The sequence below is a fragment of the Aquabacterium sp. CECT 9606 genome, assembly GCF_918741295.1.
Lineage (GTDB): Bacteria > Pseudomonadota > Gammaproteobacteria > Burkholderiales > Burkholderiaceae_C > Aquabacterium.
The window spans coordinates 908,900-965,552 of the sequence record NZ_CAKKNB010000002.1 but is presented as its reverse complement, the minus strand read 5'-3'; the positions used below and the strand labels follow the sequence as shown (position 1 = coordinate 965,552).

The following is a 56,653-nucleotide window of genomic DNA, read 5'->3' as shown; positions in this document are numbered from 1 at the left end:
TCGCGTCTGCTTGTGCGGATTTACCGCCCCAAAAGCAAAAAAACCGCCCGGGGTATGGGGCGGTTTCGGTAGCCTTGAAGAACGCCAAGGCTGGGATCAGGCTCAGGCGGCCTTGCGGCGGCGAGCAGCGGCCCCCACGGCCAACAGGCCCACGCCGAACATGGCGTAGGTTGAAGGCTCGGGCACTGCGAAGGTGCCAGCGGCCTGCGTCGTGCCCCAGTTGGCCGTGCGCACCAGGATGGCCACCGGGTCGGTGGCCGAGGTGTTCAGGCCCAGGTCGGCCAGGATGATGTCGGCGGTCCCCAGGTTCATGCGCAAGCTGCCGGCGAGGCCGCCGCTGGCTTCGCCAGTGACCTGCCCACCGGGGCCAAAAACCGGCACGATGACCCCCTGGGTGCCACCGACCACACCAGGTATGTCAGCCGCGAAAATGGAACGCGTGCCGTAGCTCACCAGTGCGCCGGAATTCGTGCGCGAGTACAGATCGGCCGAAATCGTGGAGTTGGACAGGTTCACGTCGAAGTTGGCCATGAAAATCGACCGCGTGGTGGTGGTTTCATCGTCGTTGAAGGTGGTGCGACGAATCTGCACAAAGGAATTGGCCGCTTGCAGCGAAGTCAGATTGTCGCCGTTGGTGACGGCGTCGCTGAACGTCAGGCTGACGTTGCCGGTAGCCTTGGTGTAAGCCGCAGTATTGACCGCTCCACTGATGTCCAGGCCAGGAATGGTCGGGACGGTGCCGGCGGTCACGATCGAGGAACCCGAAGCGCTGAGGGCCGACAAGGCGTCTCCCGAAAACGTCAGGCCGCCCGAACCCGATTGGAACTGCCAACTCTGGGCGTTTGCCGAACTGGCGGCGATGAAGGTAGCGGCGATCACCGCAGTCTTGAATGCGAATTTCATGTTTACTCTCCACTGAATTCATGATGAAAAAAGGGAGGCCGCCTTCGCTCTCGGAAAAGAGCCTCCCGCTCTGCCCTCCCTTTGAGGGCCCCTTGAGTTTAGTGACCGTGTGGGGCGCTTGTCCGCAAGGGTTAGCCCGGAATTTGTCACCAACTGTTGGGGGCGCCAAATGCAGAAAGCCCCGTGTTGACGAGGCTTTCTGGTGGTCAGTGGGGTCTTGGTGAAACCGCGCGAAACCATTTCTTGGCGGAGAGGGTGGGATTCGAACCCACGGTACCTTGCGGTACGCCTGATTTCGAGTCAGGTACATTCGACCACTCTGCCACCTCTCCTGTATGCGGGGCTCGCTGGGGTCTAGTCAGCGTCCAGCCAATGCTGGAAAGCCGCAGATTATAGCATCAAGGTTTCAGCACTTTCTGGCCGCCCAGGTAGGGTTGCAACGCGGCTGGGATGCGGACGCTGCCATCGGCTTGCTGGTGGTTCTCCAGCACCGCCACCAGCGCTCGGCCCACGGCCAAGCCCGAGCCATTCAGCGTGTGAACCAGTTCGTTCTTGCCTTGTGCGTTCTTGAAACGCGCCTGCATGCGCCGCGCCTGGAAGGCTTCGCAGTTGGAGACCGAGCTGATCTCGCGGTAGGCGTTCTGCGCGGGCAGCCACACTTCCAGGTCAAAGGTCTTGGTGGCGCCAAATCCCATGTCGCCCGTGCACAGTGACATCACGCGGTAGGGCAGCTCCAGTTTTTGCAGCACGGCCTCGGCGTGGCCGACCATGGCATCCAGCGCCTGGTAGCTTTCGTCCGGGTGCACGATCTGCACCATCTCGACCTTGTCGAACTGGTGCTGGCGGATCATGCCGCGCGTGTCGCGGCCAGCGCTGCCCGCTTCCGAGCGGAAGCACGGTGTGTGGCCGGTCAGCTTGATAGGCAATTGGTCCATGGGCACGATGGTGTCGGCCACGGAGTTGGTCAGGGTGACCTCCGACGTGGGGATCAGGTACCACTTGCTGCCCGACGCATCACCATCACCGGATGTGACGTGGAACAGGTCTTGTTCGAACTTGGGCAACTGGCCCGTGCCCTGCAGCGCCTTGGCCTGCACCAGGTAGGGCGTGTAGCACTCGGTGTAGCCATGCTCTTGCGTTTGCACGTCCAGCATCAACTGGGCGAGTGCGCGGTGCAGGCGGGCGATGGGGCCCTTCAAGAACGTGAAGCGGGCACCCGACAGCTTGGCGCCGGTCTCGAAGTCCAGGCCCAGCGGGCTGCCCACATCCACGTGGTCCTTGACCTCGAAGGCGTAGGTCTGCGGCGTACCCCAACGGCGGGTTTCCACGTTGCCGGATTCGTCGGTGCCCACAGGCACACTCTCGTGCGGCAGGTTGGGCAGGGACAGCAGCAGGTCTTGCAGTTCGGCCTGGATCACGTCCAGGCGCTCAGCGCTGGCCTTGAGTTCGTCACCGATGCCACCCACTTGCGCCATCACGGCCGAGGTGTCTTCGCCCTTGCCCTTGAGCGCGCCGATCTGCTTGGACAGGCTGTTGCGCTGCGATTGCAGCTCTTCGGTGCGCGACTGGATGGTCTTGCGCTCGGCCTCCAGGGTGCGAAAGCGCGCTTCGTCCAGGAAGGGCTGCGGGTTCTTGCGCAAGGCCAGGCGCGCCAGCACGCCATCGAGGTCTTTGCGCAGCAGGGTGATGTCAAGCATGTTGGTTCAATGAAGAAGAGAGAAATAGGTTCACGTGGGCGTGCGCTGCGATGGCAATGGCCGGTCCAGCCCGGTGCCGCCCAAGCCCTTGGGCAAGGGGAAACGCACCGATTCTTCCACGCCTTGCAGGCGGCGCACTGAGACAGCGCCCAGGCTCTTGAGGCGGTCGATGACCTGCTGCACCAGCACGTCGGGCGCAGAGGCACCGGCAGTCAGGCCTACTCGGGGGCGGCCTTCAAACCAGGCTTCTTGCAGGTCTTCCGGGCAATCGACCATGTAGGCGGGCGTGCCCAGGCGCTCGGCCAATTCGCGCAGGCGGTTGCTGTTGGAGCTGGTGGGGCTGCCCACCACGATGACCACGTCTACCTTGGGCGCCAGCACCTTGACGGCGTCCTGGCGGTTCTGCGTGGCATAGCAGATGTCCTGGCGCTTGGGCTCGCGGATGTTGGGAAAGCGCTGCTTGATGGCCTCGAGGATGGCGGCGGCATCGTCCACCGACAGCGTGGTCTGCGTGACCACGGCGAGCTTGTCAGGCGTGGTGACCTGCACGGTGGCCACGTCGTCGATGTCTTCGACCAGGTAGATGCCCTCGGAGAGTTGCCCCATGGTGCCTTCGACCTCGGGGTGGCCCTTGTGGCCGATCATCACGAACTCATAGCCCTCGCGGCGCAGCTTGGCCACCTCGATGTGCACCTTGGTGACCAGCGGGCAGGTGGCGTCAAACACCTGGAAGCCGCGTTCGTCGGCCTCGTGGCGCACGGTCTGGCTGACGCCGTGGGCGCTGAAGATCAGGGTGGCGCCGGGCGGCACGTCGCCCAGGTCTTCGATGAAGATGGCGCCTTTGGCCTTGAGGTCGTTGACCACATAGGTGTTGTGCACGATCTCATGGCGCACGTAGATGGGCGCGCCGTATTGCTCCAGCGCGCGCTCGACGATCTCGATGGCGCGGTCCACGCCGGCACAAAAGCCGCGCGGTTCAGCCAGCAAAACGTCCTCAACCTGTTTGCCCATCACAGCACCCCAATCAATTGCACTTCAAACGTCACCGTCTGGCCAGCCAGCGGGTGGTTGAAATCAAACACAGCCCAATCTTCGCCGGCCGGGCCCATTTCGCGCAGCACGCCGGCGAAAGCCCCTTGGCCATCGGGTGTGGGGAACTGGACCACATCGCCCACGTCCCAGGTTTCGTTCATGTCGCCCAGCTTGCGCAGCAGCGACAAGGCCACGCGCTGCACCAGTTCCGGGTTACGCGGGCCAAAGGCCTCGCCCGGGTCCAGCTCGATCACCGTGCGGGTGCCCTCTTGCAGGCCCAGCATGCGGGCCTCCAGCGCGGGCGACAACTCGCCCGAGCCCAGCGACAGCGTGGCCGGCTTGTCGGCGAAGGTGTTGACGATGTCGCCGCCATCAGGGCCTGCCAGACGGTAATGCAGGGTCAGGAAGGAGCCAGGGACGACGGTGGGCACAGCTGTGGTCATGGGAACGTGCCCCACCCTTCAGGAGGATTGGGCTTTCAGTTTGGAAAAACGACAATTTTAGGTTTGAGTCACCAAATCAGGGAACGTTTCCATGAAAGATCTTCCCGCCGCCCTTCGGCCGCGCGAAAAATTGCTGTCCATGGGGCCGCAAGCCCTGGCGGACACCGAACTCCTGGCCCTGCTGCTGCGCACTGGCTTGCAAGGCTTGGGCGTGTTGCAACTGGCGGAAAAAGTCCTGAGTGACCTGGGGGGATTGTCAGGCCTGCTGCGGGCTCAGCCAGCGCAGTTGTCGGCCATCCGCGGGCTGGGGCCGGCCAAACGCTCGGAATTGATCGCCGTGATGGAATTGGCCCGCCGGGCCATGACTTGTGAGTTGAGCGAGCAGCCGGTGTTCACCTCGCCGCAAATGGTCAAGGACTACCTGCGCCTGCACATCGGCACCCTGCCCCACGAAGTGTTCTCGGTGATGTTCCTGGATTCGCAACAAAGGCTGATCACCTGCGAAGAGATGTTCCGGGGCACGCTCAGCCAGACCTCGGTCTACCCGCGAGAGGTCGTGAAGCGCGCCCTGGCGCTGAACGCCGCCAGCGTGATCCTGGCCCACAACCACCCCTCGGGCGTGCTGGAGCCCTCACGGGCCGACGAGCTGCTGACGCAAACGCTCAAGAGCAGCCTGGCTTTGGTGGACGTGCGCGTGCTCGACCATTTCGTGGTCGGTGCTGGGGGCGCCCTGTCGTTCGCCGAGCGCGGTTTGCTGTGATTTAAAAACCGCGTCGGGCTTGAGGTAGGCTAGGCACTGTGAGCCCAGCCCGCAAGTCCTCCACCAACACGCCTCTGAGCGACTTCGCCGACCTCAAGCGCGCTTTGAAAAAAGCCGCCAAGGAGACGGCGGCCAAGCTCGCACAAGAACAGGCCGAACGGTCCGCGCGCGAGGCCGAGCAGCGCGCCCACGAACTGGAGCGCGAGCTGTTCAAGCAGGCCGTGGGGCCGGTCTATGCCATGGCGCCCAACGGGCGAGCGGTGGGCTCCAGCGCCACCCGGCCCGCCCCCGTTCCCAAGCTGCGCCAGCAGGACGAGGCCTCGGTGCTGCGCGAGTCGCTGTCCGACGAATTCGATGTGGAAAGCCTGCTGGAAACCGACGAGTCCCTGTCCTTCCGCCGCCCGGAGGTGGGCCAGGACGTGACCCGCAAATTGCGGCGCGGCGTGTGGGCGGTGCAGGGCCACCTGGATTTGCATGGCCTGCGCACCGACGAAGCCCGCGAGCGGGTGGGCGCCTTCTTGCGTGAGGCCCAGACCAAAGGCTGGCGCTGCGTGCGTGTAGTGCATGGCAAGGGCCTGGGATCGCCGGGCAAACTCCCGGTGCTCAAGGACAAGGTGCGGCGCTGGTTGGTGCAGAGCGACCGCGTGCTGGCCTTCGTGCAGGCTCGCGGCGATGATGGTGGCGCAGGTGCGCTGGTGGTGCTGCTGAACCCGGGGGGCAAGAGCCCTGCGCCGGCCAAGACATCAAAAACATCCAAGTAAGGCGAATTTCATCCTTCTTGCCACTCTGGCTTGGAGATGCCGAGGCCACTTCCTCGGTCATCAGGCCGCCTTGGCGCCTAAAGCTGCCAGCTTTCTAAGCCAGCGCTCACGCTGATCCTCGGACATCCCTTCAACTGTCCCAATCAATGTTTCGTACACTGGGTTGATGCCGATGAAACCCAGGATATTGCGCTCCATCGCCTTGATGCTGTGGGCACGGTAGTACCAGCGATACACCAGGGCTGGCATCCCCATGGTGACGACAAGCCGAGCGGACCGTCCCGCCAGCAGTTTGGCAGGAAGAGCACTGTCTTTGACGTTCTTGAATGCGAATCCTGGCCTCGCCACCTGTTCCAGAAAGCCTTTGAGCAGCGCTGGCATGCCCCCCAGCCACAAAGGAAAAAACAGCGCAATGTGTTGTGCCCAATAGATGTCCTCCTGGGCCGAAACCAATGACTCAGGAATTGATCCCTCCTCCCAATCATGTCGGCTGCGCAGTAGCGGGAAATCTACGGAGGCCAAGCACAGGCTGCGGATTTCGTGACCATGCTCGCTAGCAGCCTTGGCATAAGTGTTCGACAAGGCATGCCCAAAGTGGGTTTGACAATGGTCTGGGTGTCCCTGGATCACCAGGATGCGTTTAGGTTTCATATCGAACCTCTGGACAAACAATGCTCAAGGCACCAGCACCGCCGCCCCTTGAATGCGGCCGGCCCTCAGGTTCGACAGCGCGTCATTGGCGCATGCCAATGGATAGACGGTGGTATCAACTTTCAAATTGATGTGCCTGATGGCCTTGAAGAAATCGACTGCATCCGCCCTGGTCAGATTCGCCACGGAGGAGAGATGGCGTTCGCCCCACAAGTATTTGTATGGAAACGCGGGTATGTCGCTCATGTGGATTCCACCGCAAACCACCCTGCCGCCTTTACGCACAGCCTGCAGTGCCAAGGGCACAAGCTCGCCAACGGGCGCGAAAATGAGTGCCGCGTCAAGCGCCACAGGTGGCTGCTCATCCGAGCCGCCAACCCAAGAGGCGCCCAAGCTCCATGCCAACTCCTGAGCCATCGTGTCACGCGGTTTAGTGAAAGCATAGACCCGACTGCCTTCTTGGCAAGCCACTTGCGCCACCAAATGGGCGGCAGCCCCGAACCCATAAATCCCGAGCTCCTTGGCCAGGCTTCCAGCAGCACGCAGCGTTCTCCAGCCAATCAGGCCCGCGCACATCAAAGGCGCCAGCTTGACCGGGTCGGCGTGCTGGTCGAGCTGCACGCAGTAAGCGGCATTCGCGACCACATGTGTAGCAAACCCACCATCTTTGCCATGGCCGGTGAAAACTGCCGCATCACAAAGGTTTTCCTGTTGGCCGAGACAAAATCGACAACGTCCACAGGTGTCACCCAGCCACGGCACCCCCAAGCGGTCGCCAATCAGCACGCCGTGCACACCATCGCCGACCATGTCGACGATACCCACGATTTCATGGCCGGGCACGATGGGGAGCCGCGGCACCGGTATGTCTCCATCCACCACATGGAGATCGGTTCGGCATACCGCGCAAGCTTCTACCTTGAGCCTGATCTCGCCCGCGGCAGGAACAGGATCTGGTCGCTTCTCAAGCCTGAGCGCTTGACCCGCCTCGTGAAGCACCATGACCAACACTGGACTCTCCTTTGCCGACTGCGACTTGACAAGGTACTCAAGGACGGACGCTGAGTTCGTTGACGACTGTCCTCACGCCGGGCGCTGACCATGCCGCACCGTAGATGCTCGCCCGCTCCGCCCACGAGTCAACAAAGCCTTGCAGCGTCACCTTGTCCTCCTTCACGGTCACGGTGATGCCCTTTGATTCACTGTCCGCGTGACGCGTCAATGCATCATGGATGCGGCGAGACACATCCGCAGGGGTTGCCGATGCTTTCAAGGTGATCGCGTTGCTCACGCCAACCACCCCAGTGAGTGAGCGCACAGCCTTTTCTGCTTCACGGCGTTGATAGTCCCAGTCGACTTCACCTTTGAGGGTGATCCAGCCTTTCTCCACGATCACCTTGATCCTGTCTGCCGGCACAAGCGCATGCCAGGCAAACGACCGCTCTGCCGCCGTGGCGATGTCGGAATCGCTGCGACGGTGACCAGGATCCAGCTTCACGTCCAACTCCAGTGCGATGCCGCGAACACCCGCCACCATTTGCACGGCCTTTTCAACCGCGCGCTTTTCCGCGTAATTGTCCAGGTGCCCCGTCAAGGTGACGACACCTTCATGCACGGCCACGCCGACCTTGCTGGCATTGACGGCGGGGTTCCACTCCAATTCAGCTTCAACGTCCTTTTTCAGTTGCGCATCTGTTTTCATGGCTATGACCTCAGTTATGGCGTGGATTGATCTGAAAAAAAGCGACGGTGCGCACGCCGTATTCGCCCATGTCACCTTGTTCGATGCTAGGTGTCGGACATGATCTCGATTTGCGAAATCTCAAACCAGGCATGTTCAAAAAACGCGATGGTCAGCCCGGCGCAGATGATCTTCCAGTCGACGCTCCAACTCGGTCAACCCAAACGATGTGAGATCCACATCAAGTGCGCTGATCATGCATTTCCTGGCATGAACACTTAAAGAGGATTGAAGAGCCGCAAGGAAAGGACAGGACGCCGCAATGATCAACTCATCGCATGAACCGTTCTTGATCGCTTGATCGATGGACTCGGAAATTTGCCTGGCAAACGCCATGTGCCGCTTGCGCATAGGATCCATGCGCGGTGACAACGAGGTCCCGCCAGGGCGGCCATCACGCACCATGTGCCCAGTTTGACTACCCCGATCATGGTCCCCGCGAAGCGGCTCGGCAACAGGCTTGATGGTCTCCAAAGGTTGCAGGGGCCATTGCCCTCCAAGTCTGGAAAACAGCCTGGCTTCACCAGAATTGGCGATCACGAACAGACCTTGGTGCGCAGTGTTGGGTTTCATCTCAAGCCTCCGTAGATCATGAAAACCAAGACGATGCCGCCAGCACTCGACTCTTCGCTTGCGTTCGATCAAAATTCGGAGTGACCATCTTGACCCCACCGGGGCAACTTGACCGAGGCAATTGTGCCGATGGCAGCTTCACTGCGGATCACAAGTTCACCCTCCATCAATTCAACGAGCTGTCGCGCCAGCACCAAGCCGAGACCGCTCCCTTGAATGTCGCTGGCCTCTCTGCCGAGTCGGTTGAACGGATCGAACAATCCAGCCAGTTGCGCTGACGTCATGCCAATGCCGTTATCACGCACAGTGATGGTCACGGCTTCACTGCATTCTTCAACCTCCAAACGCACCCATCCACCACGCCTGTTGTACTTGATGGCGTTGGACACCAGGTTGAGAAGCACCTGCCTCAGGCGTGATGGGTCGGCCCTCATGCTCACGTCTTTCGAGGAGCGGTATGCCGCGTCGATGTGGACTCCGGCCTGAGCGGCCTGAATTTCGCACATGTTCAGGACTTCGTCCATGAGTTGCCCGAGCTCGATATCAACCAGTTCAATCGGAATACGCCCGAGCTCAATGCGAGCGACATCCAGTGTCTCTTCTATCAGGCGGCACAGGTGCTGACCTGCCTTCAGGATATGTCCCAGTCGAACCATCTGCACCGGCGTGGCGGGATCATCCTTGTCAAGCTGAATGAGTTGAGCAAACCCCATGATTGCATTGAGTGGCGTGCGTATCTCGTGGCTGATGCGGGACAGGAACTTGGTTTTCTCCCGGTTGGCCGCTTCCGCCGTTGCGCGAGCCATGTGCGCCATTTCCGCCTCGCGCAACTTGCTCACATCCCTGATCATCACCGTCATGAAGGCGCGCTGCCCATCGCCCACTCGGGAGATTGATGCCTCAATAGGAAAGACAGTGCCATCCGAGCGCAAAGCTTCCACGCGACGGATGTTGCCCATCTGCCTGGCAGTCTTGCCCGTTGCAGCAAACTCGGTGACATGACGGCGATGCAATGCCCGATGATTTGCCGGAATGAACTGATCCAGATGCTGACCAATGGCTTCCTCAACCGGCACGCCAAACATCTGCACGGCGGACCGGTTGAACACGATGATCTTGAATTTCGAATCAAGGATGATGATAGCCTCAAGTGCAACATGAATGATGTTCGCCAAACGCATTTCGTGCTCTTTGGACGCCGCCTCGGCTTTGGCCCGGGCCACCTGATGGTCGATGTGCTCCAACGCGTAATCGAGATCCGCGGCCATCATTTCCAGCAACTCCAGCAAGGCGCCATCGCAAGACCCGGCGGTGCGAAAGTAGAGATTCAGAGCGCCGACCGTTTGTCCTCCTCGTCTGATCGGGTAAGCGACCGACGCCCCTACGCCAAATCTCGCGGCGTGCTCTCGCCAGGGCTGTGTACGCTCGTCCGTGGAGAAATCATTGCAAACATATGGCTTGCCGTGGGCTATCGCAAAGGCCGTTGGGCCGAAAACCTGATGGGCCTCAAGTTGGCGATCCAGGCTGATCTGCAGGCCTTGCGTGTACTGCCGTGCCGAGCCAGCCCATGCCACGGGGACAACTCGGTCGCCTCTTGCCACGCCGATCCAGGCCATCAGCGCGTGGCCCGAAACCACGGCGATTCGGCACACCTCGTCATACAGTGCCTGATCATCCGTGGACTGCAGTGCGGCCCTTCTCATATCGACGAGCGCCCGGTAGAAGTCCATGACCATCCTGCGTTCCTGACGTGCTAAACGTTGAGTGAGTTCCCCTCACACCTAGCATCTTTGCCAAGTCGGAAGCTCATCATTTGATCCAGCGCAAGGTCTTGGCATCGAGCTTCTGTAATGTGAGATGGCGCGAACAGGCGCGGCAGCGCTCCTGCTTTCATTGATGGCACTCAAGCACCTCGACGGATATGCCATGTACCAACGCATTCTTGTCCCCTTCCGACGCCAGCCCCGATGAAGGGATTCATCAGCCGAAGGCACGCGGCCCTGAGCATCGCTTCTGCGGGCCTCACGCCCATGGTCCATGCTTGGTCGCCACAGGCGGATTCCGCCGTCAAGCGCTTGCCGATATTGACCTATCACCGTTTTTCCAACACAGCAACGGACAGCATGACCGTGAGGACTTCGCTGTTCAGGGCTCACCTCCGCTTGATTGAGCGTTTGAAATGCAATGTCATCCCTCTGCAAGACTGGGTGGACTTTCGATGCGGCAAGGGGACTGCGATTCCCGAACGCTCCGTCATCTTGACAGCCGATGACGGGCACCGCTCTCAATTCGAAGTGATGGCGCCCATCCTGGCCTCGCATGGCTGGAAGATGACATTGTTCATCTATCCATCGGCGATATCCAACGCCAGGTATGCGATGACTTGGGCACAAGTTCATGAAATGACGCGATCGAGGCAATATGCGTTGGGGTCACACACTTACTGGCATCCGAACCTGATCCGGGAGCAAGGCCACATGAGTCTCGCCAACTACCGTCAGTTCGTGACAAAGCAACTGACTTGGTCAAAGGATGAGCTACAGCAGCGGTGCGGTCAGCCCGTTTCACTGCTGGCTTGGCCCTTTGGCCTCTGCGATGGTGACTTGATGGGACAAGCGGCCGAATGCGGCTACCAAGCGGCTTACGCCCTGGGCAACCGGCCGACCACGGCCAATGACGCGCTTTATGCCGAGCCACGCTATCTCATGGTGGACAGCTTCTCTGAGCAACGTCTTGAGGCTCTTCTCACCTCGATTCTCAATGGGTAGGCGCCCGAGTGAACATGCAGTCTAGATTGCTGTCCGCTCTGATACTTTGGATGTTGAGCCTTCCAGCTGTCGCCGTCGACATCATGGTCATTGACCAATCGACGGGGAAGACTTTGAAGGATGTCGTCCTGATGGCCAATGACCTGGTGCTTCCCGTCACGCCCTCGGGCACCTTCAGCATTGCCGATTTCCAACCCTTGCGCCTTCGCGCTCGAGCGCATGGCTACCAGCGTACCGAAGTGAATTTGCACGCCGGAGTTGACGAGGTCGTCATGTCACTCAAGCCGATCCGGCCAAGGGCGATTTACCTCTCCACCTATGGCATCTGTAGTCGGGAGCTTCGGGAAGACGCTCTGGCACTGATCGACCAAACCGAATTGAATGCACTGGTCATTGACGTGAAGGGTGACCGGGGACAGGAACTTTTTCAAACACAAGCATCCGATGCGAATGACACGGCTGCAAACGCCAACATGCGAAAGCTGATCCAGGGTTTGAAGGCGAAGGGCATTTACCTGATCGGGAGGGTCGTCGTCTTCAAAGATGAGCCTCTGTCGACACGTCACCCTGAATGGTCTGTGAAAGCCCCTTCTGGCAAAACCTGGCGGGACAAGGAGGGACTGGGATGGATTGATCCGTTCCAGACATCGGCCTGGAGCCACAGCCTGGGTCTGGCAGAAAAAGCTGCCGACATGGGATTCGATGAAATCCAGTTCGACTACCTTCGCTTCCCGGATGCCCGAGGCTTGAAGTTCTCCAAGCCCAACACTGCCGAGGCGCGCGTGAATGCAATCAACGCTTTCCTGGATCAGGCAAGACGGCAACTTCAGCGCCACAACGTGTTCATCTCGGCGGATGTCTTTGGCTATGTGCTGTGGAACACCAACGACACCGACATCGGCCAGCAATTGGAAGCCATCATCGCGCGTGTCGATTACCTTTCACCCATGCTGTACCCCTCTGGCTTCACCTGGGGAATCCCAGGCCACCCTGACGCGGCCGCTGCTCCCTTTGAAGTGGTGAACCACAGCCTGCTCCGCGCCTTGGAACGCACTGGCGTCGATGGGGTCAGGGTCCGTCCCTGGCTTCAGGCCTTCCGCGACTATGCATTCGACAAGCGCGTCTTTGGTGCCGAGCAGATCAGGCAACAGATCCAGGCGGCGGAAGCGCTGGGTACAGATGGCTGGATGCTTTGGAATGCGCGTAACCGTTACAGCAGTGACGGCCTGTCGGAGCCATGAAGCAGCTTTCCCTGTCAAATCCCATCCGGCGCCTTTTTCTGGCGTCGTTGACGTCCTTGATGCTGGCGATGGCCGGGCCATCTTTGGCCCAAGGTTCCGAGGCGGATCGCCCGGAATGGACTGCCCTGGACGCGCAGGTCAAAGCCCAGATCGCCGCCCGGCAGTTGCCAGGCGCCGTGCTCATCTTCGGTGATGCCCGCCACATCTGGGTGCGGCATGCGTGGGGCGCGCGAACGCTCGTCCCTGAACGCAGGCCCATGACGGTAGACACCATTTTTGACCTTGCCTCTTTGACCAAGGTCGTGGCCACCACCACGTCGATTCTTCAGCTGGCAGAACAGGGTCGCCTGCAATTGGACGCGCCCGCCATGCTTTATTGGCCGGAGTTTGGGCTGAACGGAAAGGCGTCCATCACGGTCCGGCAGTTGTTGTCACACCGCTCAGGATTGCGCGCCGACATGGATCTGAAAGAAGACTGGCAGGGCCATGCGGAAGGACTGCGTCGAGTGGTACGTGAGACACCGGTAGCCCGGCCAGGCACGCAGACCGTCTACAGCGACATCAACTTCATCATCCTTGGCGAACTGGTACAGCGGGTCTCCGGGCTGCCACTGGATATTTATGTTCAGCGCCATATCCTGACTCCTTTGCAAATGCACGACACGGGGTTCAGGCCGCCAAAGCGGATGCGCTGGCGGATCGCGCCGACAGAGGCCAGCAAAGGAAAGATGCTGCAAGGGGTTGTTCACGATCCCACTGCTCGCCGCATGCGGGGCGTGGCAGGCCATGCAGGCCTCTTCGGAACGGCAGATGACCTTGCGCGATTCGCTCAGGCTATTTTGCGACAAGAGCCGATCCTCAAGACTTCGTCGGTCGACTCCATGCAGGCGCCTCAAAGCCCCGCCGCATCGAGTGAAAGCCGCGGTTTGGGATGGCAGCTGTTCGCACCCATGGTTGCAAACCGGGACGACCTCCCGCCCGTGGGCATGATCGGCCACACGGGTTACACAGGCACCGGCATCTGGATCGACCTGGTCCAGGGCCAATTCCTCGTGCTGTTGAGCAACCGTGTTCATCCTGATGGCAAAGGCGACGTTCGCCCCCTCAGAAGGCAGGTGCTGGCCTTGTTGTCCAGCCTCAGGGCCCCGATGTTCACGGATAAGCTGGTCACCAAGGAAGCTCCCCGGGTATCGACCGGCATGGACGTCCTCCGCGCCCAAGGCTACGCCGCATTGGCTGGGCGCCGAGTCGGGTTGATCACGCACCTGGCCGCCATCGACGCTCAAGGATGGCGCACGCTGGACCGGCTGCGCTGGGCCCCGAACCTGACGCTGGTCAAGGTCTTCAGCCCAGAACATGGCTTGAATGGCGACGCCGAGGGCCAGGTGCCCTCGGGGGTTGAACCATTGAGTGGGCTGCCCCTCATCAGCCTCTACGGTGCGGCCACCCGGCCCGACGCCAACTCATTGAAAGACATCGACACTTTGGTCATCGATCTTCAAGATGCTGGCACGCGATATTTCACCTATGAATCGACCCTCGGGCTGGCCATGGAAGCTGCCGCGGAACAGCACTTGCGCGTGGTGGTTCTCGACAGGCCAAACCCCATACGTGCGGACAGGGTGGCCGGGCCGGTGATGGACGAAAACAGAAGATCGTTCACCGGGTTCGCCAGCCTGCCCATCCAGCATGGCATGACCATGGGTGAATTGGCGTTGCTCTACCAGCAAGATATTCTTGAACGACGACAACTTTGGGTTGACCTGCACGTGATCGCGATGTTGGGCTATGAGCGCAGCATGTCGTTTGAGCAAACCGGGCTTGATTGGGTTCCTCCATCTCCAAACATCCGCACGCCCAACACCGCCCTGCTCTACCCGGGCACAGCGTGGGTTGAAGGCGCAAATGTCAGCGTCGGCAGGGGCACCGACCGCCCGTTTGAGTTGGTCGGCGCGCCATGGATCAAGGCATCGGACTTGACTCGATCCCTGCAAAGCACAGACGTCAAAGGTGTGGCCATCAAACCCATCGACTTCATCCCAAGCTCGCAGCCCTACCGAGGCCAAAGGTGCCATGGCGTTGAAATATCAATCACGGATCGGGACCAATTGGACGCCCCGTTGCTGGGTGCTGCACTCGTTCAAGCTTTGCATGAGCAATGGCCGGTCACTTTTGCCATTGAGAAGACCGAGGCCATCCTTGCATCACGGTCCACATCGGAAGGGTTGAGGAATGGCCTGTCGGCCCACGATGTCGCACTCCGCTGGCAGCAAGATCTGAGCGGTTTCATCGAACGCCGAAAGCGCTACCTGCTGTACTGAAGCCAACCGGTCACTGCCATCTGAATCGAGAGAGGTACAAGCGCTTGGCCAGCGTCGTCACGACGCAATAGCCGCTCAGAATGAGCAAAAGACAAGGAAAGTAGGCTGGCGGCAGGGCCTCCATCTGGAAATAGGCCGCCCATGGCCCCATTGGTATCCACACACCCAAGACCATGATGGACAGCGTCGTGACCATCAGGAATGGTGCTGCCCGGCTTTCAATGAATGGCAGCCTTGGCGTTCGAATCATGTGCACAACCAGTGTCTGAGTCAGCAAGCCCACGACAAACCATCCTGACTGGAAAAGATGCGCCCTCTCCAGGTTGTTTGCCCCCAAGAACCACCACAAGGTGGCAAATGCAATGATGTCGAACAGCGAACTGATGGGCCCGAAGAAGCACATGAAGCGACCGATGTCGCGAGGATCCCACCTGAGCGGCACCCTCATCATTTCCTCGTCCACATTGTCAAATGGGATACCTGTCTGCGCAAAGTCATACAAGAGGTTCTGCACCAGCAGTTGCAATGGCAGCATGGGCAGGAAAGGCAAGAATGCGCTGGCCGCCAACACGGACAGGACATTGCCAAAGTTCGAACTCGCGGTCAGACGTATGTACTTGAGCATGTTTGAAAAGGTCTTCCGGCCCTCGCTCACCCCCTCGACCAGCACCATGAGGCTCTTCTCGAGAAGAATGATGTCCGCAGCCTCCTTGGCAATGTCCACGGCCGAATCCACCGAGATCCCAATGTCTGCAGCGTGCAGAGCTGGCGCGTCATTGATGCCGTCACCCAGATAGCCCACCACGTGACCATTGGCGCACAGCGCCCTGACAATGCGCTCCTTGTGCAAGGGTGACAATTTGGCAAACACCTGGTGCTGCTTCACAGCCGCAGCCAGGTCAGCGTTGCTCATGCCGTCAATGGCGGTGCCAAGCAGGCTTGGCCGCAAGGACAACCCAACCTGGGCACAAACTTGTTTGGCAACCAGTGGACTGTCCCCCGTCAGAACCTTGACGTCGATACCATGTGCCGCCAACGCCAGAAGCGCAGGAGCAGCCGACTCCTTGGGGGGGTCCAGAAATGTGATGAAACCCATCAGGACGAGTGACGACTCGTCCTGAGCGGTGTAGGTGCTTTTGAGTGGGGGGAGTGCTTTCATCGCCACAGCCACGACGCGCAGCCCTTCCTGATTGAGCCTTTGGGTCAGAGACTGGACCTCCTCCAGAAGGTCAGCCTCTAATGGCACATCCGATCCAGATTGCCCACGGACACCCGTGCAAACCGCCAGCACCTCTTCCAAAGCACCTTTGCAGATCAGCCAGTGATGCCCCCCCCGTTTGGCCACCACCACCGACATTCGCCTTCGCTCGAAATCGAAAGGGATCTCGTCCACTTTCTGGTATTCCTGCTCCAGCTGCAACTCTGCTTGTAGTTCGATGTGCGACAGGATCGCCCGGTCAATCAAATTTTTCAGCCCGGTTTGATAATGACTGTTCAAAAAGGCGAGGTTCAGAACATCGGCGGAGGGCTGCCCTCTGGGATCGATGCAGCGTTCCAGAACAATCCTGTCTTGGGTCAAGGTGCCCGTCTTGTCAGTACAAAGCACATCCATGGCTCCCAAGGTCTGGATCGCGTCCAGGCGTTTGACGATGACCTTCTTCCTTGACAGAAATACCGCCCCTTTGGCCAACGTGGTCGTCACGATCATGGGCAGCATTTCCGGCGTCATCCCCACCGCCACCGACAGCGCGAACAGCACCGCTTCCAGCCAATTGCCTTTGGTCAGCCCGTTGATGAGCAACACGATCGGCACCATCACCATGGCAAACCTGATCAGAAGCCAGCTCACCTCATTGACACCTGTCTGGAATGAACTGGGACTGCTTTCAGTCGCCGTTGCTCTGGCGGCCACCTTCCCGAAGTAGGTTCGGGGCCCCGTGGTCACCACCACCGCTTTCGCCGAGCCCGATACCACGCTTGTGCCCATGAACAGCAGATTGCCATGGTCAAGACCGGCTCCGGGCAACTCGGATTGCGAGAACTTCTCGATCGGCAGTGATTCTCCGGTCATCGCGGACTGAGCCACGAACAGTTCCTTGGCGTCAAGAATCCGACAATCGGCAGGCACCATGTCTCCGGCGGAAAGGGCCAGCACATCGCCCTGCACCAAGGAGCGTGTCGGCACCTCCATTTGTCCAGCAGTGGCGCCCCCCTCGGAAGCGGCCATGCCGGGACGCACCACGGTCGCCGTGTTTCTCACCAGCTCTTTCAATGCGTCCGCTGCCTTGCTGGACCGCCGCTCCTGGACGAACCGGATGCCCGTGCTCAAAGCCACCATCAGGCAGATCACGGCGGTCGATCTGGCGTCTCGGCCCAGGTATGAAAGCGCTGCCAGTGAGGTCAACAGCAGATTGAATGGATTCTTATAACAACGCCAGAGATGCAAGCAGCCGGACATCGGCTTCTCATGATCGATCTCATTCGGCCCATCGCGGGCAAGCCTGGATGCGGCCTGCGAAACATCAAGCCCCCTCCTGTCCGATCCAAGGTGCAGAAGCACGTCGGACACGTCCATGGCCGCCACCAAAGCCAGATCTGCTGGCAGATCGCCCTTGGTACGAGGATCTGGAGATCGAGACGACAAGGTCTTCAGGGAGCCATGCCGCCTGAAATGGCGCAACGTTTGGCTTCGCCGCTGTGCGCCGATGAACCACTGTGTCAGCCAAAGCATCATGAGTTCATGTCCAAGTACCAGTTGGCCAGCGCCAAGATAAAGGCGCCGCCGCCGGATGCGCTTGAGCCAGGTCAACCAGCGAGGCAAAACTTCAGTTCTTGATTCAACGCAAGCTCTGATATTGCGGATCCCCCTAATGTCAATGGCTGCCTGCAATCTTCCTGGAGATGACCATGCTTACACCTCGCAACCTGCTGCTGCACATCGACAATTCGGAACACAGCCTGGAAAGGTTGAAGTTTGCCCAAGACATCGCCAAAAGTTGTTCCGCCCGGATCACGGCACTGTATGCGGTCACCCCTTGGCTCATGCTATATCCGGGCCCTCTGGAGGGCATGAGCCCTGCATGCGCGGTGTTGTCGGATGAGGATGCCGAAAAGCGCAAGCGCGCAAAGGCGTCCTTCCAGGCGGCCGCCGCAAGCATGAGCAACGTCGACTGGGTGGAGGGTGAATTGAACTCTCCCTATGAATTTGGCGACAACGCTCTTTATGCCGACCTCATGGTGCTCGGCCAGAGGATCCCATCAGACCGGGACGTGCCCGATGACTTCATACCATCGGTCATCATGGGCAGCGGCAAGCCCGCGATCATCGTGCCGACAGGCGTTGCCCACATGCAAGTGCCATTGAAATCCGTGCTCATTGCCTGGAACGCCAGTCGCGAATCAGCCAGGGCATTGTGCGCTGCCTTGCCCCTGCTCACTGAAGGCTCGGAAGTCCATGTGGCCATTTTTGGTGAGCCAACGGACTCCGGCCCCAACGACAGCATCAAGCTGGAGAATTACCTCCGACGTCATGACCTGACACCCAAGTTTCACCTGTCCCATGCCACCAAGGACCCAGGGACATCGCTGCTTTCCTTGTCAGCGGAATTGGGTGTAGACCTGTTGGTCATGGGGTGCTATGGCCACAGTCGCGTGCGCGAGTGGGTGCTTGGTGGCGCGACAAAAACGGTACTTGAAGAGATGTCGTTGCCAGTGCTGATGGCCCACTGAGGGCGGCATCGGCATGCACGCGTTCGATCCCTGGAAGAGCGGAATTGCCACATGGGAGGCCATGTCGGCAACGGCATCCAGCCATGCGAGGCTGAAACGTCTCCAATCTGAACGGCTGGCATCACTTCTGGCGTCGGCACAGGAGTCGCCTCTTTATCGGCATATTCTGGGCGGGCGGGTCGCGAGCTCCATTCGGCTTGAGGATCTGCCAATCATGAACAAGGCCTACCTGATGGCCAACTTCAATGACTGGGTTTGCGATCCTCGGCTGGAGATCGCGGCTGTGCGCCAATTCGTCACAGACCCCAGTCTCATCGGATCGACTTTTCGGGGGAAGTTCCTGGTTTGGGAGAGCTCGGGCAGCCAAGGCATCCCCGGCGTTTTCGTCCAGGATGATGCCGCGATGGCCATCTACGACGCGTTGGAGGCGACGCGCCGCCGTGTCCCGAACCCTGCATTGCGCATGCTGGATCCATGGGGTGTGTTCGATAGGATCGCGTTCATCGGGGCCACGAATGGCCATTTCGCCAGCACTGTGTCAATAGAGCGGCTGCGGCGTTTAAACCCATTTTTATCGAGCGCGCTGAGAAGCATTTCCTTCCTCCAGCCTCCTCCCGCACTTGCCCAGGAGTTGGCGAGGTTCAATCCTCGGGTCATCGCCACTTATCCAAGCGTGGCTGTCATGCTGGCCGAGAAGAAAGCACAAGGGAAACTGGACATCAGCCCACAAGAGATATGGACAGGTGGAGAAACGTTGACCGGTGCCATGCGTACCGTGATATCCCAGGCCTTCCATGCCGAGGTCATCAACAGCTATGGTGCGTCTGAGTTCATGTCCTTGGCCTTCGAATGCGCGCACCAAAGGCTTCATCTCAACAGTGACTGGGCCATCCTGGAACCGGTCGATGAGATGAATCGACCTGTGCCGATCGGCCAAGCTGGCTGCACCACCTTGTTGACCAACCTGGCCAACCACATTCAACCGATCATCCGCTACGATTTGGGCGACCGTGTCTCCATCGCATCCATGCCATGTGAATGTGGTTCCGTGCTGCCCGTGATTGAAGTTCAAGGGCGCAGTGGAGACGTGCTGTTCCTGGGGGATCGTTCTGGCCGAACTCCCGTCTCTGCACTGGCCCTGAGCACGGTGGTCGAGACCATCGAAGAACTGGTCGATTTCCAGTTGATCCAAACCAGCTCCAATGAGTTGGAACTGAACACTGAACTTGGCGGACCTCTGGTCAACGAGGCCTTGAGACGTGCGAAATCTGTGCTGGAAAGCTATCTCAAAAGTCAGAATCTGGGCCGCATCCGGGTTTGCTGCCATGCGGAACGTCCCAGCGCTCGCGGGCGGAACGGAAAAGTGAATCGCATCATTGCATGGCCTCGAAACTCGCACCGCTGACCTCCAGGTGCGCGAGCCACGGGAAGACGAACTTCCCGTGAACACTCACTTACAAATCAGCACCTTTTTCTCAGCGATACAGCAACCACCGCCAAGCCCGCCGCCAGCAGCCCGTAAGTGCCTGGCTCGGGAACAGGTGCAGCCGAGATCTCGAAGGAATAAGATCCCTTGATCGGCCCAGTCCCAATGGCGATTCCATCGATGGTCATGGAGAAGTGGGGCGTGCTGACCCCCAAGTCATCGAAACTGAAGACGTCTGCCGGGCCTTGCCCTGTCGGCGCAGGCGTGCCGGACCAAATCAGGTTATCAAGATCATCAAAGATCTTCACGCCAGACTCGGCAAAGTTGATGTTGATGATGTCCTTGAACTTCAACTCGGTGAAGGCCAGCGCGACCGTGGCCTGACCAGATGGAAAGTCCGTCGGGTCAAGGTAGAAGTCATAAATCTCATGGAAGGCGCTGCTGGTGAACGTCGTCTGATGTTTGTCGATCTGATAGGCATACAGCGTATCTGCGGACGCGGTAAATGACGAGGCCACCAGGCCGGCGGCCAAAAGCATTGCATTGATTTTCATGAATCACTCCTGTTTAAGCAGTTAGGTTTGAGGCGCCGACGGCGCATCGAAATCAATGCTGCCGGGTCATGTGACGCAGTCTTTGATTTGACGCAAACCGTGAAGCTTTTCAAACCGCAGCGACTTCTCGGCTTGCGCCCGATGTCTTGCTTCAACGGTTTGCTTGATATCGCGCAAATGGTGCTTGCAAGACATTCATAGACTGCCCTTGGTGTGATTCACCGCATCGCATGAAACACCAATTTTTTCCACTGCAACCAGGAGAATCCAATGACTGCATTCGCCCTCTCCAATCGAACCGACGATTTCATTCCTGAGGTGTTCCGTCGGCTTTTTCAGGCACCGGTACTTGCTACGCCGTTTGCCGAAAACGAGATTCGCATCGATGTTCGTGAGAACGACAAGCAGTACCTCGTCTCGGCAGAAATGCCCGGCATCAAGAAGGAGGACATTCGCGTCAGCATCACTGGCAACCTCGTTTCCATTTCAGCCGAGGTCAACAAGAACCAGGAAGAGAAAGAGGGAAATGGCAACAAGGTTCTGGTCAAGGAAACTTTCCACGGCAGCATATCGAGGAGCTTTTCGCTGGCACATGAGGTGGACCGAAAGGGCGTCGAAGCCAAGCTCAAGGACGGCGTTTTACTGTTGACGCTGCCCAAGCGCGACTCTGATGCCGGCCACCTGATTCCCATTCAGTGAACCGGCATGGCCCAGCAAAACAGGGAGGACATAAAACACATGGTCATGGTGTCGGTGCCGCGGAGGAGTGTTCTTGACTCAGATCAAGGCCGTCGGCACGAAGGCCGCTATGGTCGCGATCATCGAGCATGCACGTTGGCTTTGACACGGTAGGTGATCATGGGCGATCCGGACTATGAGACCCTCATCCAGGCGGTGGTTGACGCCATGATGGTGATCGACCACAGTGGTGGAATTTGCAGCGTCAATGCTGCTGCGGGCCGTCTCTTCCGGTGCGAAGAGGGTGAACTCCTCGGACTGCGGGTGGAGGACTTGATTCCCCCGCGGCTGCGCCTCAGCCACCTCGGCCTTCGCACAAAATACCAAGCCGTGCCCAGGCCGCGCCTGATGGGGACCGGGCTCGAAACCCCGGGCTACCGTCGCGACGGAAGTGAGTTTGCCGCAGAAGTCAGCCTGTCCCCCATCCCGGACAAGCGCACGCTCGTGTGCATCTTGGACATCACCGAGCGGCGGCGAACAGGGGAGGCATTGCGCAAGTTTTCGCGGGTGGTGGAACAAACCGCCAGTGCCATCGTGATCACCGACCGACAAGGCATCATCGAGTATGTGAACCCCAGTTTTGAGAAATGCACTGGTTACAGCGCAGAAGAGGTGACAGGGCACCGCCCCGGTTTTCTCAAATCCGGCCACACCTCGAACGATGAGTACCAATTGCTTTGGCAGACCATCAACAACGGTGGAGTCTGGCATGGAGAGTTCCACAACCGGCGCAAAGATGGCTCCCTCTTCTGGGAAAGTGCCATCATCTCGCCAATCCGCGATGAGGAGGGAGCGATCACCCATTTTGTCGCCATCAAAGATGACATCACCGTTTCAAAAATGGGAGCGGAGGCTCTTCGCGAGCGCGAGACGCAGCTTCGCATTTTCATCGATCACTCGCCGGTTGCGCTGGCCATGTTTGACTCCGAGATGAACTACCTGGCCGTGAGCAAGCGGTGGCTGATGGACCATGGGCTGGAGGGGCGAGACGTCGTTGGTCTCAATCACTACAAAGTCTTCCCTGAAACAAGCCATCGCTGGAGAGCCATGCATCAACGATGCCTATCGGGCCGGGTAGAGCGCATGGAAGAAGATCGTTTGGACCGCGGCAATGGCGTGACTCAATGGTTGCGCTGGGAAGCCCGGCCATGGATGAAAGCCAGCGGAACCATCGGTGGCATTGTCATCTTCACCGAGGACGTTTCTGACCGTGTTCGAGACCGCGATGCCATTGCCCAAAGTGAAGAGCGGTTCCGAGCCGCCTTCGAGCAGGCGGCCGTGGGCATGGCACACGTTGCTCTCGACGGGCATTGGCTGCGTGTGAACCAGAAGCTCTGCGAGGTTGTTGGTTACAGCCAGGAAGCGCTCATGGAAACGACATTCCAGTCCATCACCCATCCGCAGGATCGGGCGTCTGATCTTGTGCAAGTACGCGCTCTTCTGGACAAGAAGATTGACCACTACACCTCGGAAAAACGCTATATCCGCCAAGACGGCATGCCTGTGTGGATTCGGCTCACCGTTTCATTGGCGCAAGAGAGGGGTGGCCGGCCGGGTTACTTCATTGCTGTTGTGGAGAACATCAATGACCGCAAGCAGGCGGAAAACGCCTTGCGCCGTTTGCGCGGTGAGTTCGAGCAGGTCATGGCCGTGCAGGTCGCCACACAAACAGCGGCCGCGATTGCGCATGACCTCAATCAACCATTGAATGCAATCGCATCCTATACCGCTGCCGCGCTGCGCATGCTCAATACTGAAAAACCCAACTCGGCGCTCATGCGGCATGCGCTGGAATGCGCGGAGGTACAGGCGCAACGTGCCGGCGATGTGATGCGGGAATTGATGCAGTTCCTTTACAAAGGTGCACCGCAGATTGAGCCTTTTGACATCAATTCAGCCGTGGAAGAGGCCATTGCCAATGTGCAGGCAAGGAGCGAACCCGGAATCAGCTTCAACACCTCGCTTGAACCAGGCTTGAAGTTCGCTTTGGCATCGCGCATGCAAATCGAGAGGGTTCTCGTCAACCTTCTGTCCAACTCCGTGGAGGCCATGCAAAGCGCTGGCATTGATCCCAAATCCATCACCGTTGATGTTTCAACCACATCGCTGCAAAGCATGGCGGTGATCACAGTCCATGACAGCGGCCCTGGCCTTGATACCAAGACGGCACGAAAGGCATTCGACCCGTTCTTCACAACCAAGAGTCATGGCCTTGGGATGGGCTTGGCCGTGAGTCGAGCCTTGGTCCAGGCCAATGGAGGCCAGCTCTGGCACGACAGTTCCGAGGAGGACGGTGCCACCTTTCGGTTCACTCTGCCCCTTGTCGGATGAAATCGCCAACTGTTTTCATCGTGGACGACGACGATGCAGTCAGGGATGGCCTGGGCTTGTTACTGGAAACGGCAGGTCACCACGTCCAAAGCTTTGCCAGCGCGGAAGCCTATCTTGCCGAGTTCGATCCATCGCTCCCGGGCTGTTTGTTACTTGATCTCAACCTGCCGGGCCTGCAAGGCACCCAGCTGCAGGCCGAATTGCTACGTCGCGGCGCTCGCATCCCGGTCATTTTCCTTTCCGCCCATGGCGATATCCCAACCACCGTTCGTGCCATCCAGGCCGGGGCCCTGGACTTCCTGACCAAACCGATCGAGGGTGGCCAACTTCTGGAACAGGTGGCTCGAGCCATGGAGGTGGACAAAGAGCACCGAACCAAGCGGTTGGTGTTTGAGCGTCTGAGCGAAAGGGAACGTGATGTGCTGGAGCTGGCCGTCAACGGCCTGCCCAACAAGGAAATCGCACGCATTCTGGGTATCAGCCACCGGACGGTCGAGGTGCACAGATCGCGCATTTTGCTCAAGACGAACACCGCCACGGTGCTGGAGTTGGCCGCTCTGGCCAAAGACTGCGATGTTATCCACCCCACCGAGCCGAGGCCCAAGTTGTAGCAACTTGGGTGTCCTACGCGGTACCACTTACGTGGGTGAACGACTGCCCATGATTTCACGGAACATGTCAAATCGCATCTAACAAAAAAAAGGGATGCGCCATGTCCAATCCACCGGCTGCAAGCAGCAGCCCTCGCCCTCGCCTCGATGCGCCGCAGTGCGGCCTGGCGCTGTTCAAAAATAGTAATACAGCGGCCGACTCGCCACAGGGCGAGATATGCCAGCTCACCCGGATCAGAAGCCAGCGGGCCGCGATCCTGCAAGCGCCATCAAACACTTTGATCAACGATGTGTTCATGCGAACGGCTGGTGCCGCCTTACTCAGGGTCAAGCCTGCGTTGACCATGCCTGTGTCGAGGATGGCCACGTGGCTTGCCTCAGATGAGCAAGTGCTGCTAACTCAACTCAACTCAAGAGCCTTGAATGCCATGGCGTGGTCTCCTGTTCCGAGGAGGCCATCCGTTGGCTTGACCCCATCAAGCTCGAAACACTCTGGGGGGTTTGACTGAACCGGTGCAGTCCCCGTTGACTTTTTCCATCAGCCATCAATTCAAGGACTCCTCATGTCAATCCCATTCGCCAGCTCACTCACCCAATCTCATAACACCGCGCCGCCTTTGATACCGTTCGGCCACGGCCTTGATGGAGCAAGTTCGCTTCGCTCGCCGCTCATTCCATCTGAGGAACGATTGACCTCACTGCGTTGCAAAGACCTTGAGCTCATTGCCAGGTACATTCCTTGCCGCCGTCGAATTATTCACCCTGACGAGCTTGTCTATCTGGCTGGCCAACCATTTTCAGACCTCAATATCGTTCACTCAGGCTTGATCAAGCTCGTCAACCTTTCGGCTGATGGCCGACAGCAAGTGGTTGACCTGCGCTTCAAAGGCGATTGGCTCGGCTTCGATGGCATCGCCCAACAAAGACACAGTTGCGAAGCGGTGGCCCTGGATGTCACCGACATATGGTCTTTTTCGTACGCATCGCTGCTGGCAAGCAGCCAGACACATCCTGGCGTGCTGGCAGCATTGCACAAGGCGCTTAGTCAGGACATGACCTGCATGCAGGATCGCCTGATGTCGTGCTGCACCTTGCCCGCCCAAGCCCGAGTCGCTCAATTCCTGCTTCACTGGTCCAACAGCCTGGGGCAACGCGGATTGTGTTCCGATCGCTTCAAACTGCGCCTTTCTCGGGAAGAGATCGGCAGCTACCTGGGCATCACCCTGGAAAGCGTCAGCCGCGCAATCTCATACCTGGTTCGGCAAGGCGTGATCAGCTTTGATGGCAAGGGCCGACGCGATCTCTACATCCTGGACGCAGATGCCTTGGCTTCATTGACCGCTTAAACAAGACATCGTTCGCCACCAGGCGGTTTTCACCGCCTTCCGCCGTTCAGGCTCGTCAGCGACGCGCCAGCATGAAGCCCGCTGCCATGCCAATCAAACCGAGGATGCCCGCCACCGCGTAAGGATGATCATGGACTTGCTCGTCGGTTGCACGCGCGGCCTGCTTGAGATTGTTACCCAGATCATCTTCAAACTCCTTCAACTGGCGGCGCATGACGCTCAACTGCTCCTGCATCTTTTCACGTGCCGCGTCCAACTTGGCATCTCCGGTATTCGCGGCCGTTTTCACCATGTCTTCGGCCTCGTCAACCATGCGACGCAGGCCCTTCGACATTTGGTTCATCACATGAGTCGCATCGATATGAGAGTTCATCATTTCGCATCCTCGGATTGGGGGTCCGGTCAATGTGCCGGCCTGAAGAAGATGCTAGACATTGACGTGCCCGCAAGCTTGATGGTGATCAACCTGCGCGCCGCAAGTGCCTTTTTGAGAACACGCCCGCACATGAATGCACACCCGTTTTCCTTACTCGATCTGAGTTGATATTGCGCAAATCCCACGATCTGCCAATCCATACATTCTTACTTGGCAAAGAACGGAGACCCAAACATGGTCAGCAAGAACGTCAATCCACGGGCTTCAACCCTTCGCGCAGAGATCAACGCCACCCCATCCAGCGATGGATTTCTGGCACTGTTGCGCGCATTCTTCGGCAGTGGTGGCATTGCAAGAGCCATTGAATTGGAGGACATGCTTCAAGAAAGGCAACGAGGCGACTACATCAGTCTGGCTCGCCTTATAGCCAATGGGAGGCTGTTCTTTTTTGAATGGAGGGACACGCTGTGGGTACCCATGTGCCAGTTCGATCCGCGCACTTTCCAAATCAAGCCTGCATTCGAAAAGGTTTGGTTCGAACTGGCACCAACGCTGGGCGGCTGGCAGGCCGCCAATTGGCTCGCCATGCCAAACCCTGCCTTGGACAACAGGCGTCCGATCGACGTCTTGGACTTGGATTTTCAAGCGGTTTTATCGGCGGCCAAGCTTGAGCGTGGATTGATGCACTAGCCATTCTGATAGACAGGGAGGGGGGCTTTCAATGGATCATTCGGGCGTCGCTGTTTCTGAAAGTCGGCTGCCTGCTCAAGGCAATGTTTTATCAATCAGCTGTTCCAAGGAAAACATCCTTGTCATGGCCTACGCCGATGAACAGACCAGCCTGCAAGCGGCCAGGATGCTTTGTGATCGACAAGGGTGGGCAATGGCCAAGATCCACGCAGCGGCGCGCCCCCGCCGTTTGGGTGCAAGTTTGTGGGACCTGATGGCCTCCAAAGCCAGCAAGTTCAAGCCCCCCGCTTACTCAGGCCCCGTAGCTGATGGGCATGACGCCATCGTGCTGGTCGCACCTGCATCGACCTACCGCGTGGGCGGCCCGATGTGTAGTCTTCTTTCTGGCCTTCAAGACTTCAAAGCCGACATCATTTTGCTCACTGTCCAGAGCGAGGTCATCTGCCACCAAGGCGCCGAAAGAGTGTTCCATTGGACCGGCCGGTACCCGGTGCTGGGAATGTGGCTTCGTCCCATCGAGCTTGATTTCATCGGAGCGGAGGCGCGGATTCGAGCATTCGGCAGTGCGATCAAGGCCATGCGCCCGCCGGACCGCAAGTTGCCCTCCAAAGTCGGGGATCAGTCTCCATCCAAACCCCATGGCGAAGGTTTTGCATCCTAATGGACATGCGTTAGGACATCCTGGGCGCGCTGGCTTTTCTCATCATTTGCCGCGGCCACCAAAACCTGGCCGAGAAAGAATCCCCTGGCAGAGTGCTGCGATGCCCGCTGAACTGATCTGCCGTTCGGTGCAGGCTGTCAAAGCGCACCCAAGCTCGTCTGGGCGCAAGTGTTCGGCAGATGCAATCTGGTGCCAGATCACAGACTCCGTCGCTTCCGATGCATCCATTGCCGCTGCGCCACGTTCACGTGTTCTTCGGCAAAGGCTTTCCAGATCGGCCTCGCAATGCACGATGGTGAAGCCGCTGTGCGTCCGCTGGGCAAGCTCTCTGAAACAATCGCGATCCGCCTGTCGAAGGAAGGTGGCGTCGGCGATGAAAGACCAGCCCCCTTGCAGCGCCCATTCTGCGCAATCGGCCAGTCGCTTCAAGGTTCGCTCGTTGGCATGCGCTGAATAGATGTCCAGTTGGATTGCTTTTGAATCAGCGAACTCTGTAAGACCGAAGAGGCGTTTGCGCTCCACATCTGAACGAGCGCGCACCGCAGGCAAGCTGACGGCGATGTCTGCCGAGAGCTTGGATTTACCCGACCCGGACAGACCATGCATGAGCACGAGACAAGGCTGACCACGGGACCCCATGCCCATGGATGCCGCGATGAATGACCGGTAGGCATCGCCCGACGGCAGGTCAGCGTTCTGCCCCCGCATTCTGACCACCAAGAGGCGAACGAGCGCCCGATGAATTTCGTACAGGTGAAGGAGCCTGACGCCCTCATAGTCCCCCGTGTGCTGCAGATAGGCATCCAGAAGGGCGAACGCCAACTCCTGGCAGCCGTGAACCTTCAGGTCCATGGTCAGGAACGCCAAGTCGCTCATGACGTCCACTCTGCGCAATCCATCGTCGAATTCCAGGCCATCGAACAACAGCCATCCTTCGTCTGTGCGGGCGACGTTACCCAAGTGGAGATCACCGTGGCAGTCCCTGACCATGCCGCCCAGTGCTCTTGCCTCGACCCAAGGCAAACTGCGCTTCAACTCATCGTCCACCCAGGCCCTGATGCCCTCCAAACACCGTGCATCGGCGCCGTCCAGTGGAGACCGCTGCAGCTGATCCAGAACGCTTGACAAGACGGCTCCCACGCCCTTGGCGCACGATGCCGGGCTCAACATGTCAGCGATGGGAGCCGCCTCATGGACATCAGCGATGGTCCTCGCCAGGGATGCCATGTCATCTCTTTCTACCCGCGACGCGGCTAGGAGATCCTTCAACAACGAACCCTTCGGAAGCCGCTTCATGAGCACGGCGCAATCGACCACCTCCCCGGGACCATCCCATCCGGGAAGCACATCGTCGCCATGGACTTCGATCACCCCGAGGTAGAAATGCGGAGCCCACCTTCGGTTCAGCGTCACCTCCTTCTGACAGTCCTCCCGGCGGGCCGCCAGCGTGCTGAAATCCACAAATGGAAGTTTGACGTTTTTTCTGAGCTTGTAGGCGAAGTCATCGTCGACCAGCACCCACGAGATGTGCGTTTCATGCAGCTCCACCGCATGCCCGGCCTTGCGTTCCAGCAGGCGCTGCAAACCCTGCACATGTTCAGGAGTTTGCCCAGCACGGTCCATGGTTTTCACGGGCGACGATCAGGCCATGGCCTCCAGCGCCAGCGCTATGCCTTGTCCTCCACCAATGCACAGGGCCACCACGCCGCGCCGAAGCTTTTCACGCTGCATGGCGTGCAGCAGCCTGGTCACCAATACGGCGCCAGTAGCGCCAATGGGATGCCCGTGCGCGATGGCACCACCCTCCACATTGACGATCTCGGCCCGAAGCTCAAGCTCCTTGATGCAGGCCAACGTGACGGCAGCAAAGGCCTCGTTGATCTCATAGCGATCCACATCCTCCGGCCGCCAGCCAGCACGTGCCAAGGCCAGCCGGATGGCGGCCACCGGCCCCAAAGCGAACAAACCTGGCTCCAGCGCTGTCACGCCATGCCCGGCCAGACGTGCCATGGGCCTGAGCCCAGCCTGCTCGGCCCACCCTTGCTCCGCAACGATCATGGCGGCGGCACCAGAGTTCAGACCAGGTGCGTTGCCTGCCGTGATGGTGCCGCCCTCCTTGAAGGCCGGTTTGAGCCTCGAAAGCATTTCCAAGGTCAGGTCGGCCCGGTTGTGCTCGTCTTTCTGGAACACCACCTCGGCTTTCTTGCCCGGGATGCGCACAGGCACGATCTCGGCGTCGAACTTCCCGAGCGACTGCGCGGTAGAGAAGCGTTGCTGTGAACGCAAGGCCCACTGGTCCTGCTCTTCCCTGGTGATGTGGTGCAACGACGCGACCTCTTCGGTATGCCATCCTGAATGCCTGCCACTGAAGGCGTCGTGCAGGCCATCGTGGAGCATGCTGTCCAGCAACAGTGCATCACCCATGCGCGCGCCCCACCTCCCTTGCGGCAGCAGGTAGGGCGCCCGGTCCATGTTCTCCATGCCACCAGCGACAAAGGCCTTGCCGACCCCAGCCCAGATCTCCATGGCCGAGCTGAGGATGGCCTGTGCACCTGACCCGCAAACGCGGTTGACGGTCATCGCCGGGACGTTTGCCGACAGGCCTGCGGAAATGCCCGCCTGGCGTGCCGGATTCATCTTGCCGCCCGCCTGAATCACCTGGCCCATGATCAGTCCGTCAATTTGCCGCCCTACCGGATCCAGCTTGTCCACGCAGCGTCTGACCACGAGCGCGCCGAGATCAGGCGCTGGCATGTCCTTGAGCGTGCAGCCAAAGGTCCCGATGGCGGTTCGAACTGCCTGACAGATAACCACATTGATTGAACTCATGATTTCTCCATGTACAACTGCGCAGGCTTGCGGACAACCTCTGGACAGGCGTGGCAAGCCCGCACATCGTTTTGAAAAAACCAGCGGCAGGTCTGGCGGATGCCGCAGCGAGGCAAGCCATTTGAGGGCAAGGTATGGGGCAGTGCCGCGTCAGCCACGACCTTGTCGACCAGGCTGCATCGGCCTTGGCCCCACTGGACGCAGTCTGCAGCACTGCACGGCCCCGCCACCCTCAAACGGTTCTCCAACTCGATGTGCTTTTCTTGGAAAGACATCACCAGGTCCCGCGTCAGAGGAATGCTGGGAGAGATGTAGGCGATCTGCCCACCAGCCTGTACCACGCCAATGATCGCGGCGCCGGGCTCAGGTGGAGCGTTCGGACAAGTCAGTTGCTTTGCAAGCGCCACGGTGCCTCCGAGTCAATGGCCAAGCTTCACGCCTTTGGCCAGCTCGGCCACCTCGGCAGCCGTGGCCGCGAAGATCAGCCGTCCGCCATTGATCGGTCCATGCCCTCCTCCGAACGCACCCCACACCTTGCCCTTCGCCAGCACTTGCGCTGGAGCCGATGTTGCACCGCCCGGAGCCGCACCAACCTGAGACGTGGAACCCAACAAAGCATGACTGACAGCCGCCGCGATGGCGTTAGACACCATGGCCTTCTGCTCGTCGTTCAGATCAACCCCCGACACGACATACTCGAATTTGCTTGTGGACATGTGAGAACCTTTGCTTGATGAGAAATCTGGTCACCCCGGCTGGGGCTTTGCACAATCGGCAACGCGATTTGCTGCCGTGTTTTCATTGTTTTAAATCCGCAGCCGCGTGCCTTGATGTGAATCAACTCAAGACCAGAACCGGGGGACCTTGTCGATCTCGTGGAGAGCCGTCTGACACGCCTTCGTTGCTTGATCCCGGCCGGCGGAAAGCCAGCCGACGGCGAACCAGGCATGCGCATCTGTCTTCGCAAGCCTGCGCCACGCGGTCAACCCCATGATGCGGTCGTTGTATGCGCCCAGAGCATCTTGTGCGGGGCGCAGGGCTTCGAGGTAGCGATCGACCTTGCCTCGTTTGAAAAGCGGCCTGGCGAACTCGCTCAGATAGCGCAACCGCTTCAATCGCTTTCGAGCCCGATGCTGCCGAGCTTCGGGCAGCGATGCAAAGCGCTTCCCGTCGGACAAGACCTTGCGGTGCAGTGTTTCAAGGCGCCGCTTCAGCAACTTGCGCAAAGGCTGGGCCTGCACGGATGGCGTGGTTGATGGGCAGACGCTGAAGAACAGCAAGTCAATCAGCACGGTTTGGAAATCCGGGGCGCGAACGGCATCGCGCAACACCGATGCGGTTGGCTGCAAGGCAGGTCTGGTCAAGCACTCGGGCGCGCCTGCCTCCTGCATCTTCCTTTGAAGCTCGCCAAGCAGATCCTGATCCCGCTGAGCACCAAGCTTGCGAAAGACCCTTGCCAGAGAAACCTGCCAAGCGGGATTCACGCCGTCGCACGAAGAACCGACTTCCGTCAGCAAAGTCCGCAGCCGCCTGATCCCAACTCGCAATTGGTGAATCTGCTCCCCCTCACACTGCTGATTGGCGAACTCGCGTGTGTTGCGCAGGATGTGCTCCAGGCCATTCCTGACCATGGCTTGAAACTGCTGAGGGGTATCACCAGCCACATCCAACCTGACGGGGTCGGCCAATGAAGCGATGGGCGACCTTGATGAGCCGATGAGGTTCAGTCCTCTCATCGCCGGGTCGGCCATGCCTAGGCACATGCCGTGGTCATGCACGAGGCGCCGGGCCAGCGCAAACATGTGCTCAAGTCCATCGCTCGAATCCAGCTTCATGACGACTTCACACCACGGCCATGCAGTGCCCTGAGCACGGATGATGCCCATGTCCACCAGGATCCGAAAGCGACCCTGCCCGGCCTCCATGTCTTGCATGCGGCGGTCGCACGTCACCACAAACTGTTCGATCAAGGTGGGCGCTGGCTCACCTGCACGCCAGTGGAGGGCCCTTTTCAATGCGTGAGTGGCGAGCTTTGACCGGTGCCTTTCAAGGTCTGCGGCGGGGACATCCTTCCCGTTGTGCTCCTGAAGGAGCACAAGATCGATGGGCGCTTTGCTCGTCCAGCCATCAGACAAGCTCAGGGTCTGGCGCCAGGCGCCATCTTCGAAAACCAACGCCAGCAGCAAACCCTTGGCGGCCAGTTGCCTGGCCGCCGTGTCGAAGTAGCACGCCCGGTGCGAAGTCTTGGGCACGAGGTCCAATGCCAGTGCCTGAAGCAGGCTGTTTTTATGGACGGCAGCAGCCGCGAGTTTGAGCTCCATCTCAAACATTTCCCTGCATTGATTCAGCATGACAGTTTTTGATGGCAATTTGGCAAGGCTCTCAACGTCGGGGGCAGAGTGGAATTCGTTCTGTAGGCAGTCAAACTTTTCAGCCCGGATTTCCAGGCTTGCATATGGATCTTTTCAAACTCCGACAAGGGTAGATCCTCGGGAACATTGACCGTCTTGGAAATTCCCCCATCCACGAAGGGCGCGATGGCACCGACCATGGCCACGTGGTCAGCTGGCGCCACTTCGTGGGCCGTCACGAAAGCGGGTGGTAACGCCGCTTCAATCCCTTTGACCCGCCGGTAAAGGCGCCAGGCATGATCCTCCACCGTCAAGAGGTGCGTACTTCCATCGTCACCTCGCACGTTGCGCTGCATCTGCCAGGCAAACACAGGCTCAATGCCACTGCTCACGTTGTCGCACATGGCAAGGCTGATCGACCCAGCCGGTGCCACAGCCAGCAAATGGGAATGACGCAGGCCGTGATGACGCACGGCATCCTGAATGTCGTTTGGCAATCGGGACGAGAAGTGAGGGGCCCTCAGAAATTCGTCGGCTTGAAACAGCGGGAAGGCACCACGCTCGGCGGCCAGATTCGAAGATGCTGTATAGGCGGTGTCTCTCATTGTTCTCATCCACCGAGCAACCTCTTGGCGCGCCTGCGCGGTGTCGTAACGCAGTCCCAGCATCACCAGCGCATCACCCAGCCCTGTGATGCCAAGACCGATGCGCCTCTTGAGCCGTGCCTCCGCCATTTGAGCGTTCAAGGGCCAGTCGGTCAGGTCCAGGACGTTGTCCAGCAAGCGAACCGCCACTTTGACCAGTTCCGCCATGCCAGACTGGTTGAAACGGGCATCGGGCTGGAACGGATCAAGCACCAACCGGGTCAGGTCAAGGGAGGCGAGGCAGCAAGCCCCATAGGGCGGCAAAGGCTGTTCGGCGCAGGGGTTGGTGGCACTGATCTGCTCACAAAAAGAAAGATTGTTGTCTTCATTGATGCGATCAATGAACAGCAAACCAGGTTCCCCATGGTCATAGGACGACTCCATGATGGCCTGCCACAACACACGAGCGCGCACAATGCGATCGGCCCACAGGCCACTTTCACTTGGAAAGTCCTGCCTGCCTCCCCTGGGTTCTGATGCGTGCAACAACTCGATGCAAGCATCCGCCTCAACAGCCCGCATGAAGGCATCGGAGACCGCCACCGAGAGATTGAATGTCGGCAATTCCGCCGCGTCCTTGGCATGGACGAACGACAGGATGTCGGGGTGATCGCAACGCAGCACGCCCATTTGTGCCCCCGGTCGAACCCGGCCACGGCTCAATGTGCCACAGGCGTCGTCCAGCTCGCGCATGGCCTTCAACAAAGAAGCGGATGGCGCCAGCCCGGAGAAGTCGTACCCGACTCCGCCGCCCATGCGCAAGGTGGTCAAGGCATCGGCCATCGTGGCTCCCAAGCCCGACGGCTCCTTGATCGGCAGAACGAAGCAGTTGATGAGCATGGCATGAGGAACTGCCCCCGCACCCGCCAGGATTCGCCCTGCCGGCACCAGCCCGCGGCGCAATGCCCAGAGAAACCTGTCATGCCAGCGCGTGCGCTGATCAGGCGCCTCCAGCGCACTCAGTGCGCTGGCCACCCGGCCTAGAACATGATCCACGCAGAACTCTCCGGCCTGCGTATACCGGCGAAGCAGAACATCTCTGCACACCGCCTGTTCGGAAAGATGACATGGCATTGCAAAGCTCCTTGGTTTGCGTGACATGCCCACAGGTCAGTACATGTGTTGCCCGCCGTTGATCGCCAGATTTGCACCAGTCACGAACGCCGCGCCATCGGACGCCAGATAGGAGACCAGCTGAGCGACTTCGGCCGGCTGCCCCAGGCGCCCCACTGGAATCTCGGGCAGGATGCGCTCGTTCATCACTTGTTCAGGAACTTTCGCAACCATGTTTGTGCGCAAGTAGCCCGGCGACACGGTGTTCACCGTGATGTTCTTTTTGGCGAACTCCAACGCAAGTGTCTTTGTGAAGCCATGGATTCCCGCCTTCGACGCCGCATAGTTCGCCTGACCAAAGGCGCCTCGCTGACCATTCACCGACGAGATGTTGATCACCCGACCCCAACCCAGCGTGATCATGTCTTCGATCACCTGCTTGGTCATGTTGAACACCGAATCGAGGTTGGTGCGCAAGACGGTGTCCCAAACCTCAGGGCCCATCTTTCTGAACGACGCATCGCTCGTGATGCCAGCGTTGTTGACCAACACGGACACTGGTCCATGATCCGCACGGATCTTCGCCACCGCGTCCTGGCAAGACTGGAAATGCTTCACATCCACTTCCACCGACCCAAAGCCATAACCATCTGCCACCTGGCGTTCAAGCCATGCCGTCACACGATCGTTGGCGGGTGAATGCAGTGCTACCACTTTGAAACCATCGTCCGCCAGACGACGACAGATGGCCTCTCCCAAGCCACCCATGCCGCCCGTGACAGCGGCTATCTTTGCACTCGACATGTCGGCTCCTTCCAGCCCGTCTGAAGCTACTTTGATTGCTCGCGTGCAGCCTGGCATGCTGCGCATCGAGAAGCAGCCGGTTGCACCAGCAAACGTTGAAGCCCGATATCCGCCCCGCAGTCCAGGCAACCGCCATACGTGCCGGTATCCAGGCGATGCAAGGCGGCTTTGACCAAGCCGATCTCCTCCATGTCGCGCCGCTCTTGCGCCTCGTCGATTTCGCCAGTCTGGGCGCGCACGGCTTCATCTTGACGATCCCGCACCTCGCTTGGCTCAACGGAGACGGCCGTGTCATGAACCTGCGCTGCATTGATATCCGACTCCAATTCATGCAGGCGGTAGGTCAAGAGACTGCGCAAGGTTGTCAAATGATTTTGGGTGGGCAGATCCATCTTCAAGTTCCGTTCGGCACAAGCCATTGGTCACTGATAAGGCGCCATTTTTTGCCGGGCAGAGGCCATCGGACTTGATCAATGTCAGCTCAAAGTCACTTGCGGGCTGGCCATGGCGAAGCCCCGCCCGCGCCGCGCCTTTAAACCCGACGCGCCACCACACGCCCACCATCTCGCACCGTTGCCGGTGGGTAGACGATCACGGTGGCGCCTGCAGGCAAACCGCCTTTGACCAATGCCTCGCGGCCATTGCCGTCGCCAATCTTGACCCGCGTCAGCCGCGCCCGGCCGCCATCCTTGACGAAGACCGCCATGTCACCCTGATCGCCGGGCATGGGAAACACCGCGGCCAGAGGCACCTTGATCGCCCTGTCCAAGGCCACCGTCACCAGCCTCACGCTCACCCTGAAGCCGTCGCCCAGGCCCTGCCACCGAGCATCCGGTCCGCTCAGATCAATCAGCACGCGCACGCGCTGCTCCTCCACGCCCAGCGCCGACACCTTGGTGAAGGCCGATGGCTCCACCAGCCTCACTCGGCCCTGCAGCACACCTTCACCGCCCCAACGGTCAATGTGGACAAGGCCACCAGGCCGCAGGCGGATGGCATCGGTGGTGAGGCATTCGGCAACGATCTCCAGTGATCGGGTATCGCCCACTTCCAGCAGCGGTGTGCCAAGCGACACCATGGCTTCACTCGACTGGATCACCTTGAGAACCCGGCCCTCAATCGGTGCCCGCACGATGAAGGGCCTGCTGCCACCGGCCGCTTCCGCCTCCCGCACCCTCATGAGCGCCGCGCGCGCCTGTTCCGCTTCGTGCTGCGCAACCTGCAGATCCAATTCCGCCGTTCTGCGGTCCTCCTGCGCCGCCTGGGCGGCCAGTCGGTCGGTGTTCAACTTGGCTGGCGGTATGAAGCCTTGCATGCCAAGTTGCTCGCTGCGGAGCACTTCGTCATCCGCCTTCCTGGTCGACACGATCGCCAGCGCGATGCGAGCCTTCGCGCGCTGAACCTGGGCTTGTGCGGCATCCAGCCTTGCCCTGTGTTCGGCCCGGGTGCGGTCGTCCAGCATGGCGGGCAGTCCGGGGCTGAGTATCGCCAAGGTGTCGCCGATGTGGACATGGTCGCCTTCCTTCAGCGGGATGCGGGCAAGCCGACCTGCCACGGGGGCCGAGACCGTGTAGCGGTCGCGCAGCCTTGTCCGGGCGTCCTCTTCTATGCTGGCTTCGAAAGGCCCGACCTTCACCGTGTCGACCTCCACTTCGACCGGCCTGGGCGCAAATGCCCAAACCAATGCACCGCCCACCAGCGCCACCACCAAGGCGCCATATGCCCAGGTCTTCGTTTTCATGACTCAATCCCTCGTCTTCAAGGCGGACACCATGTCCAGCCTGTCGATTCGCCGCCGCACGACCCATGCGCTCACCGCGCCGGCCACCAGCACGCACAGACACGACCAGGCGTAGGTCGCCGGCGAAATCACCACCGGAAACTGGAACTGGTCCGACCTCAGCAGCCGTGTCACCAGTTGGGTGAGTCCCCACCCGAGGCCCATGCCCAGAGGCAACGCCAGGGCCGTGACAATGGCCAGCTCGCCGAGCAGCAAGGCCGCCACTTCGCCCCGCGTGAAGCCGAGGACCCTCAGGCTGGCCATCTCCCAGGCCCGTTCGGACAAGGCGATGCGCGCGTTGTTGTAGACCACGCCCACGGCGATCACACTCGCGAAGACGGTGAGAACGCTGCTCATGATGCGCACGTTCCGGGCACTGATCTCTTCCATGTTGCGCAGCATCGTGCCCTTGCTCCAGGCTCCGGCCACGCGGGGCAGCGCCTTGCTCGCCTCCAGCACCTCGGCCTCCCGGCCGGGTTCGATCGACAGGACATACCCCGTGCCGATGTTGCCTTCCCCCAGCAGCCGGTTGAGGGCATCGCGGTCCATGTAGGCGTTCAAGCCCATCATCTCGCGCACCGTCGCGCCGACAGGCAGCACCACTGTGCCGGCGCGGCCCTCGATCACCTCCACCTGGACCGGGTCCCCGACCCTCAGCCCGAGTTTTTCCGCCAGCCTGTCCGTCAGCACCAGCCCCCGGCCCTCCAGAAGAGTCTGGCGCAGGTCCATGTCGATGACGCGGTAGAGTTCCGGCCTGGCCGCGTAGCCGCGGATCATTCCGCGTTCACGACGATGTCCATTGACGAAGTTGACCGACACGAAACGGGTGGATTCCACCGACCTGACACCAGGCAACCTTGCCAGCTCAAGCCGCACCGAGTCGTCCAGCGGATCGGCAGACCAGACCGTCACGTCCCCTCGCAGGCTCAAGGTGAACTGAGCATCCACCACGTGAGCGATCGCGTCACGCAGGAAGTTTCCCATCACGATGATGGCCACGGCCACCGCCACGCCACCCACGGAAAGTGCCGTCCGCCACGGGCGGCGTTCCATGTTGCGAACGATCATCTTCACCGATGGCGGCATCCCGCGCAGGCCGATCGTCTCCATCAAGGTGCGACGGTAGTGACCCGGCGCAGGTGGCCGCATGGCTTCGGCCGGCGCCAGCCTGACGATGGACAGGACGGCGTTCATCGCCCCCGCGACGGCGGTCACCACGGCCACCACCACGCTGATCATGACCAGCGACGGCGCCAGTCGGTGCTCGAAACGGGCGAAATGAAAGAGCTCTGAGTAAAGGTGGGTGAAGGCCTCGCCCAGCCGGTCTCCCACGCCCAGGCCAAGAACGAGCCCCGCCACAACGATGAGCAGCACCAGCTTGAGATAGTGCAAGGCGATCGCCGCATCGCCATAGCCAAGCGCCTTCAACGCGGCAATCTGCTCACGTTGCGTGGCCACCAGGCGCGAGACCACCACATTGAACAGAAAGGCGGCCACGCCCAGGAAGATGATTGGCAGCACCGTGCCCAGGACACGCTGTTCCTTGATCTCGTTGTCCAGCATGGCGTGCGAGGTCTGATTGACCCGCCCGATGACCTCCCGGGCACCGTAGGGCGCCAGTACCCGCCTCGCCGCCTCGGTGGCCACCGGCAACGACGCCCCTGGTGCCAGCTTGAGCGCCACGCGCGTGAATGCCCCATCCATGCCGTAGGCGCCCGAAAGGATGTCCTGGTCCATCCAGAAGATGCCATAGCCGCGCACATCCGGCATCCCCCACAGGCCTGCGAAGATGAACTCGGGCGACACGGCATGGCCCACCACCACCAATCTTCTTCGCCGGCCATTGAGCGTGGCAAAGAACTCGTCGCCAGGCTCAAGGCGGCGTGCCTGGGCGAAGCCTTGGGACACAAGCACCTCGATGTCGCCATGCGCCTGCGCTCCATGATGGGCTAATGCCCTGCCATGGGTCACCGTGATGCGGTTCATGCGCTGGGGATTGCGCAGGTCTATGCCGATCATCTGACCGATGACCGGATCACTCACCAGTGGCAATTCCACCCGCACGATTTCCTCCAGCGTGGTCTGAACGTCGGCAACCCCTTGCACCTCGCGAAGCGATTCCTCGACCGCGCGGGGCGCACGCTTCACACTGGCGAAAACATCGGCGAACCGCCCCTCCGCGTAAAAGCGATCCCGTGCCAGCGCCAGCGAATCGACCGCCGACAGGCTGGTCACGAAACCCGCGATGCCGCTGGCCACCACCAGGGCGATCGTGATGCCCTGCGCCCACATGCGGCGCAAATCGCGCAGCAGCTTGCGGTCCAGCGCCTTCACGGTGATCCCCCAGTGAAGCGAAAGCGAGAATGGCTCACCATGTCAACTCCGATGGTGAGACCTTGTGCGCGTTGGTCTCGATTCGCTGGACGCGCCCGTCTCCCAGGTAGACCACGCGATCGGCCATCTTGGCAATGGCCGCGTTGTGGGTGATGACGATGGACGTGGTGCCGAATGCACGGTTGACGTGCTCCAGGACCTCCAGAACAAGCTTGCCTGTCTGATAGTCCAGCGCCCCCGTGGGCTCGTCGCACAAGAGAACATCCGGCCGTTTGACGATGGCCCGTGCGATCGCGACCCGCTGCTGCTCACCTCCGGACAACTGAGAGGGAAAGTGGTCACGCCTGGGGGCCAGGCCCACACGATCGACCGCCTCATCAACAGGCATGGGGTCTTCCACGATGTCCGTCACCAGCGCAACGTTCTCCCGCACCGTCAGGCTCGGGATCAGGTTGTAGAACTGGAAGACAAAGCCAATGTGGCGCCTGCGGTAAGCCGTCAGCTCATCCTCGCTCGCCCGACTCAGGTCATGGCCACCAAACCAGACTTCGCCCCGCGTTGGCACGTCGAGTCCACCAAGTATGTTGAGGAGCGTCGACTTTCCGCTGCCTGAAGGACCAAGCAGCACAATGAATTCACCCCGGAATATGGTGAGGTCCACATCGGTCAATGCTTTGACCTGCGCAGCCCCTTCACCGTAGGTTCTGCTCAGGCCTTTGATGGCGAAGATTTTGTCGCCTGTCGGCTGGTCTGCACAGATCTGATTCATGAAGGAGCCCTGTCCTGGTCATTCAGGCTGGCTGCATGGATCGCGCCACGGGCCGGACGAGGTGAAGCACCCGACAGAGACCATCAATTGCGCATAGGCGGCCAGGGTCAAGCCCAGACGCAGCAACACCACCATGACGCCACTGTGCATGACTCGCCATCCCGACGGCTTGCGCCAAGTCAAACCGGCGTGAGGACGGTCTGGGCAGTCCCTCAGCCTGGGCTCACCGAGAAAGTCTGATGCAAAGTCGTTCCTCCAATGCACTTACCAAGCGCCTTGGCACCAACGGCAATCCCACGAGGTGCCCCGACGCTGGTTAAACTGGGGGCGACCCGAGAAGAGATCGACGAGACGCTGGGCGTTACCACCTACATGGGCGGGGGGCCCTCTTTGATGTATGCAGCCAGCGCCATCGCCGCCTTCGAGGAACTCCCCCCCTTGGCCTGAACAGCCGACCCAGCGCTTTTCCGCAGATCACCGCGCACAGCGGGGCGCTCTACTTGGCCAACATCCTCGACGGCTTCTCCTCCCGTGGTGTTGACAGGCCCTGGTTGGCACAAGCAAGGGCGGAGTTGGCCGATTCCTGCAGCAACTCGCCTGCCTCGGCATTCATATGCCGGCCTTTGACCAAAGCCTGGACGTGTTTGATGAAGATCTTCAAACCCGTCCGAGCCAAATTGGGTGAGTGCCACCAACTCAGAGCAGCCCTGCTAGCCAACAACTCACCGCTCAGAGCACGGGCCGATCGATGGTCCAGCATGCCCGCATTTTTGAACCCATCGACTTGGTCGACGATGGCCTCAATGCGCTTCAGAACAGTGAACACAGGTTGGCTGCCGGAATGGGTGGCCGGACCACCCCAGGCCCAAGCTGCCGGACCTATCCCCAAGCAGCGATCAGGGTCCGAGGCCAGCGCGACTGAACCAGAGTAATAGTCATGCGTGAACCCGGCAGAATTGCTGTAGATGGAATTGGGGATGGGGGCGGCATTGGTCTCGTCTTCCCAAACATAAGGCGGTTTCCCGCGGCAGTTCACATACTGGCCTGGCTCAGCATGGTTGTTGACGGATGGCATGGATGTGACTTGCAATGCTTGAAAGTAAGACAGGATGGAATGCCCCCATTCGTGCTTGTAGACATTGCGATGCCCGTTGACACCGGCATACTCGACGCTCATGGTCACATAGGTCTGCCCCAGGCCTCGATCAGGCGTGAGCCCGGCAGCTGCACCAATCCAAAGCGATTCTCCTGTGGCCTGATCCCGGACCCGCGGCTCCCAAATGACAATGACCGAGTCGAAAGAAGGATCCAGATCCATCGTCACATCACCTTGCGCCGGCCACCATCCATCAAGAACGCGCGATAAAGACCTCAGGGGCTGCGATGCCCGACGGACAGTGACAGAAGGCAGCATGTTGCCGCTGCTCAGTGCGGGAATATCCTTTTCAACAAATAGCTTGGCCTGGGCTTCAGTCTCGTCGAGTTCTGCCGGCGATGTCTGACCTGTCACATGCCGATTGATGCCTTTGGCATCCGTGAAGCTGAAGTCCGTCTGGGGGTATATGAGCACCAGGATTTTCCAGCGAGGATGAGGCGTGTCGGCCAATCTCGGAACCAGCGAAAGATCGTCATACCACGCCGTGCCGGTGGCCAGCCCACCCCAAAAACCCAATCTCGGAGCAATCAACAAAGGGCTTGTGTCCGAGATGAACGTCATCCCCACCTGATGCCATGGCGTTGTGCCCAGTGTTGGTGGTGGTTGGTCCCAACGCCCGAGCGATGAAATGGTCGCGCCGGGGCTGCTTGGATCCACGCGCTTGACTTGGTGCGAGCGGATCCAACCACTCAAGAATACCGGCGTATTGACCGGTGCAATCACAGACTGAAGCCAGTTGGCATCGTCAGGGTTGCCCGCATCGATGCGCACGCTGCGCCGACCTTGGTGCGCCGTGGTGCTATCCCAGGTGCCCACGCCTGTGCCCGACCAGGATTCGAAATACCAGTGGTCTGGGTTACCGCCAACTGCGGCCGGACCGTGCTCAAAGCCAGGATTTGGGATCAGGTTGGCTGGGGCTTTGCAGACCGGCGTTGCCGCGGCATTGGCGAGAAAACCCATGGCACCCAGTGCGGACCAGATCAGAAGGCAGACCCGATGCACAAAAGATGTTGAATTCACTGTCATGGCGGCCTCCTGGTGTTGCGGTTAGTCAGCGCATGCTAGGCCGACCACCAGGCGCTGATTTGATATCCATCAAATGCCTGAACTTCCACGATCCTCACGGAATGCGATCTACCAGATCTTCTTCACAGCGAACCGCGGTTTACCATCCAATCGGCCGTCTGGAAAAAGGATTTCTCCAGACGCTCGGCCAAGACCGGGTCGACCTCGACCTCTTTCATGGCCTGGAACATGCACGCCAGCCACTGGTCGCGCTCCAGGATGCCGATGGAAAAAGGCAGGTGCCGGGCACGCAGGCGCGGGTGGCCGAACTGCTCGACGTACAGATCGGGGCCGCCCAGCCAACCGCTCAGAAACCAGTACAGCTTGTCGCGGGCACCGGCCAGGGTACTGCCGTGGGCCTGGCGCAGCTCTTTGTAGGCTGGTTCCAGGTCCATCAGGTCATAGAAGCGGTCAACGAGGGCGCGCACCTTGGCATCGCCGCCCATCACTTCGTAGGGGGTCGGGGCTTCAGCAGTCACCGGGGTGTGAGCTTGGTGGCGATTTGGACAATGCCTTGGGCGGCAGGGCTGCCGGGCATCAATTCCATCAGCAACTGGCGCTTCTGGATGGCCTGGCGCACAGCCGGGTCGGACGGCACCTCGCCCAGGAAGTTGAGCTTGGGCACCACACCATTGGCGCCTTGCACAAAGCGGTCCACCACCGTCTGCAATTGGGTGCAGATGGCGCGGCCTTCACCGGCACGGCTGACCTGGTTGACCACCAGGTGCAGATTCTCGCGCGACTGCTGCGACGACAGCACCTTGATGGTGGCGTAGGCATCGGTCATGGAGGTGGGTTCGGGCGTGGCGACCACGATGATCTCGTGGGCCAGGGACACGGCATACAGCACCACATCAGAGATGCCCGCGCCAGTGTCGATGATCAGCACGTCAAAGCGCGGCGACACCGTCTCGATGATGTGCTGCAACTGGTCGCGCACTTCGGGTGTCAGGCGGGAGTATTCAACCAGGCCGGAGCCGGCCAGCAGCACCGAGAAGCCGCCGGGCGCGGGCAGGATGGCTTCTTCCAGTTGGGCCTTGCCGGTGAACACATCGTGCAGCGTGATCTTGGGGTACAGGTTCAGCACCACGTCCAGGTTGGCCAAGCCCAGGTCGGCGTCCAGCACCAGCACGCGCAAGCCTTGGCGGGCCAATGCGGCGGCCAGGTTGGCGCTGACGAAGGTTTTGCCGACGCCGCCTTTGCCGCTGGTGACCGCCAGGGTGCGGGCCAGGCGCGGCGTGGCGACCGGCCTGGACGTTTCAGGGTTGGAAGTGGGGCTGGACATGGTGACCGTCATTCCGTGGTTTCGGCACAAAGTCGATGGGACCTGAGTCGTCGATGAAGCCGGATTGCGCAAATCCGGCAAATAACAAACTTTTCTCTTCGGCGCTGACGACCGTGAGCGGTGGCATGTCGAGGCAGGTGCGGTTGCGCCCTTCGGTCTTGGCGCGGTAGAGCTGCTGGTCGGCACGCTCGCACCACAGCGTGGCCGATGAGCGCACCCACTGAGGTGCGAAGGCGCCCCCGATGCTGATCGTGATCGACAGCTCGTGTCCACCAACCACCACCACGGGCGATGTGGCCACTTTGTGGCGCACGCGCTCGGCCACGGTCTGGCCGAAAGCGGGCGGGCAATTGGGCAGGATGATGGCGAATTCTTCGCCGCCGATGCGGGCCACGGTGTCCATCGGGCGCACGCAATCTTGCAGAGAAGCGGCCACCGACTGGATGACCACATCGCCAGCCGCATGACCGTGGGTGTCGTTCACCTTCTTGAAATGGTCGATGTCGACCAAGAGCAGCAAGGCGGGTTCGCCAATGCGGGCGACACGGTCGACCTCGCGGCCGATGGCGGCCTCGAACAAGCGCCGGTTGGACAGGCCCGTGAGCGCATCGCGGCTGGAAATCTCGCACAAGCCATCAATGACCGACTGCAGCCAAGGCTGCGAGCCCAGCGGCAGACCTTCGGGCAGGCCCCAGCCGGCCTGGGCCAGCAGGCTCAACGCAGGCTCCAGCCTCATGCCCGAGCAAAACGAGTCTTCCAGGGCGACTAAAGGGGCGAAGTTGGAAATGATGGGCGGCTCCATGCCTGCTAAGAGATCCATGGAGCAGTCTATCAGGACGCCTTGGGCCGATGGGCCAATGAGACACGGTTTCCCAGCCCAACTTCACGGCTTGGACGTTGTTACCCGGCCCCAGCCTCAAGCCTGCGTCCGCTTGGCCGATATCAAGTCGGGGACTCCTGCGGGTCGCCAAACGGTTCACGTAACTTGCAATGAGTGCCTCAATGTCGGATTCCATGGGTTTGGTCACTGACCGCGAGTTTTCTTTCAATGCGAAAGATTTCTCCCGTGTGCGTTCGCTGATCTACCAGCGCGCCGGCATCAGCCTGCATGACGGAAAGCAGGCCATGGTGTACAGCCGCCTGTCGCGCCGCCTGCGCGACACGGGCTACAACTCTTTCGAGCAGTACCTGCAGTGGCTCGAAAGTGCCTCCGGCACGTCCGCTCAGCAAGAGTGGCAGGAGTTCGTGAACTGCCTCACGACCAACCTCACCTCGTTTTTCCGCGAAGAACACCATTTCCAGGTGCTGGCCGAATGGCTCAGCGCCCGTGGGCCGCAGCCCACCCGCATCTGGTGCTGTGCCTCGTCGACCGGCGAGGAGCCCTACTCCCTGGCCATGACCGTGGCCGAGACGGTGGGCCTGCACGCCCCCGTGAAAATCATCGCCAGCGACATCGACACCAATGTGCTGACCACCGCTTCGCGCGGCGCCTACGACGCTGGTGCACGCGGCCTGAGCCCGCAACGCCTGCGCCAGCACTTCCTGAAGGGCAAGGCGACCAACGCAGGCCAGATCCGCGTCAAGCCGGAGCTGGCGGCCATGGTCGAGTTCAAGCCTTTCAACCTGATGCAGGAACAGTGGCAGCTGGGGGAACCCTTCGACATCGTGTTCTGCCGCAATGTGATGATTTATTTTGACGCGCCGACCCAGCGCAAGGTGCTTGAGCGCATCCACCGGGTCATGAAACCCAAAGGCAAATTGTTCGTGGGTCACTCGGAAAATTTCACCGAATCGCGCGACCTCTTCCTCTTGCGGGGCAAGACGGTCTACGACAAGGTTTGATGGATTCACCATGATGAGCACGACTCCAGCCAGCGCTCTGCGCTCCGGCACCCCGCCTCCCGGCTTCGCGGCCGGTCTGGGTGCCGCCGCCGTCCGCAAGGATCGCCTGAGCGCCCTCAAGGCGCGCAGCCCCAAACTGGGCGAGGCTTCCTTCTTTTTTTACGATGCGCACTTCCAGAACGAGGCCGTCAAGATCCTGCCCGGCGAGTACTTCGTGTACGACGAGGACATCATCATCATGACCACGCTGGGCTCGTGCATCGCCACCTGCCTGTGGGACCGCAATGCCCGCATCGGCGGCATGAACCACTTCATGCTGCCCGACAACGGCGGTGGCGCCAGCGACTCGGGGCGTTACGGCTCCTTCGCCATGGAACTGCTGATCAACGAGATGCTGAAAATGGGCGCCTCGCGCATGACGCTGGAGGCCAAGGTGTTTGGCGGCGGCGCGGTGATCAGCGGCATGAGCAGCCTGAACGTGGGTGAGCGCAACACCAACTTCGTGATGGACTACCTCAAGACCGAACGCATCCCCATCGTCTCGAAAGACGTGATGGACATCTACCCGCGCAAGGTCTGCTTCTTTCCGCAAAGCGGCAAGGCCATGGTCAAGCGCTTGGCCGCGAGCAACCCCGATGCCATCGTGGCCCAGGAACGCCTGGCCGCCCAGAAAGCAGCTGTCCCTGCAGCAGCTGGTGGTTCGATCGATCTTTTCTGAGCTGAGAGCACAACAATGCCAAAAACACGTGTGGTGGTGGTCGACGACTCGGCCCTGGTTCGCAGCCTGTTGACAGAGATCATCAACCGCCAGCCCGACATGGAGTGCATCGGCGCGGCAGCAGATCCTCTGGTGGCGCGCGAGATGATCCGCAACCTCAACCCCGATGTGATCACGCTGGATGTGGAGATGCCCCGCATGGATGGCATCGACTTCCTGGCCAAGCTGATGCGCTTGCGGCCCATGCCCGTGGTGATGGTGTCGACGCTGACAGAGCGCGGCGCCGAGGTCACCCTCAAGGCTTTGGAGCTGGGCGCCATCGACTTCGTGGCCAAGCCCAAAATCGGCGTGGCCGATGGCTTGCGCCAATTGCAGGACGACATCACCGACAAGATCCGGATCGCCTCCAAGGCGCGCATCAACCGCCTTCATGCGCCGGCCGCAGGTGGCGCCCCAGGGACCGCCCAAGCGCACGACCCCAAGGCCGTGGCCCGGCCAGTGTCGGCCAGCCTGGGCCGCCTGTCGACCGAAAAGATCATTTTCATTGGCGCCTCCACGGGCGGCACCGAAGCCACCAAAGAGGTGCTGATCACGCTGCCGGCCGATTCGCCCGCCGTGGTCATCACCCAGCACATGCCACCGGGCTTCACACGCAATTACGCCGCGCGCCTGGATGGCTTGTGCAAGATCAGCGTGAAAGAGGCCGTGGATGGCGAACGCATCCTGCCCGGCCACGCCTACATCGCACCGGGCGGCATGCATTTGAGCGTGGAACGCTCGGGCGCCAACTACCTGGCCCGCGTGCAGGACGGCGATCCCGTCAACCGCCACAAGCCCAGCGTGGAAGTGCTGTTCAAATCGGCCGCCCGCGTGGTGGGGCCCAACGCAGTGGGCATCATGTTGACCGGCATGGGCGCCGATGGCGCCACGGCCATGCGCGAGATGCGCGATGCGGGCGCGTATTGCGTGGCCCAGGATGAGGCCAGCTGCGTGGTCTTTGGCATGCCACGCGAGGCCATCGCGGCCGGTGCCGTGCAAGAGGTGCTGCCCTTGAATAAAATCACGGGCCACCTGATGGACCACTTGCGCGCCACCGCCGGCCCGGCCCTCAGCCGCGTCTGACGCGGCCCGGACTCAGGGTCGACCCACGAAGATCATCAAGGTCGGCCCAACGCCTGGGCTGTAATTCACGGCGCTGTACACCGGCCCGAAGGCGGTGTCGGCACCCAGGTACAGGCTCATGCCCTTGCGCAGGCGCCCTGCCCCCAGATCGGCCGGGCGGTCCCATGCATTGCCCAGCTCGACACTGGTGCCTACCACCAGGCCACGGGTCAGGTACAGGTTGGCCACACGCTGCTGGTAACCCAGGCGCAAAAGCCCGATTTGCGATCCGCTGACCTGGAAGGGCTCGTAGCCCGACAGTTGCTGAAAGCCCCCCAAACCGTAGCGCGGCGTGGCCTGATCAGCACCATCCGACAGGCCCAGGCGGCCATAGACGCTCGCGGTATGCCGCCCCCATGACCATGCGCCCTGCGCCTGCGCTTCAAAGTGGCTCACGTCGCCGCTGACAGCCGCCCCACTGCCAAAGCTGCGACCCTGCATCCAGTTGCCCTCCACCCGCCAGCCGTGGGTGGGAAAGAAAGCGTGGTCCAACTGGTCGAATACGGCGCTGAGGTGCCAGCCCCGCTCGGTCCAACGCACGGGCGTGGTCGGGCCAGCGTAGGTGCTGCGGACGATTTCGGGGTCGTCGCGGTAGACCTCGTCCACCCAGCCGAGTCGGAATTCGCCCAGCTCGCGCCAGGTGGTGCCGATGTCCAGGCCCACGCTGCGCCGCCTGCGTTCCAGCTCTGCCGTCAGTGGCCCCTCGGGGTCATCGTGCAGACGCAGGCGCCGGCCTTGCAGCGACGCGGATGCCGACACAAAGCCGCGCAGGCCATCGGGCAGCTTCCAGTCCATGGGGCGGTACCACTCGGTGCCCAGGGCGGGTGATGTGCCAACCTTCAAGAAGTTGCGCCACTCACTGCCGTGCTCGTCCAGCCAATGGCGGTTGTGCACCAGCTTCAGGTTGAACAGGCTTCGGCCCCGGCTGTCGGCACTGAAGTCCAGGCCGATCTGCAGGTAATTGGGCCCCCAGGGCTTGTCTTCCAGGTCAAACACCAGCCCTTCGGCGCCTTCTGGCGTGCGCACCAGCCGGTAGTCGGCCCGCAGATAGTCGCCCGTGGCCGCCAGCCGCGTGGCATCGCGCTCGGCCTTGGCGATGTCGAAGGTGTCACCAGCCCGGCTTTCCAGGATGTCGTCACGGCTCTCGGGCTTGGTCTGCTTGCTGCCCTCAAAGCGCACGAAGCTCAAGGGTGCCGCAGGCGTGATCTTTTGCTGGCGGCGGGCCTTCCAGCGCGCGTAGTCGGCCTCGCTGAGCTTGAGGTCCTGCATGCGCAAAACCAGCGCTTCGGCCTGCCATTGGCCCAAGGCCACGAACTCGGCGCCGCGCTCAAAGTCGGCGGCGCTCAGGTTGTCCAGCGTGGGCGCGATCAGCACATCATCGGGCTTGAGGCTTTGCAGGCTGCGCTGCACGTTCTGCTCGGTCAGGATGTTGATCATCTGCGCCGTCACGCCCGTGAAGGAGTTGAGCGTGTCGCGTTTGGACAGGGGCGTGCCGATGTTGACCACGATGAGGCGCTGAGCGCCCATGTCGCGGGCCACATCGACCGGTGTGTTGTTGACCAGGCCGCCATCGCCCAGGATGCGGCCATCGACCTCGACGGGGGCGAACACGCCCGGCACCGACATGCTGGAGCGCAACACCGTGGCCAGGTCGCCACTGCCCAGGATGACGGGCTTGCCGGTTTCCATGTCGGTGGCCACCGCGCGGAAGGGCGTGGGCAGTTGGTCAAAATCGGTGAACTGCCGCGAGGGCAAGGTCATGCGGCGCAGGTGCGACTCCAGGCCCCGGCTTGACACAGGCCCCAAAGGCGCCTTGAGCCCCGTGGCATCAATGCCCACCTCAAGCAGCGGCGAGACCTCGAAGTCTTGCTCCTTGCGGCGTTGCGACAGCTCGCGCCGGTCGACCCGGCTGGCGAACACATTGCCCCAATCCAGGCGCAACACCTCGGCCTCGATCTGCTCGGCAGACAGGCCGCTGGCATACAGCCCGCCCACGATGGCGCCCATGGACGTGCCCGCGATCACATCGACGGGGATGCGCTCGCGCTCCAGCACCTTGAGGACGCCCACATGGGCCAAGCCACGCGCACCGCCGCCCGACAGCACCAGGCCAATGCGGGGGCGGGTTTCTTCAGTGGGATGATCAGGTGGGCCGCCAGGCTGGGCACCGCACGTCAGCGGCACCAGCCAGGCCAGCATCCAACACCCTGTGAGTATCTGTTTTGCACAACGCTGCTTCATGCAGCGATTGTGCAGGGTGTCGGACCAGGGTCAGCGCAGACTCAGAACGAGAATTGCACGCCGCCGCTGACGGAGTTCAGCGAACCATCGCTGCCACCCACTTCAAACGACGTCAGGTCGATCGCACCAACGATCTTGACGTTCTTGGCCACGGCGTATTCGATGCCGATGCCAGCGTACAGGTTGATGGCACTGTCGGAGTCGCTGCCAGCGATACCGCTCAAATCAGAACTAACGCTGGCCAGACCCAGACGTGCAACGCCAGCCCACTTGGGAGAGAAATCCCAGCGATAAGCGCCATTGACGATCAAAGCCGAGGTGTCTACGGTGTACCAGTTGAGCGAGCCAACGTTGGTGCGGCTGGTCGTGCTGCCAAAGTTGATGTAAGCCAATTCGATCGCAACGTGGGGCGCCACGGTGAAGCCACCGTAAATCTTGAGCGCGGTGTCTTGAGTGTCACAACTCGTGCCGCCAGGGCAGTCAACGCTGAAGTTGCTGAAGCCCACCGTGCCACCCACATAAGCTTGGGCCGAAGCGGCGCCGGCGAACATCGTCATGGCTGCAAAGGCAGCAACAGACATCAATTTTTTCATTGGTCAATCCCGTGTGATCGTTGGAAGAACAGCAACATCGCTGATCCGCGGGAGTGTCGCCGCAGCAGGCGCCGGGGCAAACCGCCTGTTCCGGTGGGAATTGTCTCAAACGGTTAACGGTGCTCGAATAAACAACTGTATTGCCCACCCCATGAAAAAAAAGGGCCGCATCGCTGCGGCCCTTTTTGACTGACGTGAGCTTGTCAAACAGCTCAGGCTGGCATTTACATGCCCATGCCCATGCCGCCCATGCCACCCATGTCGTGGCCGCCGCCAGCAGGCGCTTCATCCTTGGGGGAGTCGGCAACCATGCACTCGGTCGTCAGCAACAGCGCGGCCACGGAGGCAGCGTTTTGCAGGGCCGTGCGCGTGACCTTCGTGGGATCCAGGATGCCCATTTCGATCATGTCGCCGTAGGTGCCGTTGGCAGCGTTGTAGCCGTAGTTGCCCTTGCCACCCAACACAGCATTCACCACCACGCTGGCTTCGTCGCCGGCGTTGGTCACGATGATGCGCAGGGGCTCTTCGATGGCACGCAGGATCAGCTTGATGCCAGCGTCTTGATCGGCGTTGTCGCCTTTGATCTCGCCAGCAGCTTGCTTGGCACGCAGCAGAGCCACGCCGCCACCGGCCACGATGCCTTCTTCCACCGCAGCGCGCGTGGCGTGCAGGGCGTCTTCAACGCGGGCCTTCTTTTCCTTCATTTCGACTTCGGTGGCAGCGCCAACCTTGATCACGGCAACACCGCCGGCCAGCTTGGCCACGCGCTCTTGCAGCTTTTCACGGTCGTAGTCGCTGGTCGCTTCTTCGATCTGGATGCGCACTTGCTTGACACGGGCTTCGATGTCGGCAGCTTCGCCAGCGCCATCGATGATGATCGTGTTTTCCTTGCCCACTTCGATGCGCTTGGCTTGGCCCAGGTCGGCCAAAGTGACCTTGTCCAGAGACATGCCGACTTCTTCAGCGATGACCTTGCCGCCCGTCAGGATGGCGATGTCTTCCAGCATGGCCTTGCGGCGGTCGCCGAAGCCAGGAGCCTTCACAGCCACAACCTTCAGGATGCCGCGGATGGTGTTGACCACCAGGGTGGCCAGTGCTTCGCCGTCAACTTCTTCAGCGACGATCAACAGAGGGCGGCCAGCCTTGGCGACTTGCTCCAGCGTGGGCAGCAGGTCACGGATGTTGGAGATCTTCTTGTCGTACAGCAGCACGAAAGGGTTGTCCAACAGGGCGGCTTGCTTCTCAGGGTTGTTGATGAAGTAAGGCGACAGGTAGCCGCGGTCGAACTGCATGCCTTCGACGACGTCCAGCTCGTTGGCCAGGCTCTTGCCGTCTTCAACAGTGATCACGCCTTCCTTGCCGACCTTGTCCATCGCGCTGGCGATGATCTCGCCGACGTCAGCGTCGGAGTTGGCCGAGATGGTGCCGACCTGGGCGATCTCTTTGGACGTGGTGGTGGGCTTGGATTGCTTCTTCAGCTCGGCAACCAGGGCCGTCACGGCCTTGTCGATGCCGCGCTTGAGGTCCATCGGGTTCATGCCGGCGGCCACGTACTTCATGCCTTCGCGCACGATGGCTTGGGCCAGCACGGTGGCGGTGGTGGTGCCGTCACCAGCGTTGTCGGAAGTCTTCGAGGCCACTTCCTTGACGAGCTGGGCGCCCATGTTCTGGAGCTTGTCTTTCAGCTCGATTTCCTTGGCCACGGACACACCGTCCTTGGTCACGGTGGGGGCGCCGAACGAGCGCTCAAGCACCACGTTGCGGCCCTTGGGGCCCAGGGTCACCTTGACCGCGTTGGCCAGGATGTTCACGCCTTCGACCATGCGGGCGCGGGCTTCACCGCCGAAAACGACGTCTTTAGCTGCCATTTGGAATTCTCCGGAAATACTTGATAAATGAGGGGGATGTGCGGGAGAAGAAGGATTACTTCTCGACCACGGCGAAGAGGTCTTCTTCGCGCATCACGAGCAGTTCGTCGCCATCGACCTTGACGGTCTGGCCGCTGTACTTGCCAAACAGAACGCGGTCACCGACCTTGACGTTCAGGGTGACGAAGTCGCCCTTGTCGCTGCGCTTGCCAGGGCCCACGGCCAGGACTTCGCCTTGGTCAGGCTTTTCAGCGGCGTTGTCAGGAATGATGATGCCGGAATTGGTCTTGGTTTCTTGTTCCAGGCGCTTGACGATCACGCGATCGTGCAAAGGACGAAGTTTCATCTTATCTCCAGTCTGATCAGACAACGGTTTTTGACATTGGGCTGCAGCGTGAGTGATTACTCACATTGCAACGGCTCGAATGGGCAACCTTGCAGGTTGTTAGCACTCAAGCCTAACGAGTGCTAAACCTATTATAGGGACACGGGGCCAGGTTTCAAGAGGCCACCGCACGAGTGCCGGTGAGTTTTTGCTTTTCAGCGGCCACTGGCGTTGAAGCGCTGCCTCGCCAAAGTTCGTCTTGTCATGTCTGAGCGGAAACCCTTGAACTTGCCGGCCCCGAGAAGCAATGTCCGGCGAGGGTAATGACATAACCGTTGCGCGCCCGAATACTTTCGAAGGCCAGTGAATCAACCCGACATCGCCGAAAGGAATTCCATGATCCCCATTTCAAGACTCATGTTCCAAGCAGTTCTGATACTGACCATGTGCATGGGGGCGTCCCACGCGCAACAAAGCCCCCGCGCCGTGGTCAATGCGTATATCGAGGCGTACAACCGAAACGATGTCAATGCAGCTCGACAATTGGTCGCCCCGGACTTTGTGCGCTACTCGAATCTGACCAAGCAATGGGAGCCCATGCCGGTGGACAAGTGGGCACAGATGTGGGCCAGCTTTGGCGTGGCGTTTCCTGATTTCCGTTGGGAGGTTCAGTCGATGGCAGAGCAGGAAAACATCGTGGTGGTAGAGGTGATCGAAAGGGGCACTTTCATGAACGCCTGGGTATTGCCCAACAAGTACAGAATTCGGCCCACTGGCAAGGCCTATGAGTCGCACAACGCCATCGCCTTTTATGTGGAGCATGGGCTGATTCAGAAGTACCACCAGTACGCAGGGCTGGGCTTCTTGCAAGTGGGATTGAGCCCCTTCGACCTTCTGGCCATCCTTTATACGGGTCTCTAAACTGAGCCTCATCAAGCAGCACCCCAGGCCATGCCCAACCATGCGCGTCACTCGCATCTCAAGACAAACTCTGTTGGTGACCGAGACCATGCTGGCTGCCATAGGGATTCAGCTGAAGGACCTTCCGCGTCTTCAGGAACGAACCTTCGGCGCAGCCCCTGATGATTGGGTGTCCTCAACCTTGCTCGACGAGATGTACCAAGCCGCGCTTCACATCACGGGGCGGACCGAGTTGGGCTTGCTGATGGCATCGTCACCAGCAGTGGCTCGCCATGGCCTTTTCCTCATGTTGGTCGCGCATGCACCAAACCTCGGTCAAGCGCTTGGGAACCTGCTGACTTTCTCCGCGTTGAGCCAGGAGACTTGCGAGCTGTCGGTCACCGACGCTGACGATTCCCGGTTGGCGATCCGGCTCATGCCCAATCATGTCAGCCCTTGGGGCATGGTATGTCGGGTGGATTTTTTGATGCGGGGCCTTGTCCAGTTGATTCGGTTGGCGGACTATCAATGGCAGGGGATTGCGAGCATCCGCCTCGCATTTCCGCCACCCCCGCATGCGCATCTCTATCCTCAGTATCTTGGTCGAATCCCGCAGTTCGATGCACCGTTCAATGAGATTGTCTTGGACCGCCATGTCATGGCCTATCCCATGCCCATGGCTGATCCGGTGCAGTACAGCGAAGCGCTGGCGCGCGCGCATGTGGCTCTGGCTGAACTCAAAATAAGGCGCGGCCTGATCGGCCAGGTCGAAACCATGCTTTTGCAAAACCTGTCCCAGCCACCCGATAGCGCAAAGATGGCCGCACTGCTTCGCATGACCGACCGCACTTTACGCCGCCAGTTGGCCGCCCTCGGGACGAGTTACTTGACGGTACTGGCGCAGTGCCAGAAAACCAAAGCCTGCACCTTGCTGGCGTCAGGCGAACACAGCGTCCAGCAGGTCGCGGGTGCCACTGGCTTTGCAAGCTTGCCGGCCTTCTACAGGGCATTCCGGCGCTGGACAGGGCAAACCCCTGCCGCTTGGATTGGAAATCACTGCAGAGGCAACACCGAAGGGGCTGATTGAGAATCAGGCAATGCGATTCCCGCTGTGCCTCGGCCTCTGGTCTCAAGCCCCAGGCCAACGTTCGTGCGCCCACCACAGCGCCGCACCGAAGACCAGCAAGCCCATGGCCTGCCGCAAGCGGGCACCGACACGCGGGTGGCGGGATTGAACCCACCAGAGCAGCGGTGTCAACACCAGCACCATGGCCAACTGCACCAGTTCGATGCCCAGGTTGAAGGCCAGCAGGGCCAGCGCATGTTGCTGCCAGCGCAAACCTGCGCCGTTCAGGCTGGCCGAGAAGGCTTGGCCATGCACCAGCCCGAAAACCAGGGCCATGACCACATCGCCACGCTTGAACATGGGCTTGAGGACGTGCAGTGCCGATATGGCGATGGTGGCAGCAACGGCCAGTTCCACCAGGGCAGAAGGCAGCTGAACCCAGCCGCTGCTGCCCAGCACCAAGGCCACCGTGTGGCCAACCGTGAAGGCCGTGACCACCGCCGCCGTGTGGCGCAGGGTCGCACGTGCAGGGCGCGCGCCGGTCCAGCGGCCGCCCGAGGCCACCAAGGGGCTCACCAACAACAAGGTCAGCAAGAACAGGAGGTGGTCGGTGCCTTGGACAATGTGCATCACCCCGTCTTCCACCAAGCCCGCCAGCGCCTTCATGGGACTGCTGGACGCCGGCAGGTCGAAGGGCATCTGCACATGGGTCGAGTCCAGCTCGGCCAGCGGGCGTGGGACCTGCGCCACCCTGCCCCCCGCCCAGTCGCTGCGCAAGTAGACCTTGACGCTGTGCGTCATGACCTCATGCGTGACGGCGTCGTAGCGCAAGAGACCTTGGCGGGGATTGGCCCCGCTGGGTGCCCTCAGCTCCAGCACCGCTTCCAGGTCGGCGCTGGCATCGTGGCCGATGACCCGAAGCCGAGGCTGTTCCAGGGCCCATGGTTGGTCGCCGCTGCGCACCGACACGTGCGCCAGGACATACTTGGCGAGCGCCTGGCCATGGCGCCGCATCACCTGCTCAGGCTCGACCGTGAGGTCTGACTTGAAGGCGAACTCCAATCGGTTCAATGGCATCAGCAGCGTCAGCCGCAAGCCTTCATGGGTCGTGTCGATCCAGACCCGGGACTCCGGCGTGGGATGGGCCTGCGCCGGCCGCCCGACCAGCGCCAGAACCAATGCCAGCCAAAACACCGCCCACCCAAGGGGCCGCACCCTGGGCATGGACGCATGGCCTTGATCGACGGCGGATGGCATCGTGGGGCTCGCCATCGCTCAAGGCTGACTGCCCTTGCGGCGCAGGTGAAGCGCCGTCAGGAACGACAGCCCCAACAAGGTCAGCAGCGCGGAAGAAGGCTCCGGCACCGCGCTCACTTGAAGCGCCAGCGAGAAGGTGCCCACGGCCGTGCCATCGGTGGTCACAGAGGGGTCGAGCCCGAGCCAATTCATCGACAGCGAACTGGTGGTGAAGCTGACAGCGCTCGCGTCCAGGCCACTGATGTTGGTGGTCAGCGTGAACCCGGTGAGCACGTAGCCTTCGCCGAAGTTGAGGCCGCTGACCACCAGGCCATTGAAGGTATCACCGGACACGGCAGTGAACGGTGCCAGGAACTGGCCTGAGATGCTGGTCGAGCCAACGTCGATGTACTCGCCATCGAGCAGGCCATTGCCGCTGGCATTGGTGCTGGCGCACAACTCCAATGCGTCCGGGCAACTCACTTCCACGGCGGCACCCACCGTGACGGTGCTGCTGGCCAAGGCCGTCGTCAGGTCGTTGTAGAAGTAGCCGATGGTGACGGACGAATCGGTCAAGGTGCCCGTGGCGCTCGTGGCATCGCCCGGAGGCGAGCCCCCATCCGTAGGCGGGCTGCCGTCGGGCGGCGTGCCGCCAGCCAATTGGGCCTGGGCGAGGGTCATACCCAGGGCCAGGGCCAGGGTCAACGAAGCTTTTGCGATGTGCATGGTGGACTCCAGATGCAATGTGGGAAATCGAAGGCGTCAGTGCTCAGCTTTGGCCGCACAGACCGCCGTACTCGGCGACCTTGTCGCGCCAGACGGTGTGGTAGTGGATGTCGTTTTTGACGATCACACCGCTTTGCACCGAGAACTCGATCCACAGGCGCGGGCCGTCAATGCGGAAGTAGTCGCCCTTGGTGGTGACGGTGCCACTGCCGGCATACGCCACATAGGTGGACGCCAGCGCCGTGTCGCTCAAGTAGGCCGAGAGCAAGTCGCTGGCCATGTCGGCCGCCTGCGTGTTCACGTACGCTTTGATGAGCTCCTGGACGAGTGCCTGGTGGGTCGAGGACAAATTGGCATAAGGGATGCCTTGGCCAGACTTGCTTGAGTACGCGCGCGGGCAAGTGCCATCGATATTGCCCGCGCCGTTGGCCCCGAACACCAGGTCGCTGTAGGTGCCCGACAGCTTGGCCGTTGAGTAGCCGGTCAGCACCGTGCCCAGGTTGGCCATGGCCACGCGCTGCGCTGCCATCGGGTCGTAGGTGCTGCCGCCATAG

General features: G+C 60.6%; 55 protein-coding genes, 1 tRNA gene and 1 pseudogene (1 of these 57 only partly in view). 20 read left to right on the top strand and 37 right to left on the bottom strand.

The annotated features are described in order from the left end of the window. Positions 1–102 precede the first annotated feature (102 nt). The 5 genes from LQ232_RS12170 to LQ232_RS12150 all read right to left on the bottom strand — a co-directional run bounded on the left by LQ232_RS12170 (position 103) and on the right by LQ232_RS12150 (position 4,075). Positions 103–903: a PEP-CTERM sorting domain-containing protein gene (locus tag LQ232_RS12170; RefSeq protein WP_230180575.1), complete on the bottom strand. Its 801-nt coding sequence runs from the start codon at positions 901–903 to the stop codon at positions 103–105. A 244-nt stretch (positions 904–1,147) separates the two neighbouring features. After that, positions 1,148–1,235: transfer RNA gene (locus LQ232_RS12165), tRNA-Ser, on the bottom strand. Between the two features lie 66 nt (positions 1,236–1,301). Beyond that, positions 1,302–2,600 carry a serine--tRNA ligase gene (serS, locus tag LQ232_RS12160; protein WP_230180574.1) on the bottom strand — a complete coding sequence of 433 codons (1,299 nt, stop codon included), beginning with the start codon at positions 2,598–2,600 and terminating at the stop codon, positions 1,302–1,304. Positions 2,601–2,630: 30 nt separating this feature from the next. Next, on the bottom strand, positions 2,631–3,611 hold the full coding sequence (gene ispH / locus LQ232_RS12155; protein WP_230180573.1) for a 4-hydroxy-3-methylbut-2-enyl diphosphate reductase: 981 nt from the start codon (positions 3,609–3,611) through the stop codon (positions 2,631–2,633). Further along, a complete protein-coding gene (locus LQ232_RS12150) occupies positions 3,611–4,075 on the bottom strand; it encodes a peptidylprolyl isomerase (RefSeq protein WP_230180572.1) in 465 nt (154 codons plus the stop codon). Before LQ232_RS12150 ends, ispH begins: the two co-directional genes overlap by 1 nt. A gap of 91 nt (positions 4,076–4,166) precedes the next feature. Between LQ232_RS12150 and radC the strand changes: the two genes are divergently transcribed. Both radC and LQ232_RS12140 read left to right on the top strand, forming a co-directional pair. Next, the gene (radC, locus tag LQ232_RS12145; RefSeq protein WP_230180571.1) at positions 4,167–4,835 is read left to right on the top strand and encodes a DNA repair protein RadC; all 669 of its coding nucleotides are present in this window, start codon (positions 4,167–4,169) and stop codon (positions 4,833–4,835) included. A 38-nt stretch (positions 4,836–4,873) separates the two neighbouring features. Next, positions 4,874–5,596: a Smr/MutS family protein gene (locus LQ232_RS12140; RefSeq protein WP_230180570.1), complete on the top strand. Its 723-nt coding sequence runs from the start codon at positions 4,874–4,876 to the stop codon at positions 5,594–5,596. A 60-nt stretch (positions 5,597–5,656) separates the two neighbouring features. Here LQ232_RS12140 and LQ232_RS12135 read toward each other — a convergent pair whose 3' ends face one another. The 5 genes from LQ232_RS12135 to LQ232_RS12115 all read right to left on the bottom strand — a co-directional run bounded on the left by LQ232_RS12135 (position 5,657) and on the right by LQ232_RS12115 (position 10,297). After that, the gene (locus LQ232_RS12135; RefSeq protein ID WP_230180569.1) at positions 5,657–6,247 is read right to left on the bottom strand and encodes an NAD(P)H-dependent oxidoreductase; all 591 of its coding nucleotides are present in this window, start codon (positions 6,245–6,247) and stop codon (positions 5,657–5,659) included. Between the two features lie 24 nt (positions 6,248–6,271). Next, positions 6,272–7,258 carry a zinc-dependent alcohol dehydrogenase family protein gene (locus LQ232_RS12130; protein WP_371820209.1) on the bottom strand — a complete coding sequence of 329 codons (987 nt, stop codon included), beginning with the start codon at positions 7,256–7,258 and terminating at the stop codon, positions 6,272–6,274. A 37-nt stretch (positions 7,259–7,295) separates the two neighbouring features. Next, a complete protein-coding gene (locus LQ232_RS12125; protein WP_371820208.1) occupies positions 7,296–8,024 on the bottom strand; it encodes a BON domain-containing protein in 729 nt (242 codons plus the stop codon). A 60-nt stretch (positions 8,025–8,084) separates the two neighbouring features. Then, on the bottom strand, positions 8,085–8,561 hold the full coding sequence (locus LQ232_RS12120; RefSeq protein WP_230180568.1) for a host attachment protein: 477 nt from the start codon (positions 8,559–8,561) through the stop codon (positions 8,085–8,087). 68 nt (positions 8,562–8,629) lie between these two features. Next, positions 8,630–10,297 carry an ATP-binding protein gene (locus LQ232_RS12115; protein ID WP_230180567.1) on the bottom strand — a complete coding sequence of 556 codons (1,668 nt, stop codon included), beginning with the start codon at positions 10,295–10,297 and terminating at the stop codon, positions 8,630–8,632. A gap of 231 nt (positions 10,298–10,528) precedes the next feature. Between LQ232_RS12115 and LQ232_RS12110 the strand changes: the two genes are divergently transcribed. The 3 genes from LQ232_RS12110 to LQ232_RS12100 are packed head-to-tail and all read left to right on the top strand — an operon-like array spanning position 10,529 to position 14,891. After that, a complete protein-coding gene (locus tag LQ232_RS12110; RefSeq protein ID WP_230180566.1) occupies positions 10,529–11,329 on the top strand; it encodes a polysaccharide deacetylase family protein in 801 nt (266 codons plus the stop codon). Between the two features lie 26 nt (positions 11,330–11,355). Further along, positions 11,356–12,570: a putative glycoside hydrolase gene (locus LQ232_RS12105; RefSeq protein ID WP_371820204.1), complete on the top strand. Its 1,215-nt coding sequence runs from the start codon at positions 11,356–11,358 to the stop codon at positions 12,568–12,570. Further along, on the top strand, positions 12,567–14,891 hold the full coding sequence (locus tag LQ232_RS12100) for a serine hydrolase (protein WP_230180565.1): 2,325 nt from the start codon (positions 12,567–12,569) through the stop codon (positions 14,889–14,891). The genes LQ232_RS12105 and LQ232_RS12100 overlap by 4 nt, the downstream gene beginning before the upstream one ends. 10 nt (positions 14,892–14,901) lie before the next feature. Here LQ232_RS12100 and mgtA read toward each other — a convergent pair whose 3' ends face one another. Next, positions 14,902–17,625 carry a magnesium-translocating P-type ATPase gene (mgtA, locus tag LQ232_RS12095; RefSeq protein ID WP_230180564.1) on the bottom strand — a complete coding sequence of 908 codons (2,724 nt, stop codon included), beginning with the start codon at positions 17,623–17,625 and terminating at the stop codon, positions 14,902–14,904. A 173-nt stretch (positions 17,626–17,798) separates the two neighbouring features. Here mgtA and LQ232_RS12090 point away from each other — a divergent pair, with 173 nt between their 5' ends. Both LQ232_RS12090 and LQ232_RS12085 read left to right on the top strand, forming a co-directional pair. Further along, positions 17,799–18,620, top strand: coding sequence for a universal stress protein (locus LQ232_RS12090; protein ID WP_230180563.1), 822 nt, complete (start codon positions 17,799–17,801; stop codon positions 18,618–18,620). Positions 18,621–18,834: 214 nt separating this feature from the next. After that, on the top strand, positions 18,835–20,025 hold the full coding sequence (locus LQ232_RS12085; RefSeq protein WP_230180562.1) for a phenylacetate--CoA ligase family protein: 1,191 nt from the start codon (positions 18,835–18,837) through the stop codon (positions 20,023–20,025). A 56-nt stretch (positions 20,026–20,081) separates the two neighbouring features. Here LQ232_RS12085 and LQ232_RS12080 read toward each other — a convergent pair whose 3' ends face one another. Continuing rightward, entirely contained in the window at positions 20,082–20,600 is a 519-nt protein-coding gene (locus tag LQ232_RS12080) for an FxDxF family PEP-CTERM protein (protein ID WP_230180561.1), read from the bottom strand. 270 nt (positions 20,601–20,870) lie between these two features. Here LQ232_RS12080 and LQ232_RS12075 point away from each other — a divergent pair, with 270 nt between their 5' ends. The 3 genes from LQ232_RS12075 to LQ232_RS12065 all read left to right on the top strand — a co-directional run bounded on the left by LQ232_RS12075 (position 20,871) and on the right by LQ232_RS12065 (position 24,280). After that, complete coding sequence (locus tag LQ232_RS12075; RefSeq protein ID WP_230180560.1) at positions 20,871–21,299, top strand: Hsp20/alpha crystallin family protein; 429 nt, start codon at positions 20,871–20,873, stop codon at positions 21,297–21,299. Between the two features lie 159 nt (positions 21,300–21,458). Beyond that, complete coding sequence (locus tag LQ232_RS12070) at positions 21,459–23,669, top strand: PAS domain S-box protein (RefSeq protein ID WP_230180559.1); 2,211 nt, start codon at positions 21,459–21,461, stop codon at positions 23,667–23,669. 20 nt (positions 23,670–23,689) lie between these two features. Next, positions 23,690–24,280 carry a response regulator transcription factor gene (locus LQ232_RS12065; protein WP_230180558.1) on the top strand — a complete coding sequence of 197 codons (591 nt, stop codon included), beginning with the start codon at positions 23,690–23,692 and terminating at the stop codon, positions 24,278–24,280. 67 nt (positions 24,281–24,347) lie between these two features. On the opposite strand, the gene LQ232_RS12060 is transcribed toward LQ232_RS12065, so the two are convergent. Further along, positions 24,348–24,647, bottom strand: a complete 300-nt coding sequence (locus LQ232_RS12060) for a hypothetical protein (RefSeq protein ID WP_230180557.1) — start codon at positions 24,645–24,647, stop codon at positions 24,348–24,350. A gap of 196 nt (positions 24,648–24,843) precedes the next feature. Between LQ232_RS12060 and LQ232_RS12055 the strand changes: the two genes are divergently transcribed. Then, positions 24,844–25,626 carry a Crp/Fnr family transcriptional regulator gene (locus LQ232_RS12055; protein WP_230180556.1) on the top strand — a complete coding sequence of 261 codons (783 nt, stop codon included), beginning with the start codon at positions 24,844–24,846 and terminating at the stop codon, positions 25,624–25,626. 55 nt (positions 25,627–25,681) lie between these two features. Here LQ232_RS12055 and LQ232_RS12050 read toward each other — a convergent pair whose 3' ends face one another. Continuing rightward, positions 25,682–25,999, bottom strand: coding sequence for a YqjD family protein (locus LQ232_RS12050; RefSeq protein ID WP_230180555.1), 318 nt, complete (start codon positions 25,997–25,999; stop codon positions 25,682–25,684). 237 nt (positions 26,000–26,236) lie between these two features. Here LQ232_RS12050 and LQ232_RS12045 point away from each other — a divergent pair, with 237 nt between their 5' ends. Beyond that, positions 26,237–26,692: an MbcA/ParS/Xre antitoxin family protein gene (locus tag LQ232_RS12045; RefSeq protein WP_230180554.1), complete on the top strand. Its 456-nt coding sequence runs from the start codon at positions 26,237–26,239 to the stop codon at positions 26,690–26,692. A 31-nt stretch (positions 26,693–26,723) separates the two neighbouring features. After that, entirely contained in the window at positions 26,724–27,353 is a 630-nt protein-coding gene (locus LQ232_RS12040) for a hypothetical protein (RefSeq protein ID WP_230180553.1), read from the top strand. 42 nt (positions 27,354–27,395) lie between these two features. Here the strand turns inward: LQ232_RS12040 and LQ232_RS12035 are convergent, their stop codons facing one another. The 12 genes from LQ232_RS12035 to LQ232_RS23535 all read right to left on the bottom strand — a co-directional run bounded on the left by LQ232_RS12035 (position 27,396) and on the right by LQ232_RS23535 (position 40,067). Next, positions 27,396–28,976 carry a bifunctional aminoglycoside phosphotransferase/ATP-binding protein gene (locus tag LQ232_RS12035; protein WP_230180722.1) on the bottom strand — a complete coding sequence of 527 codons (1,581 nt, stop codon included), beginning with the start codon at positions 28,974–28,976 and terminating at the stop codon, positions 27,396–27,398. A gap of 18 nt (positions 28,977–28,994) precedes the next feature. Beyond that, positions 28,995–30,182, bottom strand: coding sequence for a thiolase family protein (locus LQ232_RS12030; RefSeq protein ID WP_230180552.1), 1,188 nt, complete (start codon positions 30,180–30,182; stop codon positions 28,995–28,997). Then, a complete protein-coding gene (locus LQ232_RS12025; protein ID WP_230180551.1) occupies positions 30,179–30,457 on the bottom strand; it encodes a hypothetical protein in 279 nt (92 codons plus the stop codon). The genes LQ232_RS12030 and LQ232_RS12025 overlap by 4 nt, the downstream gene beginning before the upstream one ends. A 144-nt stretch (positions 30,458–30,601) precedes the next feature. Next, a complete protein-coding gene (locus LQ232_RS12020; RefSeq protein WP_230180550.1) occupies positions 30,602–30,898 on the bottom strand; it encodes a hypothetical protein in 297 nt (98 codons plus the stop codon). Between the two features lie 126 nt (positions 30,899–31,024). Beyond that, positions 31,025–32,368 (bottom strand): CHAD domain-containing protein, encoded by a 1,344-nt coding sequence (locus LQ232_RS12015; RefSeq protein WP_230180549.1) that lies wholly within the window; start codon positions 32,366–32,368, stop codon positions 31,025–31,027. A 158-nt stretch (positions 32,369–32,526) separates the two neighbouring features. Beyond that, positions 32,527–34,251, bottom strand: a complete 1,725-nt coding sequence (locus LQ232_RS12010; RefSeq protein ID WP_230180548.1) for an adenosylcobalamin-dependent ribonucleoside-diphosphate reductase — start codon at positions 34,249–34,251, stop codon at positions 32,527–32,529. A gap of 36 nt (positions 34,252–34,287) precedes the next feature. Beyond that, the gene (gene phbB, locus LQ232_RS12005; RefSeq protein WP_230180547.1) at positions 34,288–35,034 is read right to left on the bottom strand and encodes an acetoacetyl-CoA reductase; all 747 of its coding nucleotides are present in this window, start codon (positions 35,032–35,034) and stop codon (positions 34,288–34,290) included. A 26-nt stretch (positions 35,035–35,060) separates the two neighbouring features. Beyond that, positions 35,061–35,426: a TraR/DksA family transcriptional regulator gene (locus LQ232_RS12000; protein ID WP_230180546.1), complete on the bottom strand. Its 366-nt coding sequence runs from the start codon at positions 35,424–35,426 to the stop codon at positions 35,061–35,063. 140 nt (positions 35,427–35,566) lie between these two features. Then, on the bottom strand, positions 35,567–36,775 hold the full coding sequence (locus LQ232_RS11995; protein WP_230180545.1) for an efflux RND transporter periplasmic adaptor subunit: 1,209 nt from the start codon (positions 36,773–36,775) through the stop codon (positions 35,567–35,569). A gap of 3 nt (positions 36,776–36,778) precedes the next feature. Further along, complete coding sequence (locus LQ232_RS11990; protein WP_230180544.1) at positions 36,779–39,148, bottom strand: ABC transporter permease; 2,370 nt, start codon at positions 39,146–39,148, stop codon at positions 36,779–36,781. 34 nt (positions 39,149–39,182) lie between these two features. Then, positions 39,183–39,917, bottom strand: a complete 735-nt coding sequence (locus tag LQ232_RS11985) for an ABC transporter ATP-binding protein (protein ID WP_230180543.1) — start codon at positions 39,915–39,917, stop codon at positions 39,183–39,185. Positions 39,918–39,935: 18 nt separating this feature from the next. Beyond that, positions 39,936–40,067 (bottom strand): hypothetical protein, encoded by a 132-nt coding sequence (locus tag LQ232_RS23535; RefSeq protein ID WP_256450038.1) that lies wholly within the window; start codon positions 40,065–40,067, stop codon positions 39,936–39,938. A gap of 159 nt (positions 40,068–40,226) precedes the next feature. On the opposite strand from LQ232_RS23535, the pseudogene LQ232_RS11980 reads away from it, so the two are divergent. Then, positions 40,227–40,364: pseudogene (locus tag LQ232_RS11980) on the top strand (carboxymuconolactone decarboxylase family protein); the annotation flags it as partial. Positions 40,365–40,413: 49 nt separating this feature from the next. Here the strand turns inward: LQ232_RS11980 and LQ232_RS11975 are convergent. The 4 genes from LQ232_RS11975 to LQ232_RS11960 form a co-directional block, all read right to left on the bottom strand. After that, the gene (locus LQ232_RS11975) at positions 40,414–42,099 is read right to left on the bottom strand and encodes a hypothetical protein (protein ID WP_230180542.1); all 1,686 of its coding nucleotides are present in this window, start codon (positions 42,097–42,099) and stop codon (positions 40,414–40,416) included. Between the two features lie 122 nt (positions 42,100–42,221). After that, positions 42,222–42,584: a group II truncated hemoglobin gene (locus LQ232_RS11970; protein WP_230180721.1), complete on the bottom strand. Its 363-nt coding sequence runs from the start codon at positions 42,582–42,584 to the stop codon at positions 42,222–42,224. A gap of 29 nt (positions 42,585–42,613) precedes the next feature. Then, positions 42,614–43,423 (bottom strand): MinD/ParA family protein, encoded by an 810-nt coding sequence (locus LQ232_RS11965; RefSeq protein ID WP_230180541.1) that lies wholly within the window; start codon positions 43,421–43,423, stop codon positions 42,614–42,616. Beyond that, entirely contained in the window at positions 43,398–44,159 is a 762-nt protein-coding gene (locus tag LQ232_RS11960; protein WP_230180720.1) for a GGDEF domain-containing protein, read from the bottom strand. Before LQ232_RS11960 ends, LQ232_RS11965 begins: the two co-directional genes overlap by 26 nt. 266 nt (positions 44,160–44,425) lie before the next feature. On the opposite strand from LQ232_RS11960, the gene LQ232_RS11955 reads away from it, so the two are divergent. From LQ232_RS11955 to LQ232_RS11945, 3 genes are read left to right on the top strand one after another with little or no spacing between them, the layout of a single operon-like run. Further along, a complete protein-coding gene (locus tag LQ232_RS11955) occupies positions 44,426–45,265 on the top strand; it encodes a CheR family methyltransferase (RefSeq protein WP_230180540.1) in 840 nt (279 codons plus the stop codon). Between the two features lie 13 nt (positions 45,266–45,278). Further along, positions 45,279–45,983, top strand: coding sequence for a chemoreceptor glutamine deamidase CheD (cheD, locus tag LQ232_RS11950; RefSeq protein ID WP_230180539.1), 705 nt, complete (start codon positions 45,279–45,281; stop codon positions 45,981–45,983). A gap of 15 nt (positions 45,984–45,998) precedes the next feature. Beyond that, positions 45,999–47,105 carry a chemotaxis response regulator protein-glutamate methylesterase gene (locus LQ232_RS11945; protein WP_230180538.1) on the top strand — a complete coding sequence of 369 codons (1,107 nt, stop codon included), beginning with the start codon at positions 45,999–46,001 and terminating at the stop codon, positions 47,103–47,105. A 12-nt stretch (positions 47,106–47,117) separates the two neighbouring features. Here LQ232_RS11945 and LQ232_RS11940 read toward each other — a convergent pair whose 3' ends face one another. Then, positions 47,118–49,343, bottom strand: a complete 2,226-nt coding sequence (locus LQ232_RS11940; RefSeq protein WP_230180537.1) for a patatin-like phospholipase family protein — start codon at positions 49,341–49,343, stop codon at positions 47,118–47,120. A gap of 83 nt (positions 49,344–49,426) precedes the next feature. Next, a complete protein-coding gene (locus tag LQ232_RS11935; protein ID WP_230180536.1) occupies positions 49,427–49,942 on the bottom strand; it encodes an outer membrane beta-barrel protein in 516 nt (171 codons plus the stop codon). Between LQ232_RS11935 and LQ232_RS11930 the strand changes: the two genes are divergently transcribed. Further along, positions 49,941–50,171, top strand: coding sequence for a hypothetical protein (locus LQ232_RS11930; RefSeq protein WP_230180535.1), 231 nt, complete (start codon positions 49,941–49,943; stop codon positions 50,169–50,171). The genes LQ232_RS11935 and LQ232_RS11930 overlap by 2 nt on opposite strands. Positions 50,172–50,202: 31 nt before the next feature. Here the strand turns inward: LQ232_RS11930 and groL are convergent, their stop codons facing one another. Then, complete coding sequence (groL, locus tag LQ232_RS11925; RefSeq protein WP_230180534.1) at positions 50,203–51,846, bottom strand: chaperonin GroEL; 1,644 nt, start codon at positions 51,844–51,846, stop codon at positions 50,203–50,205. Positions 51,847–51,901: 55 nt separating this feature from the next. Beyond that, positions 51,902–52,192 (bottom strand): co-chaperone GroES, encoded by a 291-nt coding sequence (locus LQ232_RS11920; protein WP_230180533.1) that lies wholly within the window; start codon positions 52,190–52,192, stop codon positions 51,902–51,904. Between the two features lie 342 nt (positions 52,193–52,534). On the opposite strand from LQ232_RS11920, the gene LQ232_RS11915 reads away from it, so the two are divergent. Together LQ232_RS11915 and LQ232_RS11910 are read left to right on the top strand one after the other, a co-directional pair. After that, entirely contained in the window at positions 52,535–53,092 is a 558-nt protein-coding gene (locus tag LQ232_RS11915) for a nuclear transport factor 2 family protein (RefSeq protein WP_230180532.1), read from the top strand. Positions 53,093–53,132: 40 nt separating this feature from the next. Continuing rightward, on the top strand, positions 53,133–54,158 hold the full coding sequence (locus LQ232_RS11910) for an AraC family transcriptional regulator (protein ID WP_230180531.1): 1,026 nt from the start codon (positions 53,133–53,135) through the stop codon (positions 54,156–54,158). A gap of 42 nt (positions 54,159–54,200) precedes the next feature. Here LQ232_RS11910 and LQ232_RS11905 read toward each other — a convergent pair whose 3' ends face one another. The 3 genes in view from LQ232_RS11905 to LQ232_RS11895 are tightly spaced (at most 43 nt apart) and all read right to left on the bottom strand, a layout consistent with a single transcriptional unit that may run on beyond the window. After that, the gene (locus tag LQ232_RS11905; protein ID WP_230180530.1) at positions 54,201–55,394 is read right to left on the bottom strand and encodes a HupE/UreJ family protein; all 1,194 of its coding nucleotides are present in this window, start codon (positions 55,392–55,394) and stop codon (positions 54,201–54,203) included. Positions 55,395–55,412: 18 nt separating this feature from the next. Continuing rightward, positions 55,413–56,099 carry a PEP-CTERM sorting domain-containing protein gene (locus LQ232_RS11900; RefSeq protein ID WP_230180529.1) on the bottom strand — a complete coding sequence of 229 codons (687 nt, stop codon included), beginning with the start codon at positions 56,097–56,099 and terminating at the stop codon, positions 55,413–55,415. A 43-nt stretch (positions 56,100–56,142) separates the two neighbouring features. Continuing rightward, on the bottom strand, positions 56,143–56,653 hold the end of the coding sequence (locus LQ232_RS11895; protein ID WP_230180528.1) for a DUF3500 domain-containing protein. The gene runs 848 nt beyond the window's last position; the window shows 511 of its 1,359 coding nt (coding positions 849–1,359); its start codon lies off the right edge, out of view — the gene reads right to left on this strand; the stop codon is at positions 56,143–56,145.

Coding starts and splice junctions, on each gene's coding strand:
- LQ232_RS11930 (WP_230180535.1), top strand. CDS start 49,941: ATGGCTGCAAAGGCAGCAACAGACATCAATTTTTTCATTGGTCAATCC.
- LQ232_RS12040 (WP_230180553.1), top strand. CDS start 26,724: ATGGATCATTCGGGCGTCGCTGTTTCTGAAAGTCGGCTGCCTGCTCAA.
- cheD (WP_230180539.1), top strand. CDS start 45,279: ATGAGCACGACTCCAGCCAGCGCTCTGCGCTCCGGCACCCCGCCTCCC.
- LQ232_RS12120 (WP_230180568.1), bottom strand. CDS start 8,561: ATGAAACCCAACACTGCGCACCAAGGTCTGTTCGTGATCGCCAATTCT.
- LQ232_RS11905 (WP_230180530.1), bottom strand. CDS start 55,394: ATGCCATCCGCCGTCGATCAAGGCCATGCGTCCATGCCCAGGGTGCGG.
- LQ232_RS12110 (WP_230180566.1), top strand. CDS start 10,529: ATGAAGGGATTCATCAGCCGAAGGCACGCGGCCCTGAGCATCGCTTCT.
- LQ232_RS11960 (WP_230180720.1), bottom strand. CDS start 44,159: ATGAGGCTGGAGCCTGCGTTGAGCCTGCTGGCCCAGGCCGGCTGGGGC.
- phbB (WP_230180547.1), bottom strand. CDS start 35,034: ATGTCGAGTGCAAAGATAGCCGCTGTCACGGGCGGCATGGGTGGCTTG.
- LQ232_RS12025 (WP_230180551.1), bottom strand. CDS start 30,457: ATGTCTTTCCAAGAAAAGCACATCGAGTTGGAGAACCGTTTGAGGGTG.
- LQ232_RS12090 (WP_230180563.1), top strand. CDS start 17,799: ATGCTTACACCTCGCAACCTGCTGCTGCACATCGACAATTCGGAACAC.
- LQ232_RS12150 (WP_230180572.1), bottom strand. CDS start 4,075: ATGACCACAGCTGTGCCCACCGTCGTCCCTGGCTCCTTCCTGACCCTG.
- LQ232_RS12075 (WP_230180560.1), top strand. CDS start 20,871: ATGACTGCATTCGCCCTCTCCAATCGAACCGACGATTTCATTCCTGAG.
- LQ232_RS12035 (WP_230180722.1), bottom strand. CDS start 28,976: ATGGACCGTGCTGGGCAAACTCCTGAACATGTGCAGGGTTTGCAGCGC.
- mgtA (WP_230180564.1), bottom strand. CDS start 17,625: ATGATGCTTTGGCTGACACAGTGGTTCATCGGCGCACAGCGGCGAAGC.
- LQ232_RS11935 (WP_230180536.1), bottom strand. CDS start 49,942: ATGACGATGTTCGCCGGCGCCGCTTCGGCCCAAGCTTATGTGGGTGGC.
- LQ232_RS11985 (WP_230180543.1), bottom strand. CDS start 39,917: ATGAATCAGATCTGTGCAGACCAGCCGACAGGCGACAAAATCTTCGCC.
- LQ232_RS11940 (WP_230180537.1), bottom strand. CDS start 49,343: ATGCTGGCCTGGCTGGTGCCGCTGACGTGCGGTGCCCAGCCTGGCGGC.
- serS (WP_230180574.1), bottom strand. CDS start 2,600: ATGCTTGACATCACCCTGCTGCGCAAAGACCTCGATGGCGTGCTGGCG.
- LQ232_RS11920 (WP_230180533.1), bottom strand. CDS start 52,192: ATGAAACTTCGTCCTTTGCACGATCGCGTGATCGTCAAGCGCCTGGAA.
- LQ232_RS11945 (WP_230180538.1), top strand. CDS start 45,999: ATGCCAAAAACACGTGTGGTGGTGGTCGACGACTCGGCCCTGGTTCGC.
- LQ232_RS11995 (WP_230180545.1), bottom strand. CDS start 36,775: ATGAAAACGAAGACCTGGGCATATGGCGCCTTGGTGGTGGCGCTGGTG.
- LQ232_RS12010 (WP_230180548.1), bottom strand. CDS start 34,251: ATGCCATGTCATCTTTCCGAACAGGCGGTGTGCAGAGATGTTCTGCTT.
- LQ232_RS12070 (WP_230180559.1), top strand. CDS start 21,459: ATGGGCGATCCGGACTATGAGACCCTCATCCAGGCGGTGGTTGACGCC.
- LQ232_RS11910 (WP_230180531.1), top strand. CDS start 53,133: ATGCGCGTCACTCGCATCTCAAGACAAACTCTGTTGGTGACCGAGACC.
- LQ232_RS11970 (WP_230180721.1), bottom strand. CDS start 42,584: ATGGGCGGCGATGCCAAGGTGCGCGCCCTCGTTGACCGCTTCTATGAC.
- LQ232_RS11965 (WP_230180541.1), bottom strand. CDS start 43,423: ATGTCCAGCCCCACTTCCAACCCTGAAACGTCCAGGCCGGTCGCCACG.
- ispH (WP_230180573.1), bottom strand. CDS start 3,611: ATGGGCAAACAGGTTGAGGACGTTTTGCTGGCTGAACCGCGCGGCTTT.
- LQ232_RS12085 (WP_230180562.1), top strand. CDS start 18,835: ATGAACAAGGCCTACCTGATGGCCAACTTCAATGACTGGGTTTGCGAT.
- LQ232_RS12050 (WP_230180555.1), bottom strand. CDS start 25,999: ATGAACTCTCATATCGATGCGACTCATGTGATGAACCAAATGTCGAAG.
- LQ232_RS12030 (WP_230180552.1), bottom strand. CDS start 30,182: ATGAGTTCAATCAATGTGGTTATCTGTCAGGCAGTTCGAACCGCCATC.
- LQ232_RS12020 (WP_230180550.1), bottom strand. CDS start 30,898: ATGTCCACAAGCAAATTCGAGTATGTCGTGTCGGGGGTTGATCTGAAC.
- LQ232_RS12135 (WP_230180569.1), bottom strand. CDS start 6,247: ATGAAACCTAAACGCATCCTGGTGATCCAGGGACACCCAGACCATTGT.
- radC (WP_230180571.1), top strand. CDS start 4,167: ATGAAAGATCTTCCCGCCGCCCTTCGGCCGCGCGAAAAATTGCTGTCC.
- LQ232_RS12170 (WP_230180575.1), bottom strand. CDS start 903: ATGAAATTCGCATTCAAGACTGCGGTGATCGCCGCTACCTTCATCGCC.
- LQ232_RS12100 (WP_230180565.1), top strand. CDS start 12,567: ATGAAGCAGCTTTCCCTGTCAAATCCCATCCGGCGCCTTTTTCTGGCG.
- LQ232_RS12080 (WP_230180561.1), bottom strand. CDS start 20,600: ATGAAAATCAATGCAATGCTTTTGGCCGCCGGCCTGGTGGCCTCGTCA.
- LQ232_RS11955 (WP_230180540.1), top strand. CDS start 44,426: ATGTCGGATTCCATGGGTTTGGTCACTGACCGCGAGTTTTCTTTCAAT.
- groL (WP_230180534.1), bottom strand. CDS start 51,846: ATGGCAGCTAAAGACGTCGTTTTCGGCGGTGAAGCCCGCGCCCGCATG.
- LQ232_RS12000 (WP_230180546.1), bottom strand. CDS start 35,426: ATGGATCTGCCCACCCAAAATCATTTGACAACCTTGCGCAGTCTCTTG.
- LQ232_RS23535 (WP_256450038.1), bottom strand. CDS start 40,067: ATGCACAGTGGCGTCATGGTGGTGTTGCTGCGTCTGGGCTTGACCCTG.
- LQ232_RS11975 (WP_230180542.1), bottom strand. CDS start 42,099: ATGACAGTGAATTCAACATCTTTTGTGCATCGGGTCTGCCTTCTGATC.
- LQ232_RS12115 (WP_230180567.1), bottom strand. CDS start 10,297: ATGGTCATGGACTTCTACCGGGCGCTCGTCGATATGAGAAGGGCCGCA.
- LQ232_RS12055 (WP_230180556.1), top strand. CDS start 24,844: ATGTCAATCCCATTCGCCAGCTCACTCACCCAATCTCATAACACCGCG.
- LQ232_RS11900 (WP_230180529.1), bottom strand. CDS start 56,099: ATGCACATCGCAAAAGCTTCGTTGACCCTGGCCCTGGCCCTGGGTATG.
- LQ232_RS12045 (WP_230180554.1), top strand. CDS start 26,237: ATGGTCAGCAAGAACGTCAATCCACGGGCTTCAACCCTTCGCGCAGAG.